This is a genomic window from Azospirillum endophyticum, assembly GCF_016595245.1.
Lineage (GTDB): Bacteria > Pseudomonadota > Alphaproteobacteria > Azospirillales > Azospirillaceae > Azospirillum > Azospirillum endophyticum.
Genome location: NZ_JAENHM010000069.1, coordinates 57,672 through 115,342, shown reverse-complemented (window position 1 = coordinate 115,342; position 57,671 = coordinate 57,672). Strand labels below are relative to the sequence as shown.

Annotated in this window: 34 protein-coding genes (2 of these 34 cut by a window edge); 18 read left to right on the top strand and 16 right to left on the bottom strand. The window is 68.7% G+C overall.

The features are described from left to right. The 5 genes from JHL17_RS25545 to JHL17_RS25525 form a co-directional block, all read left to right on the top strand. Positions 1-138: the 3' portion of a sporadic carbohydrate cluster 2OG-Fe(II) oxygenase gene (locus JHL17_RS25545; RefSeq protein ID WP_200197497.1), read on the top strand. The gene continues 696 nt to the left of window position 1, outside the view; the window shows 138 of its 834 coding nt (coding positions 697-834); its start codon lies off the left edge, out of view; the stop codon is at positions 136-138. Then, a complete protein-coding gene (locus JHL17_RS25540) occupies positions 131-541 on the top strand; it encodes an LIC12192 family sporadic carbohydrate cluster protein (RefSeq protein ID WP_200197496.1) in 411 nt (136 codons plus the stop codon). Before JHL17_RS25545 ends, JHL17_RS25540 begins: the two co-directional genes overlap by 8 nt. A 9-nt stretch (positions 542-550) precedes the next feature. After that, on the top strand, positions 551-1,216 hold the full coding sequence (locus JHL17_RS25535; protein ID WP_200197495.1) for a class I SAM-dependent methyltransferase: 666 nt from the start codon (positions 551-553) through the stop codon (positions 1,214-1,216). A 69-nt stretch (positions 1,217-1,285) separates the two neighbouring features. Continuing rightward, positions 1,286-2,245, top strand: coding sequence for an SDR family oxidoreductase (locus JHL17_RS25530; protein ID WP_200197494.1), 960 nt, complete (start codon positions 1,286-1,288; stop codon positions 2,243-2,245). Continuing rightward, entirely contained in the window at positions 2,242-3,906 is a 1,665-nt protein-coding gene (locus JHL17_RS25525) for a hypothetical protein (protein ID WP_200197493.1), read from the top strand. Before JHL17_RS25530 ends, JHL17_RS25525 begins: the two co-directional genes overlap by 4 nt. A gap of 79 nt (positions 3,907-3,985) precedes the next feature. Here JHL17_RS25525 and JHL17_RS25520 read toward each other — a convergent pair whose 3' ends face one another. The 9 genes from JHL17_RS25520 to JHL17_RS25480 form a co-directional block, all read right to left on the bottom strand. Further along, entirely contained in the window at positions 3,986-4,999 is a 1,014-nt protein-coding gene (locus JHL17_RS25520) for an NAD-dependent epimerase/dehydratase family protein (RefSeq protein ID WP_200197492.1), read from the bottom strand. Further along, positions 4,996-6,015, bottom strand: a complete 1,020-nt coding sequence (locus JHL17_RS25515) for an NAD-dependent epimerase/dehydratase family protein (RefSeq protein ID WP_200197491.1) — start codon at positions 6,013-6,015, stop codon at positions 4,996-4,998. The genes JHL17_RS25520 and JHL17_RS25515 overlap by 4 nt, the downstream gene beginning before the upstream one ends. A gap of 139 nt (positions 6,016-6,154) precedes the next feature. After that, positions 6,155-6,670 carry an RT0821/Lpp0805 family surface protein gene (locus JHL17_RS25510; RefSeq protein ID WP_247893815.1) on the bottom strand — a complete coding sequence of 172 codons (516 nt, stop codon included), beginning with the start codon at positions 6,668-6,670 and terminating at the stop codon, positions 6,155-6,157. A 124-nt stretch (positions 6,671-6,794) separates the two neighbouring features. Then, entirely contained in the window at positions 6,795-7,556 is a 762-nt protein-coding gene (locus JHL17_RS25505; RefSeq protein WP_200197490.1) for a hypothetical protein, read from the bottom strand. Positions 7,557-7,571: 15 nt separating this feature from the next. Next, positions 7,572-8,942 carry a glycosyltransferase family 9 protein gene (locus tag JHL17_RS25500; protein ID WP_200197489.1) on the bottom strand — a complete coding sequence of 457 codons (1,371 nt, stop codon included), beginning with the start codon at positions 8,940-8,942 and terminating at the stop codon, positions 7,572-7,574. Next, positions 8,939-10,684, bottom strand: a complete 1,746-nt coding sequence (locus JHL17_RS25495) for a DEAD/DEAH box helicase (RefSeq protein WP_200197488.1) — start codon at positions 10,682-10,684, stop codon at positions 8,939-8,941. The genes JHL17_RS25500 and JHL17_RS25495 overlap by 4 nt, the downstream gene beginning before the upstream one ends. A gap of 73 nt (positions 10,685-10,757) precedes the next feature. Beyond that, a complete protein-coding gene (locus tag JHL17_RS25490; protein ID WP_200197487.1) occupies positions 10,758-11,360 on the bottom strand; it encodes a GNAT family N-acetyltransferase in 603 nt (200 codons plus the stop codon). A 73-nt stretch (positions 11,361-11,433) separates the two neighbouring features. Then, positions 11,434-11,757, bottom strand: coding sequence for a DUF6916 family protein (locus tag JHL17_RS25485; RefSeq protein ID WP_200197486.1), 324 nt, complete (start codon positions 11,755-11,757; stop codon positions 11,434-11,436). Further along, positions 11,754-12,506, bottom strand: coding sequence for a phage tail protein (locus JHL17_RS25480; protein WP_247893814.1), 753 nt, complete (start codon positions 12,504-12,506; stop codon positions 11,754-11,756). The genes JHL17_RS25485 and JHL17_RS25480 overlap by 4 nt, the downstream gene beginning before the upstream one ends. 869 nt (positions 12,507-13,375) lie before the next feature. Here JHL17_RS25480 and JHL17_RS25475 point away from each other — a divergent pair. The 4 genes from JHL17_RS25475 to JHL17_RS25460 all read left to right on the top strand — a co-directional run bounded on the left by JHL17_RS25475 (position 13,376) and on the right by JHL17_RS25460 (position 31,984). Beyond that, complete coding sequence (locus JHL17_RS25475; protein ID WP_200197485.1) at positions 13,376-27,535, top strand: Ig-like domain-containing protein; 14,160 nt, start codon at positions 13,376-13,378, stop codon at positions 27,533-27,535. A gap of 86 nt (positions 27,536-27,621) precedes the next feature. After that, positions 27,622-29,688 (top strand): TolC family protein, encoded by a 2,067-nt coding sequence (locus JHL17_RS25470; RefSeq protein WP_211113555.1) that lies wholly within the window; start codon positions 27,622-27,624, stop codon positions 29,686-29,688. Further along, positions 29,685-30,518, top strand: a complete 834-nt coding sequence (locus tag JHL17_RS25465) for an efflux RND transporter periplasmic adaptor subunit (protein WP_345773877.1) — start codon at positions 29,685-29,687, stop codon at positions 30,516-30,518. The genes JHL17_RS25470 and JHL17_RS25465 overlap by 4 nt, the downstream gene beginning before the upstream one ends. After that, positions 30,515-31,984: an efflux RND transporter periplasmic adaptor subunit gene (locus JHL17_RS25460; RefSeq protein ID WP_200197483.1), complete on the top strand. Its 1,470-nt coding sequence runs from the start codon at positions 30,515-30,517 to the stop codon at positions 31,982-31,984. Before JHL17_RS25465 ends, JHL17_RS25460 begins: the two co-directional genes overlap by 4 nt. Positions 31,985-32,020: 36 nt before the next feature. Here the strand turns inward: JHL17_RS25460 and JHL17_RS25455 are convergent, their stop codons facing one another. Both JHL17_RS25455 and JHL17_RS25450 read right to left on the bottom strand, forming a co-directional pair. Continuing rightward, on the bottom strand, positions 32,021-32,398 hold the full coding sequence (locus JHL17_RS25455) for a type II toxin-antitoxin system PemK/MazF family toxin (RefSeq protein WP_200197482.1): 378 nt from the start codon (positions 32,396-32,398) through the stop codon (positions 32,021-32,023). Next, positions 32,395-32,622 (bottom strand): antitoxin MazE family protein, encoded by a 228-nt coding sequence (locus JHL17_RS25450; RefSeq protein WP_200197481.1) that lies wholly within the window; start codon positions 32,620-32,622, stop codon positions 32,395-32,397. The genes JHL17_RS25455 and JHL17_RS25450 overlap by 4 nt, the downstream gene beginning before the upstream one ends. Before the next feature lie 140 nt (positions 32,623-32,762). On the opposite strand from JHL17_RS25450, the gene JHL17_RS25445 reads away from it, so the two are divergent. After that, the gene (locus JHL17_RS25445; RefSeq protein WP_200197480.1) at positions 32,763-34,976 is read left to right on the top strand and encodes a site-2 protease family protein; all 2,214 of its coding nucleotides are present in this window, start codon (positions 32,763-32,765) and stop codon (positions 34,974-34,976) included. A gap of 32 nt (positions 34,977-35,008) precedes the next feature. Here JHL17_RS25445 and JHL17_RS25440 read toward each other — a convergent pair whose 3' ends face one another. From JHL17_RS25440 to JHL17_RS25420, 5 genes are all read right to left on the bottom strand, one after another. After that, positions 35,009-38,125 (bottom strand): M10 family metallopeptidase C-terminal domain-containing protein, encoded by a 3,117-nt coding sequence (locus tag JHL17_RS25440; protein WP_200197479.1) that lies wholly within the window; start codon positions 38,123-38,125, stop codon positions 35,009-35,011. Between the two features lie 181 nt (positions 38,126-38,306). Then, positions 38,307-39,644 carry a hypothetical protein gene (locus JHL17_RS25435; RefSeq protein WP_200197478.1) on the bottom strand — a complete coding sequence of 446 codons (1,338 nt, stop codon included), beginning with the start codon at positions 39,642-39,644 and terminating at the stop codon, positions 38,307-38,309. 62 nt (positions 39,645-39,706) lie between these two features. Continuing rightward, positions 39,707-42,724: a glycosyltransferase family protein gene (locus JHL17_RS25430; protein WP_200197477.1), complete on the bottom strand. Its 3,018-nt coding sequence runs from the start codon at positions 42,722-42,724 to the stop codon at positions 39,707-39,709. Further along, positions 42,724-44,322 carry a tetratricopeptide repeat protein gene (locus JHL17_RS25425; protein ID WP_200197476.1) on the bottom strand — a complete coding sequence of 533 codons (1,599 nt, stop codon included), beginning with the start codon at positions 44,320-44,322 and terminating at the stop codon, positions 42,724-42,726. Before JHL17_RS25425 ends, JHL17_RS25430 begins: the two co-directional genes overlap by 1 nt. Positions 44,323-44,418: 96 nt before the next feature. Further along, positions 44,419-44,952, bottom strand: coding sequence for a hypothetical protein (locus JHL17_RS25420; RefSeq protein ID WP_200197475.1), 534 nt, complete (start codon positions 44,950-44,952; stop codon positions 44,419-44,421). A gap of 216 nt (positions 44,953-45,168) precedes the next feature. Between JHL17_RS25420 and JHL17_RS25415 the strand changes: the two genes are divergently transcribed. The 8 genes from JHL17_RS25415 to JHL17_RS25385 all read left to right on the top strand — a co-directional run. After that, positions 45,169-45,759, top strand: coding sequence for a D-sedoheptulose-7-phosphate isomerase (locus JHL17_RS25415; protein ID WP_200197474.1), 591 nt, complete (start codon positions 45,169-45,171; stop codon positions 45,757-45,759). Between the two features lie 65 nt (positions 45,760-45,824). Next, positions 45,825-47,501, top strand: coding sequence for an O-linked N-acetylglucosamine transferase, SPINDLY family protein (locus tag JHL17_RS25410; protein ID WP_247893813.1), 1,677 nt, complete (start codon positions 45,825-45,827; stop codon positions 47,499-47,501). Between the two features lie 64 nt (positions 47,502-47,565). Beyond that, positions 47,566-48,390, top strand: coding sequence for a class I SAM-dependent methyltransferase (locus JHL17_RS25405; protein ID WP_200197472.1), 825 nt, complete (start codon positions 47,566-47,568; stop codon positions 48,388-48,390). 97 nt (positions 48,391-48,487) lie between these two features. Then, positions 48,488-50,026, top strand: a complete 1,539-nt coding sequence (locus JHL17_RS25400; protein ID WP_200197471.1) for a tetratricopeptide repeat protein — start codon at positions 48,488-48,490, stop codon at positions 50,024-50,026. Then, positions 50,023-51,756, top strand: a complete 1,734-nt coding sequence (locus JHL17_RS25395) for an O-linked N-acetylglucosamine transferase, SPINDLY family protein (RefSeq protein WP_247893812.1) — start codon at positions 50,023-50,025, stop codon at positions 51,754-51,756. The genes JHL17_RS25400 and JHL17_RS25395 overlap by 4 nt, the downstream gene beginning before the upstream one ends. Further along, complete coding sequence (locus tag JHL17_RS37285; RefSeq protein ID WP_345773876.1) at positions 51,696-52,049, top strand: O-linked N-acetylglucosamine transferase family protein; 354 nt, start codon at positions 51,696-51,698, stop codon at positions 52,047-52,049. The genes JHL17_RS25395 and JHL17_RS37285 overlap by 61 nt, the downstream gene beginning before the upstream one ends. Before the next feature lie 327 nt (positions 52,050-52,376). Then, on the top strand, positions 52,377-54,689 hold the full coding sequence (locus JHL17_RS25390) for a glycosyltransferase family 4 protein (protein ID WP_200197470.1): 2,313 nt from the start codon (positions 52,377-52,379) through the stop codon (positions 54,687-54,689). Between the two features lie 451 nt (positions 54,690-55,140). Further along, positions 55,141-57,671, top strand: partial view of a glycosyltransferase gene (locus JHL17_RS25385; protein WP_200197469.1) — the 5' portion only. 115 nt of this gene lie beyond the right edge of the window; only the first 2,531 of its 2,646 coding nucleotides appear in the window; it begins with the start codon at positions 55,141-55,143; its stop codon lies off the right edge, out of view.

The following is a 57,671-nucleotide window of genomic DNA, read 5'->3' as shown; positions in this document are numbered from 1 at the left end:
AGCATGAACTGCCGGTTCAAGGGCGTGTTCACCCCCTACGCCGACAAAAAGCTGGGTGAGTTCTTCGAGCCCATCACCTTGCGCGCCATGAGCCGGATCGGCATGGACTACCGCCTGCCGGGGGGCTTCGATGAGTAAGGTGGAGAGGCGCGGCTACCGCGGCTACATCGGCTGCCGGCCGGTGTTCGGCAACCGGACGGCTCAGCATGTCCAGAACCTGGTGATTCGCGACTATGCCCAGCGTCACGGCCTGGTCTACAAGCTGAGCGCCACCGAGTACGCGATGCCCGGCTGCTATATGATGCTCAACCAAGTGCTGGAAGAGTTGCCGGCGCTTGAGGGGGTTATCGCCTTCACCCTGTTCATGCTGCCGCGCCGGCCTGAACGGCGCGTCGCCATCTACCGCCGCGTCTTGGCTGCCGGAGCGTCCCTGCATACGGCGCTTGAAGGCTTCGCGCTGCACAGCGAGGACGACATCGACCGGCTGGAGCGGATCTGGCGGGTCCAATCCCTCCAGATTCCATCCCTGCAATCCTCCTGAGATGCGCCCATGGCCTGGATCGACTTCATCCAAACGCTCCACAGCAGCACGAAACGCGATTACGTGCAGCGCGTCGTCGAGCACGACAAGGCCGCCTGCGCCCAGGTGGCGCGGCGCTTCGGGCGCGATTATTGGGACGGCGAACGTCAGTATGGCTACGGTGGTTACCATTACGATGGTCGATGGCTGCCGGTGGCCGAGTGCATCGCCGCCCATTACGGACTGAAATCGGGGGATCGCATCCTCGACATCGGCTGTGGCAAAGGCTACCTGCTTCACGAATTCACCCGGGCCGTTCCAGGCGTCGAGGTGTTCGGCATCGACATCTCCACCTACGGCGTCGCCAACAGCAAAGCGGAGGTCCGGTCTCGGCTGGCGGTGGCCGATGCCCGCGCGCTGCCGTTCCCGGACAACAGCTTCGACTTCGTGATTTCGCTGGGAACCCTGCACAACCTGCCGGTCGAGGGGGTGTTCGACGCCTTGGCCGAAGCGGAGCGGGTCGGCCGCAGTGCGCGCAAGTACTTCATGGTCGAATCGTTCAGGGACGAGCGGGAAAAAGCCAACCTCCTCTATTGGCAGCTGACCTGCCAATCCTTCCATGACCCGCAGAGTTGGGCATGGATCGCCAAGCAGGCCGGATACGATGGAGACTACGGCTTCATTTATTTCGAATGACAGGCACTTCCCGCAGACGCGGCTCTGCCTGCCCCTCCTGATTGTGGGCATGCGGATGGAGGAACACTGATGACGCCCGTCTTTCAAGACCGCCCGGACCTGGGAAATGATAGGGGAGGCGCTTGCCTGGTCGTCGGCGGCGACAGCATGATCGGGCGGGCGTTCGTCGAAGCGGCCGACGCTGGCAGCGTCGTCGTGGCGACGACCCGCCGGCACGATGCGGATGGCAAGCGTCGCCTTCACCTGGACCTCGGCGACTCCGCCACATGGAGTTCGGTGTTTGCCCGGCCCTGGACTGCCGCCGTCCTGTGCGCGGCCATGGCCCGACTGGATGCCTGCCACGCAGACCCCGATGCGGCGATGCGGATCAACGCGCACGGCCCGGCCGCCTTGGCGAAGGCGTTGGCGGCGCGTGGCTGTTACGTTGTGCTGCTTTCGACCAATCAGGTTTTCGACGGCAGCAAGCCGCTTCCGTCCCCCGATACTCCGGTAAGCCCAACCACCGCCTATGGTCGCAGCAAGGCGATAGCCGAGCGAAGTGTGCTCGCCTTGGCTGGGCAGCCCGGCATGGTCGCGCCCGGCGTGCTCCGGCTGTCCAAGGTGGTCGAACCGGGAATGGCGCTGTTGACCGGCTGGGTCGAGCGCCTGCGACGGGGCGAGACGATCGCCGCCGCTCGGGACATGTCGCTGGCTCCCCTGCCGGTCGCCCAGGTGGTGCAGGCGTTGCGCGCGATGATCGAACGCAGGACGACGGGGATCGTACAATTGGCGTCGTCCGCCGAGATCTCCTATGTCGACGCGGCCGGTCACATCGCCCGCCGGGTGGGCGCCCCGCCGCATCTGGTGCAAGCCATGGACAGCGTAGCCGCCGGCTTCCTGAAGGAACCGCCGCCGCTCCACACCTTGATGGACGGACGACGTGCTGCCGCGGAACTGGATGTCCATCCATTGGACCCTCTGGAAACCCTTGATGGCTGCATCGCTTCGCTGCTGACGTTTCTTTCCGCTGATGAGAGGCCGGCTCGATGACCGTTTTAGACGGCCACCTTCCCACAGGGCAGAGTCTTGACGAACTGTGGAGAGCCGCCGCTTCGCAAGATGCAACGACCGCCGGCGATGCCGGGTCCCTGGTCCGGGACCTGCTCCACTGGTATGGCGCCCCGCGCGATCCCGGACTCCTGAAGCGTTTCTGTTCCGACTTGCCGAACGGCCGCGTCATGCTGTACGGAGCCGGTACCCTGACCCGAAGCCTGCTGGAGCATCTGCCCCCGGGGATCGTCGTCGTCGGAGTCCTCGACCGGATGGCGTTCGACATCGGGACCTTCCACGGCTATCCGGTCTATCAGCCCGCCCAGACGGCCGGACTGGCCTTCGACTGGGTCCTGCTCGCCCACAGCGTGTACGAAATGGAGATGCGGGCCGCCGCAGTGGCCGCCGGCATTCCACCCGACCGCATCATCACAGTCCATACCAATCCCCGGTACCGGGAACTGTCCGCTCCCATGGTGGAGATGCTGGCAGATCAGGCAAGCCAGCGGCCGGTCAAAGCGATGATCGTGAGCTGCTGCAGCACCAATATCCTTCACGACCGACAGCTTGCCGAATGGCTGCGGCCGGAAGCGACCATTCAGCTCTTTCTCGGGCGGGAGGTCGGTGGCGTGAAAAACGAAGGTCCCTATCTGTCCTTCGACCTTCGGGAGTCGCTTGCGGCCTTGGTGCTGGTCCTCCAACGTCAACGCCCGCGCGTGGTGTATGTGCGCAGCATCATCTACAAGAACTACTTGGGGATGCTGATCAAACACGTTCTGCCGGAAGCGACGGTCATCCAGGAATTCTATGACTACACGGTCCTGTGGCCGGATAACGACCTGGTCAATCTATTCGGACTGAACGCCACCTCCATCGCCTGGCTGAGACAGTCAGAACTGATCGCTGGGCAAACGCTGGACCTTACTCTTTCCAAACGGGGCGGAGCGGAGTGGGATCGGGTGCAGGCTCGCCTGCGCGCACCTTACCGGCTGGTTTTCCCGCAAATGGTCGAAGGTCCCGAACCGTCCAACGGAGCCCCGCTTGCGGATCTGGTGTATGCCGGCTTCCTTCCCTCCAGCACCTTCCTGCGCAGCTTTCCGATCGGTTACAATTTCCTTCCGCTGATCGAAACCCTCTGCCGGGACGGAGGGTTGACCGCCGACATCTTCAATTCGTCTCACGCCGATACATCCGGCGATGCCATCTTCGCCGACTATCTGGAACGGTACGCCGCGCCACCCATGATCTACAGCCGGCGCCTCGACTACGCCGACCTGCTGACGCGGCTGTCCTCCTACCGCTTCGGCTGGCTGTGCAACGATCAGAAGACTTTTCATTCCGACCGCCGGGTCGGCGTTTGCAACCGCTGGACCGGATATGTCAGCGCCGGGCTACCGACACTGCTGGATGCGAGCTGGGGGTTCATGGGTGAACTCCTGCGCGAGTATGGCGCCGGTCTCGTCATTGAACGGCTGGAGCCGGATGCCGTTCTTCAAGCCATCCGCAACGCCGACCACGCGGCTTTGGTCGATGGAACGCTGCGCCTGCGCTCGAAGCTTCTGGTGGAAAATCGAGCCGCTACGGACGACATCGCCGCACTGATCGAACAGGGGATGGCCAGCCCTGGGCAATTCGATCCGCAAAGTCAAAAGGCGATCTGAGCCAGCCGGTCGCTCCCTCAGAGTGTGTCAGATGCCTGTCGAAGCGCCTGACACACTCCAAACTCTACAAAGCAGCCGCTCAGTCCACGCGACCGAGTGCGCCGAACCAAGCCTGGGTGGCCTTGGCAATGGATTCCGGATCCCAGACTGGCGCGTTGCTCCAGTACTCTATGTTCTCCAACACCTTTGCCACCCCAGCTTCGAAGCTGACCGCCGGCCGCCAACCCAACTCCGTCTGGATCTTAGCGGTATCGGCCCAGGTGCAGTCGGGTTCCCCAGGGCGCTTGGGAATGTTCACGACCGGGCCGCCCAGCAGTTCGACCAGCCGGTTCACGGTCTGCGGTGCGTTTGCGCCCACATTGTAGACCTCGCCGGCCCGGTTCGTGCGGGCGGCGCAAAGGAAGGCGGCGGCCACGTCGGTCACGAAGATGAAATCGCGGCTCTGGGTGCCGTCGCCCACCACCGTGAACGGCTTACCGGCCAGCTTCTGCCGCAGGAACACGCCGAACACGGCCCCATAGGCTCCCGATGTGCGGGAACGCGGACCATAGGCGTTGAAGATGCGGATCGAATTCACGGGAAGGCCGTAGACCCGGTGCCAATGCAGTGCCGCCTGCTCCCCTTGGTTCTTGGACAAGGCATAGGGGTACTGCGGAGCGATGCGATGGTCTTCCCGCGTGGGCACGGCAGCGAAGCCGTAGCAGGAGGAGGATGCGGCATAGACGAACTTTTCCACGCCGGCGTGGCGCGACGCCTCCAGCACGCGCACCGTGCCCATGACGTTCGTGTCCATATAGTCCACCGGACGTTCGATGGAGGGCACGATGTCGCCGATGCCGGCGAAGTGGAAGACGTGTCGCGCGTCCCGGAACAGAGAATCATCCAGGGCGACGGCGCGGATATCCCGGGTCTCGACCGTCAGATCCGGGCTTCCGGCGTGATGGGCGAGATTCTCCAGCCGCCCGCCGGCAAGATTGTCGATCACCCTCACGCCATAGCCTTGCTCCAGAAGGAGGTCGACCATGTGGCTGCCAATGAAGCCGCATCCTCCGGTGACGACGGCAACGGGGCGCTGGGGGGGCGACGAGGTCATGCGAGTGCCAAGGCTTTCATGGTGCGGACGTTGAAATAGGCATCGTCGGTCAGGCTGCCGGGGATTTTTCCGTCCCGGAAGGCTTGGCACAGATCCCGGACGGCATCCTCCACCGACCGGTTCGCTTCGAAGCCAATGGCCTGCCTGATCCTGTCGGAATTGACGTGATAGGAGCGGTTGTCGTCGGTCGGCGTGCGGACAATGTCGATTGGCCCCAGGTCCGGGAACTCCTCCATCACCACCTTGCGCACGATCTCGGCGATCTCGGAAACCTTCAGATTGCCGTAACCGGCGTTGAACACCTTGCCGGCGATCGTCTCCGCCGGAAGGCGCAGCAGCAGCAGATAAAGGTCGACCATGTCGTCGATGTGGATGTTCGGCCGCATCTGCTCACCGCCGAAGACCGTGATCTTGCGGTTGTTGATGGCGTGGTTCGTCAGGATGTTGACCGTCAGATCCAAACGCAGCCGCGGCGCATAGCCGCAGACGGTCGAAGGCCGGATGGTGACGCAGGTGAAGTCTGGCGCTTGGTAACGGGCCAGAACCGTTTCGCACATCGCCTTGTATTTGCTGTAGAGCGTCAGAGGCAGCAGCGGATGCTCCTCCGTCACGTCGGCGGCTTCGCTGATCCCATAGACGGAACTACTGGACGCATAAATGAAGCGTCGGACACCCGCGTCACGCGCGGCCTGGACCATCGGCTCGAAGGCATCGTAGTTGATGGTTGTGCTGAGCGCTTCGTCGAGTTCGAAGCTGGGATCGTTGGAAATGCAGGCGAGGTGAATGACGGCGTCCGCTCCGGCGACGGCGCGCGCGAAGTCCGCCGTGTTGCGAATGTCGGCCTTGACGATGCTCAGCGCCGGATCGTCTTTGGGAAGCACGTCGGTGCCGAACAGCATCAGATCATACACCACGACCTGATGGCCCGCCGCCAGAAGCCGCGGAACCAATGCGCTTCCGACATAACCGGCGCCGCCGGTGACCAGCACACGCTTGAAGGGGATGTTTTCGGCCATAAGGTCCTTATTCCGCTTTCAGGCAAACGGTCCGTTACCGGCAACGGACGGGAAAGCAATGACGGCAGCCGGTATGGCAACGCCTAATGCTACAAAGCGGCGTCGGGTGGCGTCAATGAAGTCAAAGCCGCTCCGTACCTCACCCCACAATCTTCCACGACCCGTCGGGCTGGCGGCAGGCGGTGCCGAAGGCCTGCTCGGTGCGGCCGCCGACGACGATGGTCTGCTGGAACTCGCGGCAGTAAGAGCCGGAGCCGTCATAGCCGTCGCGCACCGGCACGATGACGCCCTGGTTGCCGGACTGCGGGTTGTTCCAGCTGATTCGCTGGCCGATCGGGGCGGCATAGGCCTGGGTCGCGGCGCGGTCGGCATAAGCTTGGTCGGCGCGGTCCAGCGAGGCGCCGAGCTCCCGTCCGGCGAAGGCGCCCAGCAGCGTGCCGATGCCGACTGCCACCAGCTTGCCCGAACCGCCGCCGAAGCGCGAACCGATCAGGCCGCCGGCGACGGCGCCGCCGACGGTGCCGAACCCCTCCTTGCTGCCCATCGAACCGGTCTGGCAGCCGGCCAGCATGGTGGACAGCGCAAGCACCGCGACGGCGGTGGTCCGAGTGGCGGCCCGGGCGGTGGTACGGGTGAAACGGGTGCAGGCACGCATCGGAGGACTCAATCTCTGTTCCGAGGGTTGTCGCCCCGGTTATAGCGCAAGCGCCGCCGTTTGTGCAGCCACCCTCTCCCTGCCCTTCAGTGGTCACGCCGCCGGATAGGGACGGAGCCCTCCCTCAGTCGACATCCCTCAGCCATTTCCCCGCGGCCACCGCGACCATTGCCGGATAGTCCGGCATCTCCGGACCGATCAGCGGCAGGGCGAACTCGTCGACGATGCGGGCGAGACCGGCGGCATCCAGCGGCTCCAGCCCCAGTTCCCCGGCCCGGCGGGCGATGTCCATCTCCTGGCCCCAGAAATAGACGCGCGCGGCCCCGGTGTTGGCGGTCATGCGCTGGACCTGGGCCACCCGGCCTTCGACGTTCAGCGGCATCCAGATGTCGGCCAGCAGCGTGTCCGCCGGGGTGGCCGGGGTGTAGGTCAGCGCGTCGCCCTCGATCACCGAAATCTTCGCCGCCGCTTCGGGCGGCAACTGAGCGAAGATGCCGAGCTCGGCGATCAGTCCGATGACCTCGGGATCCCGTTCGACGACGGTGACCCACGTCACCTCCGGGCGCAGCGCGGCATTGGCCGCCGCCCAGCCCATGCCGAGCCCCATCACCACCGTGTCCCCGACCGCGGCGCGGCATCCCAGTTCCTGACTCTCGACCTCGCGGGCCGACAGCGACATCCAGGTGCTGGAGCGCCCTTCGGCCTCCTTGCGCGCCAGGACCGCCAGGTTCTGCATGAGGACGCCGCCGCTCCAGTAGCCGGCGCCGAGATTGAGCGGCGAAACCGACAAGAACCAGTTCGCGCCCTCGCGCGGCTGGTAGGTGGGCATGAACAGGTCGGTCTGGAATAGGGTGGGCACGGAAGCGGGGGGGGAGGTTTGGGACATCGATGCCTCTCGTCGTCAAGGATTGCCGCAGGGCTCAAGCAGGTCCGCCGCCCGGCGCGCGGCCAGGGCCTGCAGATCCCGTTCGACCGCGTCGAACACCGGCTCCCAATCCTCCTCGGGACCCTGGCGGTAGAGGCGCATCGACGGGTACCAGGGGGTCGTCGCGCCGGTCATCCCGTAGACCCAGTAGGGCACATGCTGGATCAGGGTCCACACCGGGGTGCCGAGCGAACCGGCGAGATGGGCGACCGAACTGTCGGTCATGACGACCAGGTCCAGCCGCTCCACCACCGCCGCGGTATCGGTGAAATCCTCCAGCTCCGGCCCCAGCGCCGTGATCGGCGTGCCGGCGGGAAGGGCGCGCAGCTCCTCCTCCGGCGGCCCTTTCTGCAGGCTGTAGAGGCGCACCCCGGGGATCCCGGCGAAACGCAGGAAGCGCTCCAGCGAGGTGGCACGGATCGCGTTGTCGGCGAAGGCGTCGCTTCCCGACCAGACGATGCCGACCTTCAGCCGGCCGTCCTCCGGCCCCAGCAGCCTTGCGGCCTTGGCCCGCGCCTCGTCCGGGACGGTCAGGCGCACCGGTGGCGGCACGCTGTCGATGGTGGTGCCGAAGCGCAGCGGCAGGCTCATGATCGAGGTGTGGACATGGTAGATCGGCGTCGGCGCCGCGTCCTTGGCGATGAAGGCATCCACCCCCTCCAGCGCCGCGAACAGGCGGCGCAGCTCGTCGCGAAGCTCGACGATCACCCGCCTTGCGCCGCGCGCCTTCAGCATCGGCAGGTAGCGGGCCATCAGCAGCGTGTCGCCGAAACCCTGCTCCAGCGTCACCATGACGAAGCGCCCGTCCAGCGACCCGCCGTCCCAACGCGGCCCCCGGTGGAGACGGTAATGATATTCCCGGAGCCAGTAACGGGCCTCGTAATCGGCGAAGCCCTGCGCATAGTCGCCCTGGTGCAGGCGGATTTGCGCCCGCCCCCAGGGCAGGCTGGAATCGTCGGGGGCCAGACGGATCAGCCGCTCCAGCACCGTGAAGTCGGTCGCGAAATCGCCCGACTTGTACAGCGCCGCGGTCAGGCTGAGGCAGGCGGTCGGGTTGTCGGGGGCGAGCGCCACCGCCACGCGGGCGCAGGCGATGGCCTGAGCATGCCGGCCCGTCGCCGTCGAAATGAGGGCCAGATTGTTCCAGACCACGGCATGGTCGGGCGCCACGGCCAGGGCACGGCGGTACTGCAGGATGGCGGCCTCGCGCTCGCCCCCCTGGTTCTGCAGGACGCCCAGCGAGTTCAAACCGTCGGGATCATCGGGATGCTCGACCAGGAACCGCTTGACCTCCGCGAGGGTGGGGGTTGCGGGGGGGAGCTGCGGCTGGGGCGTCTGCATGGTCATGGGGTCACATCCCGCTGCCGGTCCGGTTCGGGCAAGGCGGCCGCCAAGGCGATCCATGGAGCGTCCGCGGAGCCGTCGAGGAAGGCGACCGCCAGCCGGTCCGCCGCCGCCAGCGGATCGCCGGCCGGCAGGCGGGCGAGGCTGCCGTCGGCCAAGCCGTAAAGCGCCGCGCCATCGTCCGACAGGGCCGATCGGCGGCGGGCGACACGGTCGGGATAGGCGAGCGCCAGCAATTCCCCGATCCGGTCGCAGCCGCTGCGCTCCACCGGCTGGTGGATGCCGATCCGCCGCCGCCAAGCCTGCGCCCGCTCCAGGATCGGCCATTCCCGTTCCGGGTCGCAGTCCCCCCTGTCTTCGCCGGTGAGCAGCCGGTCGATCCGTCCCCGCAGGTCGGCGCCGTCCCCGCCGCTGGGATGGTCCGGTTCCGCCAGCCACGCGGCCACCGTGCAGGCGAGCCCGCCCAGCCCGATCTCCGCCCCGCATAGGATCAGCCGGGCCAGCCGGGGATGCAGGCTGAGCCGGGCCATGCGCTGTCCCAGCGGGGTGACTGCCCCGCCGACGCCGACCGCTCCCAGCAGGGCGAGCAGGGAGGATGCATGGGCGCCATGAGGCAGGGCGTCGATGCCCTTCTCCCCCCAGGCAGCCATCTCCAGGGCCAGTTCCAGCGGCGGCGGTTCGGGGGCGGGCAGTTCCGGCAAAGCACAGGGCGGTGAAAGGCGGTAGCAGACCCCCGGCTCCTGCCGGCCGGCGGCGATGACCCGGCGCTCTGCCGCGTTGCGGCCGGCGGGCCGCGTGACCGGGTGGGCCATGCCGCGGCGGCGGTCGTGGCGCGGCAACCGGGTCAGGCCGCAATCCACCACGATGCGGACATCGGCGATCCCGAGCCCCGCCTCGGCCGACGGTGTGGCCAGCACCAGCTTGCGCAGGCCGGGCGGTGCCGGGGAGACGGCGGCCGGCAGGTCGGACGCCGCCTCGTCACAGAGGGCAAGGAGAAGAATGTCCGGACCGACCTCCTCCAAACCCCAGAGCAGGGCGACGACCCGGCGGACCGCACCGCCGTCGGGCAGGACGGCCAGCACGCCGCCGCGCTCCTCCCGCAGGGCACGCCGGATCGCCGCCGCCATTGCCATCTCCACAGCGGCACCCGGGGCGGCACCCGGTGCAAGAGCGTCGAGGGAACGGATCTCCACCGGGAAGCCGGCACCCGCACAGCTCACCACGGGGACCGGCCCGGTCCCGCCGCCCAGCAGGGAGGCCAGGGAAGCCGCCGGCGAAGCGGCCGCCGTCATTCCCAGCAGCAGGGTGCGGCCGCACAGCGCCTCGCGTGCCTCTCGCGCGAAGGCGGCACCCAACAGGCCGTCACCCGGGAACCCGTCGGTGCGCTGTCCGCCGAAGCAATCGAACAGCACCGCACCGACGTCGGCCAGCTCGGGGGAGTCCTGGATTCGGCGCAGGAACAGGATGGCGGGGAGCAGCTCGATCCGCATGCGGGGACCGGTCACGCTGTCCGACAGGGTATGGAAGCCGACGGTGCAGCCGGGCTCCTCCCCCAGCAGGGCGGCCATCCGCAGGCAGGCGGCGCGGGCGGCCAGCCCGTCGGCGGTCACCACGACGATGCGGTGGCCGGGCAGCCAGGGCTGCTCCAGCAGGGCCGGGGGGACCCGCACCGTCTTGCCGACGCCCGGCGGCACCTGGAGCACCGCGCCGCCATGCCGGCGCAGGGCATCGAGCAGGCCGGGCAAAACGGCATCGACGGGAAACCGGGGTGAGGAGGACAGGGGAATCACAGCCGCAACCGGATGATCGGGCGGGCGGTCAGGCCGCCGCGCCCGGAGAGGCGGGCCTGCCGGGAGGGGCGAATCCGGCAAGCGGGTCTGCGGTCACCGGGATCGCGCCGAGGGCCGCGTGCAGCGGGTGGCCCGTCGGAGCCCAGGCCATGTGGAAGTGCGGGGGATCGACAGCGGTGACGCGGAAGCCCAGCCGTTCATAGACCTGCCGCCCATGCGAGCCGACGATCGGGGTGGACAGCGTGATCGGTACCAGCATGCTGGCCGCCGCCGCCTGAATGCCGCGCAGCACGTCGGAGCCGATGCCCTTGCCCTGCGCCCTGGTCAGGATCTGGAGTTCCGACACCCGCCAGTCGGCATGGCCGAGATTGATCACCAGCCGGCCTACCCGGTCGCCGGACTTCCCGATGACGAGGTCGACATGCTCGGGATAGATCGCCTCCTGCCCGGCACGCATCGTCTTGTACTGCTGTTCATACAGGCTGCGCAGGAAGTCGCGGTCGCCTTGCGCCCAGGATAGCCAGGGCCGCGCCTCGATGAACAGCTCCAGCAGGAAGGTCTCGTCGGACGGGGTGACGAAGCGAAGCGACAGGTTGCCCGGCAGGGCGAAGGATCCGGCGAAACCAGCCATGCGTCGGCAGTCCCTCGATTGGGATCGTTCGCCCTGCCCCGCCCTGCAAGGGGCAGGGGCAGGGCGAACGGTGTCAGTTGAAGATGATCTGGAACCGCGCCACGTCGGGGCCGGAAGCGGCGGAGGCGACCCGCTCGACATACAGCGGTCCGACGCTGCCCATCACCGGGTGGGTGATCGTGAAGGAGGCGCCGTTGAAATGCGGCACCCCGTCCACCGGGCATTCCAGGATCAGGTCGAAGGCCGTCCTGGCGGCCCCGCGCATGGTGTTGCGCGGGTATTCCGTGGAAACGACCAGGGTCGCGGCGATCTCCAGCCCCTCTTCCGACACCAGCGTGAAGACGCTGTTCAGATGGGGGGTGAAGTCGGCGGACGAGAGGGTTCGCAGTTCGGTCACGGGCGGTCCGGGTACAGGCCGTTCACGGCGATGATGAAGCTCATCGCCAAGTAAGGCTGCATGTTCGAGAAGGGAGCGTTCAGGCCAGCTGGGGCGATCGACACGGTGCCGCCGGTGATGCCGCCACCGCCGCCGGTCACTGACAGCGTGACGTCGCCCGTGGCGCTGCCGGTAAAAGTGCCGCCGCTCACGGTGAGGGTGGCGTTCGTGCTCTGCAGGGTCAGGTCCGAGGCATTGGGCTGATAGAAGTTCGCCGAGGTGCCGGAGGGGCGGCCAACGACATTGTTGGTGGTGCTCGGAAGATTGGCGCCACCCGATGTCTGGGTCGACAGTGCCTTGGGCGCGATCGTACCGGTGGCCTGAGCGCCGGAGAGGCTGCCGGAAACCGGCAGGGTCACCGAGCCGGTCGCCGACCCCGGGGTACCGGAGCCGCCACCGCCAACGGGGATGAAGGTGGAACTGTGGGTGTGGGCGGGCAACTGCGTCTGCGACAGGGTCGTCGCCTGCGTGCCGCCGGCGTTGCCCAGGGTATATTGGGACGTGTTCAGGACACCGGTGCCGATCGGCGTGCGGCCCTGAAGGTTCGGCAGGTTGAAGTTCGAGCTGCCGTTGCCGCCAAAGACAAAGCCCATCAGGGAATAAAGCGCTTCGTACTGCTGCACGGTCAGAAGCTGGCCCTGGCAGAGCTGATAGTTCATCGGAGCCCAGTTCCAGGGCACCATGAAAATCATACCGATCATCGGATCCATAAAAATCTCCCCCTTTGTGGCGAGCTTTGCCGCTACGCACAATTAGATTGAAAAACTCTACGATTGATGTTTGCCGAACTAGAATTCATATATCAAGCATATTCTATTAAGTATGTTCATTGTAGCAATTTATCGCATGATTTGCATTTCTGTCACAATGTACGGATTGTCTCCCCGGATAAATCTTCGGACCGGCTGCCCTAGAAAACCTTACACTCCGTATGAATTGAGCTGTTCCGTCGCAATACATTCGTACGATTGGCGGTGATGACGCAGAGGCATATCAATTGGGCAGGAAAATTTTCAGGCTCTGCCATCCTATCGATGAAACGGGGTGACGCAAGACAACTCCCCTGTTGACAATCTCCGTTCCAATATTTCGTAAAACGGGAGTCATGCCAGGATCCGAAACATGCAACCGGTTGTGCGGGCAGGATCCCCGACTCGCGCGGGTGTGACGCTCCTGCGAAGAGCCAAGCGTTCCCGATGATTTTCCACAGCGCCGTCTTCACCAGCACACAGGCTCTTCCGCCACCGTCCCCTGTCCTGGAAAATCTTATACGTCTTGTTAACGATACCAACCATATCATCCCGCCAAATTCCCCGATGCGCGCGCAACGAGAACAGCGAAGCATCCCATTCATCACGACACTCTTCGCCGCCGCCATGTGCGGAGGGGTCATGACTTGCGGCCCTAATGCCGAACTTGTCAAAGGGTTCTCGTTCTGAAGTTGCCAAGTTCTAAGAATAATCCTGTATGACTTGCTACATTTCGGCACATCTTCTCCCGTTGTGCCTAGTGAATTTCTTTTCTATCAATCAATGATTGGTTCGAACTCCCGATTTTCGGGCTGCTGGCGGGTGTGGTGATGAAGTCGATGTTCACGCGGGCGAAGGGCACGGCGAAGACCAAGGCGGCAGGACGCAAGGCGGAAGCGGCGGTGACCAGACCGCTGCTGGCCTTCGCATTGGAACAGCGGTTCATGTTCGACGCCGCCGGTGCGGCAACCGCAGACCCGGCGGCGACAAACCACGCCACCGACCCGGCGGTAGCCGACCACACGGCCGATCAGGCCCAGCACGACGCGCTCGCCGCCGCAGCAGCGTCCGCAGCAGCCGTCGGCACCACCCCGGCAACCGCCCCTCCCGCGGAGGTCCGTGCCGCCGACCCGGCGCTGAACAACGGCAAGCGCGAAGTCGCCTTCATCGAATCCAACGTCGCCGATCGGCAGATCCTGATGAACGGGGTGACGGCGGGCGTCGAGGTCGTGCTGCTGGACAGTGGCCAGGATGGCTTGTCGCAGATGGCGCAGTGGGCGCAGACCCATACGGGCTATGACGCCGTGCATGTGATCAGCCATGGCGGTGAGGGGCGGATTTACCTGGGGGCGCTCACCCTCGACACGGCGACGGCCGAAGCGCGCGGTGCCGATCTCGCGGCGCTGGGGTCGGCCCTCACCGAAAACGGCGATCTGCTGCTGTATGGCTGCGACGTGGCGACCAATGCCGGTCAGGGCTTCGTTGCGGCGATCGCCGCCGCCACCAGGGCCGACGTGGCGGCTTCGATCAACGAAACGGGCGCGGCCCGGCTGGGCGGCGACTGGGTGCTGGAAACGGCCTTCGGTTCCATCGAAACGGCCGCCCTCTATGGTGCCGGAGAAGCCGACGGGTACGACCATGTCCTGGGAACCACGGAGGTCGCCACCGAGACTGCGCTGAACACTGCCATCGCCAACGCGGCGGATGGCGACATCATTGTGCTGACGGCGGACATCACGCTGACCGGCGCCCTGACTCCCGTGACCAAAAGCATCACGATCCAGGGCAACTACCATAAAATCGATGGCGACAGCACGGTGGGTTGGTCGGCGTTTTCTATTGATGCGCGGACTGCAGGCACGACCACACTCACCGTCGAGAAGACGGAGTTCGTCAACACGGACGGTGCCGTCGTCGCAGCGGCCAACGACCAAGGTGCGGCTATCAGCATCATCTTGCGCGATAGCATCGTCCATGACAGCTTCATCAACAATAATGCCGGGGCAATCGTTATCCAAGATGCCGATCCCGGAGACAACACTCTTTCTTTGACCGTGGAGAGAAGCATATTCTATAATAATCCGTTTATTTCCGTTCTTATCAACAGCTCAGATCACTTGGCGCGGGCGGGAAATTCCGTATCTGCTACAATACGTGATTCCCTATTTTACACCAATACGGCTTCCCCCATCACCATTCATTCTAATGAAGACACCGGCACCTCGGCCTATGCCGTCAATCTGATCAACAACACAATCGTCAACAACACGGGGGGTGTGACGGTCGAACAAAACAGTTCGATGAGTGCTATCGCGCCGACCGTCAACATCAGAAACTCCATCATCCTCGGCAACTCCGACAGCAACGGCTACGACGCCAACACGGTGGGCACCATCACCGCAACGACGAACAGCATCATCAACAGCAATCTCAGCACGGTGAACTTCGTCGACTTCGCCGGGAACGACTTCCGCCTGGCCTCGACGGCCTCCAACGCCCTCAACCAGGGCAACAGCAGCTATGCCACCGGTTCCACCGACGTGCGCGGCATGGACCGCATCCGCCAGGGGACGGTTGACATGGGCGCCTATGAGTCCTCCTACACCAATGCCGGCGTCGCCGGCATCGGTCCGGCGAGCGACCTGAACGGCAACGCTGGCGGCACTAACAACACGGTGTCGGTGGCCAACGGCGCCGCAACCAACGTGACCCTGTTCGACAGCGCAGCGACGATCACCCAGCCCGACAGCGAACTCAACCTCACCGGCATCACGGTGGCGCTGACCGGCATCGCGGACAGCGGATCGGAAAAGCTCGCCCTGACGACGGTCCAGATCGCCGCCGCGCGGCTCAACAACATCACGGTGACGGGCAACGACAGCGCGACGCTGACGCTGTCCGGCGGTGCGTCGCTGGCGAACTACCAGACGGTGCTGCGGCAGATCCTCTACAGCAACGTCGCCGGGACGCCGACGGCCGGCAACCGCACCGTCACCGTGACTCCGACGGACGACATCTCCGGCGCGTCGCCGTCGACCGCGACCCTGACCATTCGCCCGGGCAACACCGCCGCCCCGGTGCTCGACGCCACCAAGTCGCCCGTCCTCACCTCGCAGCCCCTGTCCACCTCCACCGCCGTGCCGACCGGCGCCGCCGGCACCCCGGTGTCGACCCTGGTCAACACGACGGGTGTCGCCAACTTCAGCGACGGCGACGGCGATTCGCCCGGCATGGCGATCACCGCGACAGACACGACCTCCGGCACTTGGTATTACACCACCGACGGCGGCACGACCTGGACCGCGGTCGGCACCGTGTCGAACACCAGCGCCCTGCTGCTGGCGGCCGACGCCGACAGCCGCCTGTTCTTCAAGGCGAACAGCGGGTACAGCGGCACCCTGTCCAGTGCCATTACCTTCCGCGCCTGGGATCGATCGACGGGCACGGCGGGAAGCAAGGTGACGACGGCCACGAACGGAGCCGCCACCGCCTTCTCCACCGCCACCGACACGGCCAGCCTGACCGTCACCGACGATGTCGCGCCGACGGTCAGCGGTGTCACCTCGTCCACCACCGACGGCACCTACGGCACCGGCAGCACCATCTCGATCCAAGTCACCTTCTCCGAGGCCGTGACCGTCACCGGCACGCCGCAGCTGACGCTGGAAACCGGAACGACCGACCGGACGATCAGCTACGTCGGCGGATCGGGCACCAACACACTGACCTTCACCTATACGGTCCAGGCCGGCGACACCTCGTCCGATCTGAATTACCAGTCCACTTCCGCCCTGGCGCTGAACGGCGGGACGATCAAGGACACGACCGGCAACGACGCGACGTTGACCCTGCCGGCGACCGGCAACGGGTCGTCGCTGGGCGGGGCGAAGGCCATCGTCATCGACACTGCCCCCGCCATCACGTCCGCCATCTACGATGCCAACACCAACACGCTGGTGGTGACCGGCACCAACATCACCGACGGCGCCACCATCGACGTCACCAAGCTCACCCTGACCGGCGAGGGCGGCAGCACCTATACGCTGACCTCCAATTCCTCGGTCACCTCCGCCCCCAGTTCCAACGGCTTCACCATCACGCTGGGGGCGACCGACCAGACCTATGTGGAAGGGCTGCTGAACAAGAACAGCACCAGCTCCCAGGACAGCACAACTTACAATCTGGCTGCCGCCGCCAACTGGAACAGCACCCAGTCGGCCGCCGCCGACCTGACCGGCAACGGCATCACCGTGTCCAACACGCAGAAGCCGACGGTCAGTTCGGTCAGCTACGACGCCACGACCGGCGTGCTGACGGTGACAGGCACCAACCTGGTGCACCAACCGGGCCCCGGCAACGATATCGACCTGTCGAAGCTGACCGTCACCGGCCAGGGCGGAACCGTCACCCTGAGCGGTGCGGTGGAGATCACCAGCGCCACCAGCTTCACCGTAACGCTGACGGGTACGGACAAGACCAACCTAAACGCCAAGCTGGACAAGAACGGCGGCACGTCCACGGGCGGCACCACCTACAGGATCACCTCGGCCGACAACTGGAACGGCCCGGTCTACGGCGACATCTCCGATTCGACCGGCGTCGGGATCACCGTGTCGGGCAACAACGCCGCCCCGGTCATCAGCGACCTGAACGGCGACACCAAAAGCTGGGGTGGGGTGGGCGGGACCGTGTTCCTCGACACCTTCAGCGGCGTCACCGGGATCGCCAGCGTCACCGATGCGGAGAACAACGCCGCCAATTGGGGCGGCGGCTCCCTGACCGTGCAGCGCGCCACCGGCGGCGCGTGGTCGGCGGACGTGTTCGCGTTCAGCACCATCTATTTCGTCGACACCCCGACGGGCGCGACCAGCGGAACGCTGCGCTACTACACCCAGGCCACCGGAGATAGCTTCGCCAGCTACACCAACACCAACGGCGTGCTGACGATCACGCTGAACAGCGCGGCGACCACGGCCATGGTGTCGAACCTGTTCAGCGGCATCAACTACCGCAACGACACGCCGGCCGGCGACGCGACGATCCGCTTCAGCCTGAACGACGGCCACGGTGCCACCACCACCGCCGACGTGACGGTGACGACCAACTTCATCTACGTCACCGGCACCGGCGACGGCGGCACCGTCGACGTGACCGACGGCGTCGGCCTGCGCGAGGCGGTCGCCATCGCCGCCGGGCAGACCGGCACCCAGACCATCGTGCTCGGCAGCGCGCTTGCCAATGGCACCATCTCGCTGGGTTCGGACTTGGCGATCGGCGAGAACGTTACCATCGACGCCGACGCTGCCAGCGGCCTGACCATCACCGGCAGCACCATCACCGTCGCGTCCGGCACCACCCTGACACTGACCAACGGCGCCAGCGACACGCTGACCATCGCCAGCAAGATCACCGGCAGCGGCGGCTTCGCCAAGACCGGTGCCGGCACCCTGACGCTGAGCGGCGGCAACGACTACAGCGGCGCCACCAGCGTCAACGCCAACAGCGGCACGCTGGTCGTCACCGGCACGCTGAACGGCGCGGCGGCCGGCGGCGTCACCATCGGCAGCGGTTCCACGCTGGCAGGAACCGGCATCATCAACGGGGGGGTCACCCTGCTGTCCGGCGCCACGCTGGCACCCGGCATCGCCGGCACCAACAGCGGCGTCGGCACCCTGACCATCAATGGCGGGCTGACCATCCAGTCCGGCGGCATCCTGTCGGTCGATCTGGCCAGTTCCAGCAGCTACGATCAGGTGGCGGTCACCGGGACGGTCGATGTCAGCAGCGCCACCCTGTCGGTCGCCGGCGCCTATGTGCCGACCAAGTCGGCCGGCGGCGACAGCTTCGCCATCGTCACCAACGACGGCAGCGATGCGGTCACCGGCGCCTTCACCTCGCTGGCCTCTGGCACCGCGATCACGCTGAACAGCGGATCGGTCACCATCAGCTATGCCGCCGGCAGCAACAGCAACGACATCGTGCTGACCGGACCGGTCAATCAGGCTCCGGCCCTGGGCGGCACCTTCACCACCGCCGGCACCGTCGACGACAACGCCACCGCCACGCCCTTCGCCAGCGTGACGGTGGCCGATGCCGACGACAGCACCGGCAGCTTCACCGTCACCATCACCTACACCGCGGCCAACGGCACGCTGTCGAGCGCCGGCGGCGGGCTGACCGGCACGGCCGGCAGCTACACCCTGACCGCCACCACGCCGGGCAACCTGCAAACCCTGCTGCGGGCGCTGGTCTTCACCCCCACCGCCAACCAGGTGGTGCCGGGCGGCACGGTGCAGACCACCTTCAGCCTGACCGCCGGCGACGGCACGAGCAGCAGCAGCGCCAATACCGACACGGTGATCACCGCCACCTCGATCAACGACGCACCGACGGCCCTCGCGCTGTCCAACAGCGCGGTCAGCATCTTCGAAGGCACCAACGGCGTGGTCGGCACCCTGTCGGCCACCGATGCCGACACCGGCCAGACCTTGACCTACACGCTGGTCGCCGGCATGGGCGCCACCGACAACGCCCTGTTCAACATCTCCGGCACCTCGCTGAGGGCGAACGACGCCGCCACTCTGACCGGTGGGCAGAGCTATTCCGTCCGCGTGCAGGTCAGCGACGGCACCGCCACCTATGAGCAGACCTTCAGCATCAGCGTGACAAACGATCTGGTGGTCGACGTCACCGCGATCGACGGCAGCGCGCCGGTCGGCAGCTATGCGGCCGACAAGGCCGACGGCGGCGGCCTGGACCTGCAGGAGGCGATCAACCTCGCCAACAACGTGTCGGGGAACGTCACCATCCGCTTCGCCGGTACGCTGGGCGGCACCATCACGCTGCCCGGCACCCTGACGGTGCGCAGCGGCGTGACCCTGGCGATGGACAGCGACACCAACAACGGGTCGATCACCATCACCGGCAACGGCTTCACGCTGGGCAACAGCTTTGGCGTCAGCGTCGCCACGGGCGACACGCTGACCATCAACTCCACCCTGGCCGACGACGGCACCGTCGCCTCGGCCCTGACCAAGAGCGGGGCCGGCACGCTGGTGCTCGGCGGCACCAACAACACGGCGACCGGCGGCACCGGGCTGAACACCGTCAGCGTGACGGCGGGCACCCTGCGGATCGGCTCCGACAACAACCTGGGCACCGGCACGGTCACGCTGAACGGCGGCACGCTCAACCTCAACAGCCTCAGCGGCACCGTGGACAACGATCTTACGCTGGGGGCGTCGGGCGGCACGGTCAGCCTCACCAACGGCACGGGCGCCACCCTGTCCGGCACGATCACCGGCAGCGGGTCTCTGACCAAGACCGGCGGTCCGGCACTGACGCTGAGCGGGAGCAACAGCTATTCCGGCGGCACCACGGTCAGCGGGACGAACGGCCTTTCGGTGACCGGCTCCGGCAATCTGGGCAGCGGCGCCGTCACCCTGAACTCGACGCTGAAGATCACCGGCGCCAACACCACGGTCACCAACGCCATCGCCATCAACGACGATGCGGCGATCATCTCCAACGCGAGCGCGGTGACGTTGTCGGGGGTGGTCTCAGGCTCGCACGCGGTCGAAAAGCAGGGTGGCGGCACCCTGACGCTCGGCGCCACCAACACCCATACCGGCAACTGGGCGATCTCGGCCGGCACGCTGACCGCATCGGGCGGGTCGGCGATCGGCGATTCCAGCTCCGTCACCCTCAGCGGCTCCGGTGCGTTCCGGGTCAGCGCCAGCGAGACCGTCGGTGCCGTGACCGGCAACAGCACCTCCTTCACCGACGTCACCATCGACACCGGCATCGTCCTGACCGCCACCTATGGCAGCGACGCCACCATGGCGGGCGCGATCGGCGGATCAGGCGGCTTCACCAAGACGGGCAGCGGCACGCTGACCCTGTCGGGCTCCAACAGCTACAGCGGCGCCACCACCGTCGGCGCTGGCGGATTGACGATCAACGGATCGATCAACGCCAACAGCGCGGTGTCGGTGGGAACCGGCGCGACGCTGACGGTGGGCGCCGCTGCGCTGGAGATCGGCTCGCTGGCCGGTGCCGGTACCGTGGCCGTCGCTTCCGGCAAGGAGCTGACCGTCGGGTCTTCCGGCGCCTCGACCGAATTCTCCGGCAGCTTCAGCGGCGCCGGCGACCTGATCAAGATGGGCAGCGGCACGATGACGCTGTCGGGCACCAACAGCACCAATTTCAGCGGCACCACGGCGGTGCGGGAGGGCACGCTGAGCGTCGCCGGCGACGCCAACCTGGGCAGCGGCACCGTGACGCTGAACGGCGGCACGCTGACGGTGACCGGAGCGGGGACGATCGACAATGCCGTAACACTGGGAACCAACGACGGCACGGTCGACACCGCCGTCGCGGTCACGCTGTCGGGCGTCATTGGCGGCAGCGGCAACCTCACCAAAACGGGGGCCGGCACGCTGACCCTGTCGGGGTCCAACAGCTATTCGATTCTGACGGTTTCCGCGGGAACGGTCAGCATCGCCGCCGACGGCAATCTGGGATCCGGTGCGGTCACCCTGGCAGCCGGAAGCAAGCTGCAGGTCACGGGCGCGACCACCATCGACAACGCGGTCGCCCTGACCGGATCTGCGGAGGTCCAGACCGACGCGGCCGTCACGATCAGCGGCAACATCACCGGCAACACCCGCACGCTGACCAAGTCGGGCAGCGGGACGCTGACGCTGTCCGGGACCAACAACGGCTCCGGCTCCGGTGTCAGCGGGATCACGGTGTCCGCGGGCACCCTGGCGGTGGGGGCGTCCACCAACCTGGGCCAGACGACGCTGACGCTGGACGGCGGCACGCTGGCCTCGACGGCGGTCTTCAGCAGCGGAACCGGCGTCACGCTCGGTAGCGGCGGCGGCACCATCGACGTCTCGGCCGGTTCGGTCACGCTGAGCGGCACCGTCTCCGGCGTGGGCGGGCTGAGCATCGCCAGCACCAACGCCGGCAATGTCCTGGGGCTTTCCGGGACCAACAGCTACACGGGCGGCACGACGCTCGGCAGCGGCATCCTGCAGTTCGGCAGCGATGCCGCGGTGGGAACCGGGACGCTGACCGTCAACGGCGGCAAGCTGCGCGGCTCGGGCTCCACCGCGCGGACGATCGCCAACAACCTCGTGCTGGGCGGCACGATGACGATGTCCGGTTCGGCGGCGCTGACCTTCACCGGCAGCGTGGATCTGGGCGGCACGGCCCGGACGGTCAACAACACCATCACCGAGAGCCTGACCTTGAGCGGCACGGTGTCGAATGGCTCGCTGACGGTGGCGAACGGCGGCACCGGCGCGCTGGTGCTGGGCGGGACCAACAGCATGACCGGCATCACGGTGTCGTCCGGCACGCTGTCGATCGCCGACGCCGCCAGCCTGGGGACCGGCACGACGACCCTGTCGGGCGGCACCCTGTCGATCACTGGCGCCACCACCATCGCCAACGCCATCGCGGTATCGTCCGGGTCGACGATCAGCAACTCGGCCGCCGCGACGCTGTCGGGCGTGCTGTCGGGGGCGGGGGCGCTGACCAAGTCGGGCGCCGGCACCCTGACCCTGTCGGGCACCAACACCCACACGGGCGCCGTCACGGTCTCGACGGGTACGCTGGCGGCGGCCGGCGGTTCGGCGATCGGCGATACCAGCGCGGTGACGGTGGCGGGCAACGCCACCCTGTCGCTGGGCAGCGGCACCGAGACCATCGGTTCGCTGGCCGGAGCCGGCAACGTGGTGCTGAGCTACCGCCTGACGGTCGGCGGCGACAATACCTCCACGATCTTCTCCGGCATCATCTCCTCCACCAACGCCAGCGGCCTGACCAAGACCGGCGCCGGCACCCTGACCCTGTCGGGGGCCAACACCTACACCGGGTCGACCACCGTGTCGGCCGGCGGGCTGACGCTGTCGGGCGGTTCGGCGATCGGCGACCTCACCGCGGTGTCGGTCGCCAGCGACGGCACCCTGACGCTGTCGAACGACGAGACCATCGGCTCGCTCGCCGGAGCCGGCACGGTCGCGCTGGGCGCCAACACGCTGACCACCGGGGTGAACAACAGCTCCACCACCTTCTCCGGCACCATCACCGGCACCACCACCGGCATGTTGAACCTCGACGGCACCGGCACCCTGACGCTGTCGGGAAACAACAGCACCAATTTCGCCGGCAAAATGACGGTGCGGGACGGCGGCACGCTGAGCGTGACCGGCGACGCCAACCTGGGCAGCGGCACGGTGACGCTGAACGGCGGCACGCTGACGGTGACCGGGGCGGGCACCATCGACAACGACTTCGACACCGGCGTCAACGGCGCCACCATCGACAGCGCCGTCGCCGTGACCCTGTCGGGCGCCATCGGTGGCAGCCACGGCCTGACCAAGAGCGGGACCGGCACGCTGACCCTGTCGGGCACCAGCACCTACGCCGGATCGACCACGGTATCGGCCGGCACGCTGCTGGTGACCGGGGCGCTGGGCGGCACCAGCGGGGTCTCGGTGGCGTCGGGGGCGACGCTGGGCGGCACCGGCAGCATCTTCACCTCCGGTTCCAACCAAGTGACGATCGCCGACGGCGCCACCCTGGCGCCGGGCTTGGCCGGGACCAACAACGGCATCGGCACGCTGACGATCAACGGCAACCTGCGGCTGAGCGGCACGCTGGCGGCCGAGATCGGCGGCGGCGGCGGGGTGGGCGGCACCGATTACGACCAGGTGGTGGTCAACGGCACCGTCAGCCTGAACGGCGGCCCCCTCACCCTCAGCCGGGTCAACGGCTATACGCTGACCAACGGGGCGGCCTACCGGATCATCGACAATGACGGCAGCGATGCGATCGCCGGCACGTCCGGCACCTTCGGCACCTTCGCCGAAGGCACCGACATGACCAGCAACGGCGACATCTACACCGTCAGCTATGTGGGCGGCACCGGCAACGACGCGGTGCTGACCGCCGTGGTGAACCCGACGGTGTCCTCGGTGTCGGCGACGACCGCCGACGGCAGCTACAAGGCCGGCGACACCATCTCGATCACCGTCACCTTCAACCGGGCGGTGACGGTGACCGGCACGCCGACCCTGGCGCTCGGCACCGGGCGGACCGCCACCTATTCCAGCGGATCGGGCGGCACCACCCTGACCTTCACCTACACGGTGCAGGCCGGCGACACTTCGACCGACCTCGACTACGCCTCCACCACCGCGCTGGTGCTGAACGGCGGCACGATCGCCGACAGCTCCAGCAGCCTGGCCGCCCTCCTGACCCTGGCGGCGCCGGGGGCGGCGAACTCGCTGGGCGCCAACAAGGCGATCGTCATCGACACCACGGCGCCGGGCGCGCCGAGCGCTCCGGACATGACGACGGGCACCGACAGCGGCAGCTCGAGCACCGACAACGTCACCAGCAACACCACGCCGACCTTCACCGGCACGGCGGAGCCCAACAGCACGGTGACGCTGTACGACACCGACGGCACCACGGTGCTGGGCACCGCCACGACCGACGGCTCGGGCAACTATTCCGTCACTCCCACCACGGCGCTGACGCCGGGTTCCCACACCCTCACCGTCAAGGCCAGGGACGCGGCCGGCAACGTCTCCAGCGTCTCGGGCGCGCTGGAGGTGGTGATCGACACCACGACGCCGACGGTGACGGGCGTCACCTCCTCGACCGCCGACGGCAGCTACAAGGCCGGCAGCACCATCTCGATCCAGGTAAACCTGTCGGAGGCGGTGACGGTCACCGGCACGCCGACGCTGGCGCTCGGGCTGGGCAACGGGCGGACGGCAACCTATTCCGGCGGCTCGGGCACCGGGACGCTGACCTTCACCTACACGGTGCAGGCCGGCGACACCTCGGCCGACCTCGACTACGTCTCCACCACCGCGCTGGCGCTGAGCGGCGGCACGATCGCCGACACGGCCGGTCACAACGCCGTGCTGACCCTGGCAGCGCCGGGGGCGGCGACCTCGCTGGGTGCCAACAAGGCGATCGTCATCGATACCACGGTGCCGAACGAGCCGGGCGCGCCGGACATGACGGCGGGCAGCGACACCGGCAGCTCCAACAGCGACAACGTCACCAGCAACACCACGCCGACCTTCACCGGCACCGCCGAGCCCAACAGCACGGTGACGCTGTACGACACCAACGGCACCACGGTGCTGGGCACCGGCACGACGGACGGCTCGGGCAACTATTCCGTCACCGTCGCCACGCCACTGGCGCCGGGTCTCCACACCCTCACCGTCAAGGCCGCTGACGCAGCCGGCAACGTCTCCATCGCCTCGAGTGGGCTGGCGGTGATGATCGACACCACGGCGCCGAACGAGCCGGGCGCGCCGGACATGACGGCGGGCAGCGACACCGGCAGTTCCAACAGCGACAACGTCACCAGCAACACCACCCCGACCTTCACCGGCATCGCCGACTCGAACAGCACGGTGACGCTGTACGACACCGACGGCACCACGGTGCTGGGCACCGCCACGGCGGACGGCGCCGGCAACTATTCCATCACCCCCGCCGCGCCGCTGGCGCCGGGCTCCCACACCCTCAGCGTCAAGGCCACCGACGCGGCCGGCAACGTCTCCACCACCTCGGGCAGGCTGGCGATCGTCATCGACACCACGGCGCCGAACGAGCCGAGCGCGCCGGACATGACAGCGGGCAGCGACACCGGCAGCTCCAACAGCGACAACGTCACCAGCAACACCACCCCGACCTTCACCGGCACCGCCGAGCCCAACAGCACGGTGACGCTGTACGACACCAACGGCACCACGGTGCTGGGCACTGCCACGGCGGACGGCGCCGGCAACTATTCCATCACCCCCGCCGCGCCGCTGGCGCCGGGTCTCCACACCCTCACCGTCAAGGCCACCGACGCGGCCGGCAACGCATCCACCGTCTCGGGCAGGCTGGCGGTGATGATCGATACCACGGCGCCGGACGCGCCGAGCGCGCCGGACATGACGGCGGGCAGCGACACCGGCAGCTCCAACAGCGACAACGTCACCAGCAACACCACGCCGACCTTCACCGGCACCGCCGAGCCCAACAGCATAGTGACACTGTATGACACCAACGGCACCACGGTGCTGGGCACCGCCACGGCGGACGGCGCCGGCAACTATTCCATCACCCCCGCCGCGCCGCTGGCGCCGGGCTCCCACACCCTCACCGTCAAGGCCACCGACCCGGCCGGCAACGTCTCCACCAGCTCGGGTGGGCTGACGGTGGTGGTCGACACCGCGGCACCGACAACGCCGGACGCGCCGACACTGTCGGGGGCGAGCGACACCGGCAGTTCCAGCAGCGACGCCATCACCAGCAACACCACGCCGACCTTCACCGGCACCGCCGAGCCCAACAGCACGGTCACCATCATCCTGGATGGCGTCGCGGCCGGCACGACCACGGCCGACACCGACGGCCGCTGGAGCTTCACGGTCACCACCCCGTTGGCCGACGGCACCCACGGGGTCCGCGCCATGGTGACCGACACTGCCGGCAATGCCGCCCAGTCCGGCATCCTGACCTGGACGGTCGACACCCGCAGCCCGACGGTCCTCGCCAGCTCCGGCGCGACGCTGAGCGCCGGCGGCACGGTGTCGGTCGGCGCCGCCGTCTCGCTGTCGGATGCCTCGGCGCTGGACCGGGTGACCATCAGCCTGACCGATGCCCGCAGCGGTGACGAGCTGGTGATCGGAGCGCTGCCCACCGGTATCACGGCGACCCGCACCGGCAACAGCATCGTGCTGTCGGGCTCGGCCTCGGCGGCCGATTACCAGGCGGCGATCCGGGCGATCAGCCTGCGGTCGAGCGCCTCGGACCCCAGCTTCGACGGAACGGCAACCAGCCGGTCGATCACCGTGGAAGCGCGCGACGCCGCCGGCAACGCTCCGGCCGCGGCGACGGTGACGGTAACGGTGGCCCGCGCCACGACGTCGCCCATCAACACGACCAACACGCCGGCGATCACCACGCCCGTCACCGGCAGCGGCAACGGCCCGTCGCTGTCGGGCGGTTCGGCGAGCGGATCCTCGTCCAACGGCCCGTCCTCCAGCGGTTCGTCCGCTCCCAGCCTGCCCTCCAACGGCCTGCCGGGCGGCCTCGGCATCGGCGGGTTCGGACCGAGCCTGCCGGGCAGCGGCGGCTCCGGCAGCAACGGCCTTACCGGCAGCGCATCCAGCACGGATGCCGGCCGATCGGTGACGCTGGGCAGCGTCGGCGGCAGTTCGTCCAGCACCGACGCCGGCCGCTCGGTGACGTTGGGCAGCGTCGGCGGCAACTCGTCCAGCACCGACGCCGGCCGCTCGGTGACGCTGAACAGCGTCGGCGGCGGCAGTTCGTCCAGTTTCGGCAGCTCCGGCAGCGGGCTGGGAGGAAACGGGCTCGGCGGCGGGCTGGGCGCTGCCCTGGGTGGCAGCCTCGGCGGCGGCTTGGGCGGCAACGGTCTGGGCGGCCTGGGCAGCGGTCCGGGTGCCGGCCTCGGCACCGGCGGCACACCCGGAGCGACCAACGCCGGCATCGGGACCGGCGCCAACACGGGTACGGGCACTCCCGGCCAAACCGGCACGCAGGGCAATGGCCCGAACAACGGCCCCAACAATGGCCAGGGCCGAGGTCAGGGCGCTGGCCAGGAGCAGGGCAATGCTCCCGGCACCGTGCCGGGTCGCGGCCCGGCGACCGGACAGCCCGGGACCCAGGGTCAAGGCCAGCAGGATCAGGGCGAACAGGGTCAGGGCGAGCAACAGGGCCAGCCGCCACAGAACCAGGATGCTCCCCAGGATGGTGGTGGCATCCCGGCCGGCGGCGCCGGCCAGCCGGCGGAGCGCGGAGCGGACACCCGCGCCGAGATCATGCCGGCCTCCCCCGGCTTCGCCCGTCAGGTCGCCCGCGCCCATGGCGGCCCGGCCGACGCCGCCGGCCTGCTGGCGGCGCTCGCCAGCCACGTCCTGCCCGACAGCCGGGCCGCCTGACGGCGGTCCGGCCCTTCCCGGCCTCCCTTTTCCAGCATCGCTTTCCTCTCCCAATCCCTTTTCCGCCGAACGGAATTGCTCCCGCCATGAAGACTTCGACCGCCCGACTCCGCCGCCGCTTGCTTTCTTCGGTGGTTCCCGTCGCCGTCCTGACGGCATCCCTGCTGGCCGCGGGCTGCGCGGTCAAACCGGAGCCGCTGACGTCCGAGGAGAATCTGGCGCGCGTGCGCACGGATCTGAGCGTCGTGCTGGCGCCGCAGGAACCGCTGACCAAGGCGGTGTCGATGGACGAGGCGATGGCCCGCGCCATCAAGTACAACCTCGACGAACGCGTGAAGGTCATGGAGATGGCGGTCGCCAGCGACCAGCTCGACCTGTCCCGCTACGACATGCTGCCGCGCGTGGTGGCGGCGGCCGGCTACAGCGGGCGCAACAACGACGCCGGGTCGGAGAGCCTGAACCTCGCCACCGGCCGGCGGACGGGCGAGAGCACCACCGCCACCGACAGGCACCGCCGCACCGGCGACCTCGCCTTCACCTGGAACGTGCTGGATTTCGGCGTCAGCTACCTGCGGGCGCGGCAGAACGCCAACCTGGTGCTGATCGCCGACGAACGCCGCCGCCGCGTCGTCCAGGGCATCATGCAGGATGTGCGCACCGCCTACTGGCGCGCCGTGGCGGCCGAGCGGCTGCTGAAGCGGATGGCGCCGCTGGAGAAGCGGGTCGAGGGCGCGCGCCGCGATGCCCGCACGCTGGAGGCGCTGCGCGTCCAGGCCCCGTTGCAGGCGCTGAACTACACCCGCACCCTGGTGGAGACGCTGCGCCAGCTGCAGTCGCTGCGGCGCGAGCTGGCGGCGTCGAAGTCGCAGCTGGGCGCGCTGATGGGCCTGCCGCCGGGCGAGCCGTTCGAGATCGAGATGCCGGCGGCCAGCGTCATGCAGGCGCCGCCCAAGCTGGATGTCGGCGCCGAGGCGCTGGAGACCTACGCCCTGCTGAACCGGCCGGAGTTGCTGGAGGAAAGCTACAACCAGCGCATCTCCGCCGACGAGACCTGGCGGTCGCTGCTGAAGCTGCTGCCGGGCATCGACCTCAACGCCGGTCTGCGCTACGACAGCAACAGCTTCCTGGTGAACCAGCGCTGGGCCGATTACGGCGCGCGGATCAGCTGGAACCTGATCAACCTGGTTTCCGCCCCCGCCACCAAATCCTATGCCGAAGCGCAGGAGGAGCTGGTCGCCTTCCGCCGCCAGGCGCTGAGCATGGCGGTGCTGAGCCAGGTGCATGTGGCGGTGCTGCAGTTCGGCGAACTGAAGCAGGAATTCGCCCTGACCGCCGAGCAGGCCGACCTCGACGGCCGCATCCGCTCGCAATACGCCAATGTCGGCGAGGCCGGGCAGGTGGGCGAGCTGGGGGTGATCCAATCGGAGGTGACGGCGCTGCTGTCCGACCTGCGCCGCGATCTGGTGCTGGCCGACCTGCACAACGCCTATGCCCGCGTCATGGTCTCGGCCGGCGTCGACCCGCTGCCCGAGACGGTGGCCGCCGACGACCTGCCCACCCTGACCCAGGCGGTGGGCCGGGGCCTGTCCTCCTGGCAGGAGCGCGCCAACAGCGTCCTGCGCGTGAAGGATCTGATGGCCGCGCCCAAGGCTGCCGCCAAGGACGGTGCCGCTCCGGTCCCGGCTTCCGCCGCCTCGCCTGCGCCTGCGTCCTCCTCCGTTCCTGCCGCTGCCCCGGTTCCCGCTCCGGTTCGAGGGGCCGCTCCGCCACCCGCTTCGGCCGTAAAAACCGCAACCCCGGCCGCCGCCTCGGTTGCGATGGCGTCCTCCTCTCCCGTCATCCAGGCCGATCTCGGGGCTTACGCAAGCCACAGGCTTGCCGAGCAGGAATGGGATATGATCGCCAAACGCCTGGGAACGGAGGGCAACGGGGTTGGCGCCCTGTATGCCTCCAGCCGGCGTGCCCAAGACGGCAAGACCATCGTGCAGCTGCGTGCAGGCGGTTTCGCCGACCGCGCCGCGGCTGAGCGGTTCTGCCATCGTATGAAGGATAGTCAGCGGGAATGCACCGTTCGTACCCTTTCGGCCCAAGAGCAGCAGTCCGACAAGCAGCAGTCCGACAGCCGGCCCGCCGGCCGGCTCGCGGCGCTGTGATCCGCCACGGCGCTCGGCCCGGTGCCGCCGGCGCCGCCTTCCTTCTGATCGCCCTGCTGGGTGGGGGCTTCGCCTCCACCCCGGCAGCCGCCCAGGACGCCGCGCAGGGGCAGGTCCGCGCCCTGGTCGAGGCCCGGCGGCATGCCGTCCTCTCCTCCGAGATCCCCGGCCGCATCGCCCGCATGGGCGTCGATGCCGGCCAGAGCTTCAAGGCCGGCGACCTGCTGGTCGCCTTCGACTGCGCCAGCTATCAGGCGGAGTTGGACGGCGCCCGCGCCCAACTGAACGCGGCGGAGGTGACGGCGCGGGTCAACCGGCGGCTGAACAGCCTGCGTTCCATCGGCGAGGCGGAGGTGCAGCTGGCCGAGGCCAAGGCCCAGGTCGCCCGCGCCGACGTCCGCAAGGCCGAGGTCCAGGCCCGGCGCTGCGACATCAAGGCCCCCTTCGACGGCCGGGTGGTCGAGCGCCGCATCCAGGAGCATGAGTCGGTCGCCGCCGGCGCGCCGCTGCTGGAGATCCTGTCCGACCGCGACCTGAAGGTGGAGCTGATCGTCCCCTCCTCCTGGCTGGTGTGGCTGAAACCGGGGCAGCGCTTCGACCTGCGGGTCGACGAAACCGGGGCCACCCTCCCCGGCGAGGTCGTGCTGCCCGGCGCCAAGGTCGACCCGGCCAGCCAGTCGGTGAAGGTGACCGCCAAGCTGACCGGCGAGGGTGTTCCGGCCGGCATGATCGCCGGCATGAGCGGCACCGCCATCTTCCCGGAACCGGTGGTGTCGTCGTTGCAGGGAACTCCCCAGGGAACTCCCAAGTCCGGAACGGCGAGGCCATGAGCGTCGCCATGGCCCAAACCCCGCCCCAGCAGACGGCACCGCCGCAAGCGGCTCCCCAGGGTGCTCCGCAAGGAGGGCCGCAAGGCGCCCCCCAGCCGGTCAACGGCCTGCTGATGCTGCTGGAGCTGCAGCGGCAGGCCTGGCGGCAGGCTACGGCGCCGGAGCTGCGCTATCACATCGTCAACCAGACCCGCCGGCTGATCGCCTACCGGCAGGCGGCCTTCCTGACGGTGGGCGAGCGGGGACGGGCGACGCTGGAGGCGGTGTCCAACATCGCGGTGCTGGAGCCGAACGCCCCCTTCGCCCAATGGCTGGAGGCGGCGGTGCGCGCCGTCGCCGCCGGGGCTCAGGCCCAGGTCGTCCATGTCGTCGATCCCGCCGCCCTGCCCGCCGCCGTCCGCGCCGCCTGGGGCGAATGGGGGCCGGCGCAGGTGCTGTGGTGCCCGCTGCGCAAGCCGGAAGCCCCGCGGGAGGGGATGCCCGGCGCCGCGACGGACAGCCGGGCCAAGGCCGCCCCGCCGCCGGCCGGCCTGTGGCTCGGCCGCGACGAGCCCTGGACCGACGGCGAAATCCTGCTGCTGAGCCATCTGGCGGAAGGCTACGGCCATGCCTGGTGGGCGCTGTCGGGCAAGCGGGCGAAGAGCCAAGGGCTGCGCCGCGCCCTGCTGCCTCTGCTGGTCCTGCTGCTGATCGCCGGCGCGCTGGCCATCCCGGTGCCGATGTCGACCCTGGCCCCGGCGGAGATCCAAACCAGCAACCCGGTGATCGTCGCCGCCCCGCTGGACGGCGTGATCGACCGTTTCCATGTGCAGCCGAACGAAACGGTGGCGGCCGGCCAGCCGCTGTTCAGCTTCGAGTCCACCGTCCTGCGCAGCCGCTTCGAGGTGGCGCGCAAGGGCCTGACCCAGGCGGAGGCCGAGCTGCTGAGCGCCTCCCAGGCCGCCTTCGCCGACCCGCAGACGAAGGCCCGCGTCGCCCAGCTCCGCGCCCAGGTGGAACTGCGCCGCGCCGAGATGACGCTCGCCCGCGAGATGCTGGAGCGGGTGACGGTGAAGGCCGACCGCGCCGGCATCGCCGTCTTCACCGACGTCAACGACTGGCTGGGCAAGCCGGTGTCGGTGGGCGAGCGCGTGCTGACCTTGGCCGACCCACAGGCCCCGGAGATCGACATCATGGTGCCGGTCGGCGACGCCCTGGTGCTGGAGCCGGGGTCCCTGGTGGAGCTGTTCCTGAACGTCGATCCGCTCCATCCCCTGCAGGCACGGCTGGTCCATGCCAGCTACGAGGCCGGCCTGTCGTCCGCCGGCGTGCTGTCTTACCGCGTCAAGGCGGCGCTGGAGGCAGGAGAGGCCCCGCCGCGCATCGGCCTGCGCGGCACCGCCAAGATCCTGGGCGACCGCGTGCCGCTGGCGCTCTACCTGTTCCGCCGCCCGCTGGCCCTGCTGCGCCAGTCGCTGGGGATTTGAGGGGAGGGACCGGGGATGGCAAGCCCGCCCCTTTCATCACTCGGCAAGAGCCTGACCGGATGCCGCCCCCTCTTCGGAAAGGCCGCTTCCGGCCAGACCGAGGAACACGAGGACGGCCTTGCCCATCCAGGCCAGAGGAGCGGCTTCGAGCGTGCCGACCCGGTGCCCGACCTTGGCCCGCGGGACCGTCATGATCTTGTCCGCCATGATCCGGAAAGGCTGGGCCAGTCCGTTGCCGCCGGTCGGCTCGACCAGCCGGCGGAACAGCGGCGCGTCGGTCGGATCGATCGTGAACGGACAGACGGTGACCGAGGCGGTGCCGGAAAAGCGGTCGTCCTGCAGGATGACGACCGGCCGTGGCTTTCCCGCGTAGCCGGCTCCGCCGGCCACCGTCCAGATTTCGCCCCGCATCATTCGCCGTCATCCAGAGATCCCCAGCCCGCGGCATCGACGAAGCCCTGGTCCTCGGCTTCCCGCGGGCTGCGGGCGACCGCCAGGGACTGGCGCCGGGCTTCGGCGACGAAGGCCGGGTTGCGGATGTCGGGGACCCAAATCTGCAGCGGACGCAACCCCTGCGCCCGGAGCCGCGCGCGATGCGCCTTCACCTTCTCGCGCGAGGTCCGGCGGATTGCAGGCATGGCGGCCTCCTGTCATCGGTTACATGTAACCTGGGCCTCTCCGGCCAAGCCGTCAACGGCGATGCGGGTGTCGCACCGCCTCCGCTCCATGCGTCCACGCCATTCCTGAATCGCTTTCCCGAAAAGGACGCCGTCCTCCCGTGTCCATCGCCATCCCCCCCGCCGGTCTCCGCGCCGTCGCTTCCGCCCCCGCCGATCCGCTGGCCTCCCTGCGGCTGCCGGGGCTGCGCGACGATCTGGCGCTGCTGCCGGCACCGGCGGGGCAGGACGGGGCGCCGGGCTGGACCATCCACGATCCGGTGCGCAACCGCTATTTCCGCATCGGGCCGGAAGCCTTCGCGCTGATCGCCCACTGGCACCACGCCAACCCGCGCGCCATCGCCGCGGCGGTGGCCGGCGACAGCCTGTTCGAGCCGACGCCCGAGGACGTCATGGGCTTCTACCAGTTCCTGGCGGCCAACAACCTGACCGTCACCGTCGACACCGCCTATCTGGCGCGTCAGTCGGCGGCGCGGCACACCGGCTGGTTCTGGTGGCTGGTCCACAACTACCTGTTCTTCCGCATCCCGCTGCTGCGGCCGGACCGTTTCCTGTCGGCGACGATGGGGCTGGTGGCGCCGCTCTACAGCCGGACCTGGATGGTCCTGGTGCTGCTGACCGCCGTCCTAGCCGGGCTGCTGGTGGCGCGGCAGTGGGACGCCTTCCTGCACACCTTCCAGCATTTCTTTTCTCCCGAAGGGCTGGCGCTCTACGGCGTCACGCTGCTGGGCACCAAGATCTGCCACGAGCTGGGCCATGCCTACACCGCCAAGCGCTTCGGCTGCCGGGTGCCGACCATGGGGGTGGCCTTCCTGGTGATGTGGCCGGTGCTCTACACCGACACCACCGACGCCTGGCGGCTGGTCTCGCGCCGGCAGCGGCTGGCGGTGGGGGCGGCCGGCATGGTGACCGAGCTGACGATCGCCGTCTTCGCCACCCTGGCCTGGAGCTTCCTGCCCGACGGGCCGCTGCGCAGCGCCGCCTATTTCCTGGCGACGGTCAGCTGGATCACCACGCTGGCGATCAACCTCAGCCCCTTCATGCGCTTCGACGGCTATTACCTGCTGTCCGACGCGCTCGACGTGCCCAACCTGCAGGAACGCGCCTTCGCCATTGCGCGCTGGAAGCTGCGGGAATGGCTGTTCGGGCTCGGCATGGCCCCGCCGGAGGAGATGCCGGCGGCGCGCCGCCGCATCCTGCTGGTCTATTCCTACGTCACCTGGGTCTACCGGCTGGTGCTGTTCCTCGGCATCGCGCTGCTGGTCTACCACGTCGCCATCAAGGTTCTGGGGATCCTGTTGTTCGCCATCGAGATCGGCTGGTTCGTCGCCCGCCCCTTCCTGACCGAGGCCAAGGCCTGGTGGGGCTTGCGCGACCGCTTCCGCGTGAACCTGCGCACCGGGCTGACGCTGGCCGGGCTGGCGGCGGCGGCCGGGCTGACTCTGCTGCCGGTGACCTCCACCGTGTCGGTGCCGGTGGTCTGGCGGGCATCCGGCTTCGCCACCGTCTACGCCCCGTTCCCGGCCCGTCTGGAGGAAACGCTGATCGCCCGCGGCCAGGGCGTGGTGGAGGGCCAGCCGCTGTTCCGCCTGACCGCTCCCGACCTGGAGGGCAAGCTGCGCCAGGCGGAGCTGCGCATCGACTGGATGCAGGAACAGATCGCCCGCCTGACCGCCAGCCGCGAGCAGCTCGACCGTGTGCGGGCGATGGAAGAGGATCTGGCCGCCGCCCTGGCCGAGCGGCAGGGGCTTCTCGACAGCCGCGATCGGCTGGTGGTGCGGGCCCCGCTAGCGGGCACCGTGCGCGACATGGAGGATGCGCTGACGCCAGGCCGCTGGATCGGGCCGAAGCTGCCGCTGGCGATGGTGGTGGCGCCGGGGACCGGCGAGTTGGTCGGCTATGTCGGCGAGGGCGATTTCGACCGGCTGAGCCCGGGAGCCGGGGCGCGGTTCCACCCCGACGACCCTCTCGCCCCCCGGCGCGCGGCGAAGCTGCGCGCGGTCGATCCGGTCGCCGTCTCGGTGCTGGACGTGCCGGCGCTCGCCTCGGTCAATGGCGGCCCGGTGGCGGTGGAGGGACAGGGTGGCCCGCAACCCGGCCAGCAGCATGCCGCAGGCGGCCGCAGCGCGCTCGCCCCGGTGGAAGCGGTCTACCGCATCACCCTGGACGTCGACCCGGCCGCCTCCGGCACCGGACGGGAAGGGCCGGAGCGCGTCACCCGCGGCATCGTCCGCGTGACGGGCGAGGCCCGCAGCATCGCCGAACGCTTCTGGCGCATCGCCGCGTCGGTGCTGATCCGCGAGACGGGGTTCTGATCGGCTCTTTCCGGATCGTGACAGACGGCGACCTACGCCATCCCCACCGCCAGAATCCCCTCAGCCGCCGCAGCGAATCCGGCCGGCTGCGGACGGGCATAGCCGATCGGGTTGGGGCGCAGTTCGTTGCGGCCGTAGGTGATGAAGTGGACCAGCGCCTGCTGCTGGTCGCTGCCGAAGGCGCGCTGGAGGTCGGGGTTGGCCATTAGATAGGCGAGCGCGTTGAATCGGGTCGGCCGGCCTTCCGTCTGGCCGCCGGACTGGTAATGGGCGGTGGCGGCGGCAGTATCGGTGCCGAATCTTGCGGCCAAATCCGGATTGGCGGCCAGATAGCTCAGCGGGTCGAAGCCGGCGGCGTCGCGCCTCGGCGTGGTGCCGTAGAGGACGACATAGAGCTTCACCTGCTGCTCGTTGGCGCCGAACGCGCTCATGAGGTCGGGGTTGGCCATGAGATAATCATGGGTGTTGAAGCTGATCGCCCGGTTCTCCAGCCTGCCAGAGCGGATGTAATGCTCCTCCGCCCGTGCCGGGTCGTTGCCGAAGCGAGCCGCCAGATCGGGGTTGGCCGCCAGATAGGTCAGCGTGTCGAAGCCGATGCGCCTGTCTTCGCGCCGTCCATAGAGCATGTAGTGACGAGCGGCTTGGGCGGTGTCGGTGCCGAAGGCCGCTGCGAGATCGGAGTTGGCGGCCAGATACCCCAGGCCGTCGAAGGTGATGCCGCGCCCCTCGATCCGGCCGGAGGTCACGTAATGGCGGGCGGCGGCGGCGGGGTCGATCCCGAAGGCCGCCGCCACATCCGGGTTCGACGCCAGATAGCCGTAACCGTCGAAGCGGGTGGGCCGCCCCTCCCGCTGGCCGTAGGACAGGTAATGGCGCGTGGCCGCCACGCTGTCGTTGCCGAAGGCCGTCGCAAGGTCGGGGTTGGCCGCCAGATAGGAGAGCGGGTCGAAGCTGCCCGCCGGCCGCCCTTCCCGCCGGCCGAAAGCCAGATAATGCCGACTCGCCGCCGCCGGATCGGTGCCGAAGGTCGCCACCAGATCGGGATTGGCGGCAAGGTAGGAGAGCGGGTCGAAGGATTGGGTCGCCCGTCCCTCCGCCCGGCCGAAGCGCAGGTAATGCTCGCGCGCGGCCGCCGCGTCTGTGCCGAAGGCGGCGGCCAGATCCGGGTTGGAGGCGAGGTAGGCCAACGGGTCGAAGCCGGCCATCGTCTCGGCCAGCGAGGTCACCCGCAAGGTCACGGTCTGGCCGCTGACGGCACCCTGGCTGTCGGTGACGGTGTAGGCGAAGGAGCCCGGCGAGCCCGGGGTGCTGGCCGGCGCCTGATAGGTCAGGCCGGCCAGATCGGCCGCACCCAGCGTCATTCCACCGGTGACGGCGGTGCCGTTGGCCAGCCGGAGCGTGCCGGCGGCCGGCAGCCGGGCCAGCGTCACCGTCATGCCGTCCCCCTCGTCCGGGTCGCTCGGCCGATTGATGCCCAGCGCGATGGCCGACCCGCCTTCCAGGGCGGTCAGGGTCTTGTCGCCCTGGACGGCCGGCGGCCGGTTGGCCGGGCGCGAGGCGATGGTGAAGCCGACCCAGCGGCTCCAGGCCACGCCGTTGTAGGCGCGCACCGACAACTCGTCGAGGCTGGTCAGGGCGGAGGCGGCGAAGGTGATGCCGGCGAAGGCGGCCGCGCTCAGCGGCACCACCGCGCCGGTCGCCTGGGCAACCCCGCCGACCATGATGGAGCCGGCGCCATTGGTATTGTCGACCAGCTCATACTGGGTGACGAGGCCGCCGGTTGGATCGGACGCCGTCACCAGCCCGGCGAGGCCGATCGACGAACCGATGGAAACCCGGCCGGGCCTGGCGACGACGGCCGGCGGCATCAGGCTGATGCGGGTGTCGGCGAACAGGGCGTATTCGACGTCGGTTAGCGTGTCGGTGCCTTCGCCGACGCCAGAGATGGTGGCGCCGTCGGCGGTGACGGTGACGGTGTAGGAGGAGCGGCTGCCGTTGTAGACCGCGGTGTCGATGTCGCCGCCGCCCTGCAGCGTGTCGTCGCCGGCCCCGCCGGTCAGCGTGTCGTCGCCGGCCCCGCCGGCCAGCAGATTGTTGGCGCCGTTGCCGATCAGGATGTCGCTGCCGCTGCCGCCGGCGGCGTTCTCGATGGTGACGCCGGCGGCGATCGCCACATTGCCCACCGCCAGCCCGCCTGACCCGTTGGGGCCGATGGAACTGAAGGCGCCGGGCGTCAGGTCGATGGTGACGGCCGAGACCTGCCCGCTGGCGTCGATGCCGTCGGTGCCGCCGGCATCCCAGATGGCCTGGGTGACCGCGACGCCGTTGCCGGCGAAGACATAACGGTCGTCGCCGATGCGGGTGTTGGTGTTGGCGCCGTACAGGTACTGGGCCGCCGCGATGTCGTAGAGCGCCGGCCCCGTCGCCAGCCCGTTCAGGCCCAGGCTGGGGTGCCGGTTGTAGGACATGATGGTGTACCGGTAATTGTCCTCGGCCGTGGACAGGTAGGGCGGCTCGCCCCCGCCGCCGGTGGCGTTGTAGTTGCCGGGATGCTTCAGCCCGATGGCATGCCCGATCTCGTGCAGGATCGTCAGGTAGCCGTAGCTGCTGGGCGTCGGGCTGGCGTTGGTGGCGGCGGTGTTGGAGAGGTAGACGTCGCCGCCGCCGTCATAGAGCGACCCGGTCGGATAATAGGCGTAGGCGGCACTGGAACCCTGCCGGTTGGTGCCGAGGCGGATCGAGCCGCCCTGCCCGCTGTTGGCGCCGTCGGAGGTCTCGACGAAGAAGATGTTGGCGACGGCGCTCCAGGCGGCGAAGGCTTGGCGCACCGCGTCGCGCTGTGTGCCGGACAGCGGCGCGAAGCCGGTGGAGTCCGTGCCCGAAGCGTAGGACGGCGCCCGTTCCATGAAGCTGTAGCTGACCGTCGCCCCGCTGCCGACCCCGCCGCCCCAGCGCGGCGTTCCCGGCGCCAGCAGGGCCGAAACGGTGACGGAGGCGGCGCCCTGCGGCGCTCCTTGCGGTTCCGGCCCTGTGGCGATCGGGGCGGCACTCCAGCCGGCGGCGCTGCACAGCAGGCAGGAACAGGTGGACGCAATGCCAGCCGGAACGCCGGCCGGGGAAACGGACAGGTCGGTGATGGTGGTCGTCATGGCCGGCAGGAAATCCGCGCCGCGGGCTGCGGCTCCGTCACTCTACAACCTTCCATTCCCCTATCGAAAGAGGAGGGGAACCCGGACCTTTTTTCTCACCGACCCTGCCCCATGCCATGGCCCATGGACCAAAGCCTGTGCAATACCATCCATTAGGCCCAACCGGTCAGAGCCGCATTTCTCAAAAGCCGCTGGCCCGCAGGATTTGTTCGCGCATAGCACTGTATGGGCTGTTGCCGTGCTTTCCAGCGAGCGCCCCGGTCAGGATGAGCGGAAGCGAATCCCCAAGGCGTGGCGGCAGCACGGTGTCCGGCCATGCGGCGTGCGTCATCTCGCTTCCCAGCAGCTGGGCCGCGCGTTCGACGCAGGCGAACAGGGCGACTTGGTCGATCATCCAGATGTAGCAGCGCCCGAAGTTGGTCCTGAGGAAGTCGGCCATCATCAGAAGCGTCAGATAGCCGCTCCGGCTGTGGCGGAAATGAACGAAGGAGGCATTGTAGCGGCTGCACAGCGGCTCGCCGCGGTAATCGGTGTGGGCGACATCGGCCTCCCCCGCTGCTTTGACGATATCCTCCGGCTTTTCCCGGAACAGCACGTCGGCATCGCACACGATGACGTTCGCCTTGTGTCGTAGCATCACCTCGGGCGCGATGAGGAAGCGGGAGGAGGCATAATAAGGCTTGTCGACGGCGTCTCCACGCCGCTCCCAGCTTTCACGCGTGATGGTAAGCGGCAGGGCACCGACGACCTCCCGCAGGCGCGCGACCAACCTCTCGACCTCGTCGTCGGCGTTGAGGATGTGGTAATGGACCGCCACCGCCGAGCCCAGCGCGTGAAGGTTCAGGATCTGTGCGGCGGCGTAGCGCTTGAAATAGGCGGCATCCACCGATGCCAGAAGCACATGCGCGGTCGTCGGCCTGAAGGGGAACGCAGCATCAGCGGCATCCACCGTGGCCAAGGCGGCTCCGGCGCGACGGATGGCAAGAGACGACAGATCGATGGCGCATAGCGCGTCACGGGTATATTTGCCCTGCCGGAACAGGGCCTCGCCAAGCCAGAGATGGAAGATGGCGTTCGGACAGCCGGCCGCAGCGCGGCCATGCGCTTCCGCCAGAGCGCACCGCCCGACCTCATTGAACAGGAACGCCAGATTGGCGTGGATCTGCAGACGCGAGGAGGAGGGCCGCCCACGCTCAAGCGCCTGGGTAAGCAGGGCTATTCCATGCTGAGCAATCGCCGGGTCGCGCTCGAGGATGCCCATGCCGGAGAAGGCCATCCGGTTTGCGAGGGCAAGATACAGCCTTTCGTCGCCGCTTCGCCAATCGATCAGCGCCTCGGTCAGTCGCCGTCTTTCCGCCTTGTCGCCGATCCTTGAGATCAGCAGCGCCAGGGCGGCATAGAGCCCCTCGTGGTCGCCGCCGGCTTCGATGGCGCAAAGCTCCCGGTCGAGTGCTGCGGAATCTCCGGCCAGCGCACGGGCGATGGCGTCGACCACCTGCTGGAATTTGTGCTCATCCATCTACACCCTCGCCTTTCCGGCCTTGGGCTTCCAACCCTGTCTGTCGCCCCGTCAGGATAGCGTCACGCTCCTGTCTTGTGCGCGATCAGCGCCTCGAACACCTTCTCGATGCGGTCGACCGAGCGGGCGACGGTGAAGTCCCTGGCACGGTCGCGACCCGACAGCGCCAGGCGCAACCAGCCGGCCCGGTCCTCCACCAGACGGCGCAGGCGGCCGGCAAGAGCCTCATGGTCCTCCGCCGGGAACAGCAGGCCATCCACTCCGTCGCGCAACACCTCGCCGCTGCCGCCGGTGCCGCTGCCGATCACGGTCAGGCCGGCGGCCATCGCCTCCACCTGCGAGATGCCGAAGGGTTCCTGGAAGACGCTGGGGAAGACCAGCACGTTGCAGCAGGCGAACAGGTCGGACAGGCCGCGGCGGTCCAGGAAGCCGGCGAACCTGACCTTGCCGGCCATGCCGTGACGCTGGATATAGTCCTGGCAGCGGGCGAGCAGATCAACGTCCGGAGCCTCCCCGGCCAGCGTGCAGTCGAAGTCGATGCCTTGGGTGTGCAGGATCCCCAGCGCGTTGATCAGCGTCTGCGGCCCCTTGTAATTGACGACCAAGCTGGCGAAGGCGATGCGCAGCCGGTCGGTCGCCGGCATCACCGCGCGGTGGAAGTAATCGACCCGTGCACCGGGATGGATGAGGGTGGAAGACAGGCCATAGCCAGCGGCGGCCAGCCGCTCGGCCACCCAGCCGCTGGCCGGACCGGCATGGTAGAGGGGGGAGCGGGGTGCCGCCTCCGGCGCGTAGCCGGGATGCTGGTTGCCCAGACAATGCAGCACCGGAACCCCCATCTGCCGGGTCAGCGGGTCAAGGAACTCGCTTGCCAGCAGATCGAGGTTTCCGACCAGACAGGCCTCGGCGCGGAAGTCGCGGGCGGTCTCCAACACGCGGCGGATGTTGGAACGGATCAGGGCGGCGCCGCGGGCCGGATCGTCGTGGAGAACGGCGCGGCCGTCCTTCCAGGTGCCGTAGAGGGTGAGCGAGCGATCGACATGCGCCTCGATGTCCTCGGTTCCGGCCATGCCCGGCCGAGCGAGGTCGGGCACATCGGCGGTCAGCACCTTCACCTCATGACCGCGGCGGATCAGTTCGGCCGAGAATTCCCACAGCTTGCGGCCATAACCGCCGAACTCCTGCGGTGGGAACAGGTTGGTCACCACCAGAATGCGGCGGCGCTCGCCGGTCGAGGGAACGACCGTCGGCCGGAACAGCGTGCGGTAGCGCTCCAGCCCCGGATGGCCGCCGGCCTGCGTGGCAAGGGTGTCGGCATCAAGCTCCGGCAGCAGGTCGATGGGAGTGGGAGATGCCGCCAAAGCGGCACGGCGGGCCTCATTCGCATAGATGGCGGCTTCGGCGGCGCGGCCGGCGGCGGCACACAGGCGGGCAAGCTCGGCAAGCGCATCCGGACGCTGGCGGTCAAGGGCCACGCAGCGTTGGAGGGCACGTTCACTCAAAGCGGCATCCCCCAGCGCCAGCGCCAGCCGGGCCGTCCCGATGGCCTGATCGGCGGTCGCCAGATGCGGCTCCAGCGCCGCCACGCGGGCATGCCGGAGAGCTGTCGGCAGCGTGGCGTCGGCGAGTGAACGGGCGGCATAGCGTACAGGGTCGGTGCAATGAAACAGGATGCCGCCGCTCTCGGCCGAGGCGAAGCCCCAGCCGGCCAGATGTTTGGATGCCGCGGCATGGTCGCGCGCCGAGGCGGTAGGGCAGAGGACGAAGGCGCCCGGCAGCCGGGCCATCCGCCCGTCGACCTCCGCCCTGCCAAGCTCCGTGTCCGGCCTCATGCCGGACCAGGGCACCCCCCATGGAATCACCGTCACCGCCTCGGCCCGCACCGTGCCGGCAGGGGCGGGCAGCGGCAGGACGATGGGGGCGGCGTCTTCCCGCGGATCGGCGAAACCGACGCGCACCAGGTCGCGGGTCATCGCCAGCAACTCCACGTCCCCACCATGGACGCTCACATGCGAGGCCGTCAGTTGCAGGCACTGCAGCGCCTCATAGGCCTCCATTCGGCGGCGGAAGCGGGCGCCGAAGGCTGGCAGCGCCCCGGAACCCCGCCGCTCGGAGCGCACCTCCAGCACCGGATCGACGCGGTCGTCGAACACGGCCGCGAGGAATTGGCTGCGCTTGACCTGCGGGCTGTGGACCTCCAGCAAATGCGCCTGCCCGGCCCGACGGATCACCATCGCTTCCTCGGGGTGGTCGAGATAATGGCGTGTCAGCTCCGCCAACTCGTCCGGCGAGCGGTATGTCGCGAGATGGCGGCCGGGGGTGAAGCAGCGCTCCAGCCCGGCGTCGGGCGACAGCGCGTCGGTCAGCAAGAAGCCTCCGGCGCCCAGCGCTTCGAAAACGCGCAGATTGAGGTCGCCGTTCAGCGAGACGTTCAGCGTGATCTGCGAATCGGCATAGATGTCGGCCGCCGTTTCCGGTGCGGCCCGCATCGCGGCCAGCGGCAGCCCGGCCGCCACCAGCCGTTCCAGCACATGGCGCCGCCAGGGGTGATAGACGCCGACCTGCCCGACGAAGGTGAGGGGACGGGTGGCACCGGCAGGAATGTCGCGTCGGCGCAGGGCATAGTCGACCGCCGGAATCCAATAGACGCGTTCGAAGCCCGCCTCCAGAAAGACATGGGCATGCTGGCGGGTGTGGTCGAGCACCACCGCGTCAAAGCTCTCCATCGCGCCATAAGCCAGCAGCGTGCGCAGGGGGCTGGCGAAATGATGGGTGTCGCCGACCAGCAGCACCTTGGTGCCCGGCAGCCGGTCGAGCCCACGGGGAAGATTGTCGCGGCTGGCATCCGCCTTGACGACGATCAGCTCCGGGCGCTGGTGCGCCGGCAACCGGGCGACGACGGTCGCCAAATCGAACTCGCCGGCCGGCGTGTTGAGCGAGGAGAAGCCGTCGCCAGTCTCCATTGTCGGACAGCCGGGGCCGCAGAACACCTCGCGCTCCGAGAACAGCGGTCGGCGGTAATAGTCGGGCGGAGCCAAGCAGCAGAACAGCGTAGAGGGACCCGACGGCGAGACGATCATCACAGGGCGTCCAGTTCCTTTAAAAGCGCTACCAGCCGGTCGGCCGCCTTCTTCCAGCTGAACTGATCCAGCAGGTGGCTTTGCGCCGACCGGCGGGTTCCGGCGGGATCGTCGATCACCGCACGCAGCAGGCGGGAAGCCTCGCCTTCGTCGGGGGTCCACCAGTCCTGGCCCTGATAGCCATGAAAGGCGGGCGTGACCCAGCTGGGGATCATATGGGCCGCATGGCCGTCCACATAGGCCTGATAGGCGCTGTGATCGGGAGCCAGCAGGGTGAGGCCCATGGCTCCGGCCTGGGTCATCGGCAAATCCCAGCCCTCGCCATGCGACATGCTCCAGTAATGGGTACCGCTGGCATAAAGCGACAGCATCTCCGTATCCGACAGCAGAGCCTCGACCAGGAAGATCGGGGCCGCCTGCGGCAGGCTGCGGCCGGTCTCCGCCACGGCCTGCTGCAAGAGCGCCTGGAAGCCCTCCAGGATGCGGCCCCCCTTGCCGAGCTTCAAGGCGAGCGCGGCCGGATCGCCGGGCCGGGTCGTCCGCAACCAGACCCGCAGCAGTCCCACCAGATTCTTGCGGCTGTTGAAGTCGGAGACGTTCAGGATGCGCACCGGGAAATCCGCCAGCCGCCGTCCGGCTCCATCGACCAGGGGCAGAGGATGGATCAGCCCTTCCGGCACCGCCTCCACCCCCTCGGGACAGAGGTGAATCCGGTCGGCTGGATGGCCGGCGCGCAGCCATGCGGCGCGCGAGGACTCTGTCGCCACGACGACATGGTCGTGGCGGCGGCTGTATGCCGCCCAGGACGGCAAGATCTGGGCGGCCTCGAAAACGGTGTAGGTGATGGTCTTCAGCCCGGGAACCGCCTCGACCGCCGGCGGCGTGGTGAAGCTCAAGACGGCTTTGGCACGCACTGGCTGGTGGAGCGTGTCCAGCAGGGGGGCGATCTGCCCGTCGGGCAGCAAGTCGACATCGCCATGGTTCAGATCCACCAGCCGGATCCGGATGCCGGCGGCGACCAGATGATGCACGAACCGGCGGACCTTGTAAGCGTAGCCGCTGCTGTCGCGGAACACGCCACGCACCACCAGCCCCGGCGGCAAGGAGGGAGCGGCAGCCTCGGCACTCAAGACCCGCGCGGTGGCGCAGCGATCCAGCGCACGCTTGGCCCGGCCGTTCGCCCCGTCTCCGCCCAGGGCGAGGGCACGCCGCAGCAGCGGCTCGGCCTCGTCAAGGCTTCCTCTGGCCAGGGCATCGCCACCCAGCTGCACCAGCGTCTCCCGGCAGGACGGCTCGACCGCCAGCTTGCGCCGCAAATGGGCCATCGCCTCTTCGAGCCGTCCCTGGTCGATGAGGGCACGGGCCTGGTTGCCGAGCGCAGCCCCCAGACCCGGCGCCACCCGCAACGCGCGCGCCATCAGCGTCACCCCATCGGCAAGGCGGCCCTGTCGGCGCGTCAGCAAGCCCAGAAGGTGAAGGGCGTCCGGCTGGTCCGGAGCGAGGGCAAGGGCGAGGCGGTAGAGGGGGGCAGCGCCGTCGGTCTCACCGGCGCGGTGCCGTTCGACGGCACGCGCGAGTATTTGCTGGGTCAGGCTCATCGCAACCGCATCGAGGTTCGCCGTCATGCCGGAGAGGCGGAAAGATCATGGAACCGGGGCGAACTTGCAACAGGGCTGCCCACCGTTGGGGCGGCCTCACGCTCCGGCCGTTTTCTCCGGCGGACGGACGGGGCTGCGCATCGGGTTCTTGGGGTCGAGCAGACCAAGGCGCTGAAGGGCTTGGGCAAAGGCTTCGGTCAGCATGGTGATGCGGTCGCTGATCTCGGCGATCTCACGGGCGGAGATGACGGGGGCGTCGGCCGAAATGCGGCCGTGGGCGCGGTAGTTCAGGCGGATGGCGACGTCGTCGGTCTCGCCCTGGATCCAGGACCCGTGCAGGATTTTGTTGCGCTCCCGCCCCAGTTCCAAGGCTTCGTCGCAGCGGGCGATCAGGGCCTTGGCCTCGTCGGCAGGCAGACGCAGGCCGGCGATGGACTTCAGCGCGTCGAAGCGCGCCTTGACCTGCATGTTGGAGGCGATCGGCAGGAATTCGGTGTGGTCGGTGCCGAGCAGGCGGGACATGCACAGCGACACCATGTCTTCCAATTGCGCCCAGGACACGGCGATCATGCCGATCGCGCAGTACATCTTTACGCTGAGGGGGCCCAGCCGGACCGTCCGCGTCGTCATAGGCCACCCTTGGCATGCTCGCCCCGCCGTCGGGGCATAGGAGCGAAAATAGGCGTTCCGGGCAGCCTGGGAAAGCCGTCATTGCGCGGCTTGCAGTTGACAGGCCCCCGCGATCCATAGGATGCACTGGCCGCGCAGGCGTAAAGAAGGGGACGACCATCCGCAGCCTCCTCCCGGCGCCATGCACCATCGTCCAAGCATAAGGTGTTCCGCCCCATGGACTCCCAGGCCATCTCCTCCCCCTCGCTGCACGGCTGCCTCACCGCCGCCATCGATGTCCTGCGGCGCACCATGGACAGCCTGGATCCGGCGCGGGTCGAGGCGGCGGTGGATGCGGTCGCGGCGGCACTGGGCGCCAACAAGGCGCTGCTGGTCTGCGGCAATGGCGGTTCCGCGTCGGACGCCCAGCACATCACCGGCGAACTGGTCGGCCGCTTCCTGAAGGAGCGGCGTGGACTGAAGGCGATCTGCCTTAGCTCCAACCCCGCCGTCCTGACCGCCTGGAGCAACGATTACTCCTACGACACCGTCTTCTCGCGCCAGACCGAGGCCTATGGCGAGCCGGGCGGTGTCATCCTCGGTCTTTCGACCAGCGGCAACTCGCGCAACGTGATCGCCGCCTTCGAGGTGGCCAAGCAGCTGGGCATGACCACCATCGCCTTGACCGGCGAGGGCGGCGGCAAGATGGCGGGCCTGAGCGACATCCTGCTCGACGTGCCGTCGCGCTCTACCCCACTGATCCAGCAGGTCCACATCTGCCTCTACCATTACCTGTGCGAGCAGGTCGAAGCCCGCCTGGCCGGCTGAAGCGCGTGCCCATGCTCGATTCCGTTCCGGTTCCCACGACGGCGTCCTTGTCCGTGGGTGAGGTGATGAAGCAGGCCCTGGCCGCCCTGACCTCCGGACGGCTGGAGGAGGCCGAGCGGCTGTACCGGGCTTTGCTGGCGCGGGACGGCAGCTCCGCCGAGTTGTGGAACAACCTCGGCATCGTTCTGGGAGACCTCAAACGGCCGGTCGAATCCGCCGCCGCCCTGCGCATCGCGCTCGCGCTGCGACCGCTCTATGACAAGGCCCTGGTCGGGTTGGGGGCTGCGGCCTATGGCGCCGAGCGGCTGGAAGAGGCGGTGCGCTGCTGGGAGCGCGCCTTGCGCTCCAACCCCGCTCAGAGCGCCGGCGTCTGGTTCAATCTCGGAGTGGCGCTCCAGCTGTGCGGAAGCGCCGAGGCTGCGATATCGGCCTTCAGCCAAGCCGAGGCGCAGATGCCGGATGATCCGCGCGTCGCCAGCCAGCGGCTGTTGTGCCTCAACTATCTCGACCTGCCCGGCGAGCACCTGCTGGCCGAGCACCGGCGCTTCGACGAACGGTTCGGCGATCGTGACGACCGGCAGCCGCTGGCAGCCCCCCACACCAATCGTCCCGATCCGGACAAGCGGCTGCGCATCGGCTACCTCTCGGTCGAGTTCCGCGAACATCTGGGCGGCTATTTCCTCACCCCATTGTTTGAAGCGGCCGACCGCACCCGCTTCGAGATCATCTGCTATTCGATCCTGCCGGATGCCCAGGCAGACGCGCACACCACCCGCTTCAAAGCGCAGGCCGACGGCTGGCGCACCGTCGGCGATCTCAACGATGAGGCGCTGGCTGCACGGATCCGCGCCGACGGTATCGACATTCTGGTCGACCTCGCCGGCCATTCCGGGCTGAACCGGCTGCCGATGCTGGCACGGCGTCCGGCGCCGGTGCAGGTGACGTGGCTGGGCTATCCAAACGGCACCGGCATGAGATCGATCGGCTACCGGATCGTCGACCCGATCAGCGACCCGGTCGGCCCGGCCGACGCCCACGCGGTGGAGATGCTGGTCCGGCTGCCGGCCCCTTTCCTGTGCTTCCGCCCGCCGGCCTCCGCACCGCCCGTGGTGCCGCTGCCGGCAGGCGCCACCGGACACGTCACCTTTGGGTCCTTCAACAAGCTGTCGAAGATCACCGACGGCACCGTGGCATTGTGGGCCGAGGTGCTGCGCCGGGTGCCGGACTCCCGCCTGCTGCTGAAGGACCGGCCGCTGTCCGATCCCGACACCGCCGCCATGGTGCGGGCGCGCTTCGCCGCCGCCGGCATCGACCCGGCCCGGCTCGATCTCGTCGGTTTCATCAAGGACGCCGCCGGGCATCTGGCCGCCTACAACCGCATCGACATCGCGCTGGATCCGCATCCCTACAACGGCACCATCACCACCTGCGACACGCTGTGGATGGGGGCGCCGCTGGTGACGCTGGCAGGGTCCCGCCATGCCGCCCGCGTCGGCGCCAGCCTGATGGCCGCCATCGGCCTGCCCGAGCTGGTCGCCGTCACCCCCGACCGCTATGCCGCCATCGCCGCCGGTCTGGCCGGCGACCTCACCCGGCTGATGCGGCTGCGCATGGGCATGCGCGAGCGGGTGCGGGCGTCGGCGCTGTGCAACGAGGGGCGCTTCATGCGCAACCTGGAGACCGCCTACCGGCTGATGTGGCGGCGCTGGTGCGACGATGCCGCAACCGGGCGCTCGGCTTGACAAGCCCGCCCCGTGGCTTCTACCGATAGCCCATTTTCCCGATCCACAACACCGGACCGCCGCGATGAGCGAAGCGCCGCCCTCTTCCCCCGCCCCCGACGCCGCGTCCGCGGTGCACAGCGGGTCGGCCGACCGCTTCGGCTACGAATGGGGCCGCTATGCCGAGTTGAAGGACATCTACGAGGAGCAGTTCCGCCGCTGGACGCCTTTCCTCAAGCCGGAGGACTGGCGCGGCCTCAGCTTCGTCGACGTCGGCTGCGGCATGGGGCGCAACAGCCATTGGCCGATGAGCTATGGCGCCGCCGGCGGCCTGGCCATCGACATCGACGAGCGCAGCCTGGCCTCGGCCCGCGCCACGCTGGCGCCGCACCCGGCCATGGAGGTGCGCCGCCAGAGCGCCTATGAGCTGGATGAGGTCGAGCGCTTCGACCTCGCCTTCTCCATCGGCGTCATCCACCATCTGGCCCATCCGGAGACGGCGCTCGCCAACATGGTGCGTGCGGTGAAGCCGGGCGGACAGGTGATGGTCTGGGTCTATGGCCGCGAGAACAACGGCTGGATCGTCCGCTTCGCCGACCCGCTGCGCAAGGCGCTGTTCAGCCGGCTGCCGATCGGGCTGGTCCATGCGCTGTCGCTGCCGCCGACCGCCCTGCTGTGGCTGGCGCTGCGGCTGGGTCTGGACCGGCTGGAGTATTTCCGCCTGATCCGCCGCTTCGACTTCGCGCATCTGCGCTCCATCGTGTTCGACCAGATGCTGCCGAAGATCGCCAACTACTGGCGCCGCGACGAGGTGGAGGGGCTGATGACGGCCGCCGGGCTGGAGGATGTCCGCCTCGCCTGGGTCAACGAGATCTCCTGGACGGCGATCGGCCGGAAGCCGCAGGGATAAGGCGGTGGAAAGGGCCGATCGCCGCCCTTTGCCAGCCCTTTATTGCTGATGGCCAAGCTCTTGGGGTAAGAAGCCCCGGTTCCGCGCATCGGGGGTCTTGCGCGGCCAAGCGCCGGGGGTTGCCATTTCCCAGTTCTCGCCCGCCTTCATCGAAGCGTTCAACAGCGCCGCCGTCCTGTTCCAGGCCAGCCGCTTCGAGGATGCGGCCGCGGCTTTCCGCCGCCTGATCGCCGAACACTCCGGGATCGCCGCCCTGCACGGCAACCTCGGCCTGTGCCTGCGCGCCGCCGGCCGGCCGGACGAGGCGATGGACGCGCTGAAACAGGCCCTTCGGCTCAAACCCGACTATCCGGACGCGCTGAACGCGCTGGGCGGCATCCTGCTCGACCGCCGCCACATCGAGCATGCGCTGATCGCCTTCAAGGAATTGGTGAAGCTGAAGCCCGATTATCCGGGTGCGCTGCTGACACTCGGCAACCTGTTCATGTTCATCGGCGGAGGCGAGCGGGCGCACGCCACCTATAGGCTGGCGGTCGCCGTCGAGCCGGATGTGGCGGTCAACCACAACAACCTGGGCGCCGTCAGCCTCAGCCTCGGCCATCCGCAGGACGCGGCGCTGAACTACCGGCGTGCGCTCGCCATCGACGTCGGCAAGCCGGAATACCGCAAAAATCTCGGCACCTGCCTGCTGATGGCCGGCGACTATCCCAACGGCACCGTCGCCTATGAGGGCCGGCTGGAGCAGCCGGTCTGGCGCAAGCGCGACATGCCGGGCGTCCTGTGGCAGGCCCAGCCGCTGGCGGGCAAGACGCTGCTGGTGCATTTCGAGCAGGGCCTGGGCGATTCCTTCCAGTACATCCGCTATGCCTGCATGCTGAAGCGGATGGGCGCGCGGGTGCTTTACGAATGCCAGCCGGCACTCAAGCGCGTGCTGTCGACCGCCCCCGACCTGGACGGGCTGTTCGCCTTCGGCGAGCCGTTGCCGCCCTACGATTACCACATCTCGCTGATGAGCCTGATGCACCGGCTGGGCACCACGCCGGACAGCGTCCCCGGCGGGGTGCCCTATCTGCGGGCCGAACCGGAGCTGGAGGCCGGCTGGGCGGAGCGGCTGGAGCGGCTGGAGGGCGGCAAGCGCCCGGCCCTGCGCGTCGGCATCAACTGGCACGGCAACGAGACCGGCAAGTCGATCCCGCTGGAGTGCTTCGAGGCGATGGGCAAACTGCCCGGTGTCCGGCTCTACAGCCTGCAGAAGGTATCGGGCCTGGACCATCTGGAACGGCTGCGCGACCGGGTGGCGGTGACGGAGCTGGGGGCGGATTTCGACGCCGGCCCGGACGCCTTCCTCGACACCGCCGCGGTGATGGCGAACCTGGATCTGATCATCACCTGCGACACCTCGGTCTGCCATCTGGCCGGCGCCATGGGCCGGCCGACCTGGGTGGTGCTGAAATGGTTCGCCGACTGGCGCTGGATGCGCGACCGGCTCGACAGCCCTTGGTATCCGACCATGCGCCTGTTCCGTCAGGCAACGTCCAACGACTGGGCCGAGGTGATGGACCGGGTGACGGCCGAAGTGGCGGCGAATGCCGGAGGGCAGGCCACCCCGAACCCCGCTGAAGGGACGCTGCGATGACGCTGAACGAGGCGATGCGGCTGGCGTTGGGGCATTTCCACGCGGGCCGGATGGCGGAGGCCGAGGAACTGTGCCGGGCGATCCTGCAGGCAGTCCCCGGAACGGGCGAGGTCGCCCAGCTTCTGGGCGTGGCGGTGATGATGCAGGGTCGACCGCAGGAAGCGGAAGCCATTCTGCGCCAGTCGATCGCCATGCGGCCGGAACTGGCCGACAGCCACGGCAATCTCGGTACCGTGCTGCAGTCGCTGGGACGGGTGGGCGAGGCCCTGGCAGCGCATGACCGTTGCGCCCAGTTGTCGCCCGCCACGCCGGAGGCCTACGTCAACCGCGGCTCCGCCCGGCTGGCGCTGGGCGACCGCAACGGGGCGGCGACCGATTTCGCCCGCGCGCTCCGACTGCGGCCGGTCGACGCGCTCGCCGCCACCAACCTCGGCGTGGCCCTGCGCGAAAGCCATCGGGTGGCGGAGGCGGAGCGTGCGCTGCGCCGGGCGCTGGCCGTCGAGCCCGGCCATGCCGAGGCGATGCTTGGCTATGCCCACGCCCTGCGCGAGCTGGGCCGGCTGGGCCAGGCGAAGATCGCCTACACCCGCGCGGTGGCCCTCACCCCGGCCAAGACCGAAGCGCTGTGCTATCACCTGTACCTGATGCAGACGCTGTGCGACTGGGACGATTACGACCGGCTCTGCGCCCGGGTGAGGGAAACCATCGACCGCGACGGCGGCGTCGTCATCCCGCTCGCCACCCTGTCGATCGAGACCACGCCGGCCCAGCAGGACCGCTCGGCCCGGCTGTTCTACGACCGCTTGGTCAAGCGCCCCTCCGCCCCGCCGATGCCGGCGCGAGTCACCCCCCGCCCCGACGGCCGGCTGCGCATCGCCTATGTCTCGGCCGATTTCCACGAGCATGCCACCGCCTATCTGGCGGCCGAGCTGTTCGAGCTGCACGACCGCGACCGCTTCGAGGTGCTGGCCTATTCCTACGGCCCCGACGACGGCAGCGCCATGCGCCAGCGGCTGGTGAAGGCCTTCGACCGCTTCCGCGACATCCGCAGCGTGCCGCTGGACGCCGTCGCCCGCCGCATGGCCGACGACGGCGTCGACATCATGGTCGACCTGAAGGGCTACACGAAGCAGACCCGGCTCGACCTGCTGTCGCGCCGGCTGGCGCCGGTCGAGGTCAGTTACCTGGGCTATCCCGGCACCATCGGCTGCCCGCACATGGATTACGTGATCGGCGACCGCTTCGTCACCCCGCCGGAGCACCAGCCCTTCTATGCCGAGCGGCTGGCGATCCTGCCCGACGCCTACCAGATCAACGACCGCCACCGCCCGCTGCCCGACGCGGTGCCGTCGCGGGCCGACTGCGGCCTGCCGGAGGACGGCGTCGTCTTCGCCGCCTTCAACACCGCCTACAAGATCAGCCCCGCCATGTTCGCCCTGTGGATGCGCGTCCTGAAGCGCGTGCCGGGATCGGTGCTGTGGCTGTTCGAAGCCAACCCGCTGGCCGCCGGCAACCTGAAGGCCGCGGCCGAGGCCCGGGGCGTCGACCCGGCCCGGCTGGTCTTCGCCCCGCCCCGCCCGCTGGCCGAGCACATCGCCCGCTACCGCGTCGCCGACCTGGCGCTCGACACCCTGCCCTACACCGGTCACACCACCACCAGCGACGCGCTGTGGGCGGGCTGCCCNACACCACCACCAGCGACGCGCTGTGGGCGGGCTGCCCGGTGGTGACCTGCCTGGGCGGGACCTTCGCCTCCCGGGTGGCGGCGAGCCTGCTGAACGCCGCCGGCCTGCCGGAGACGGTGATGCGGTCGATGGCCGACTACGAGGATCTGGCGGTGGCGCTCGCCGGCGATCCCGACCGGCGCGCCGGCTTCCGCAAGCGGCTGGAAGAGGGGCGGATGACGGCGCCGCTGTTCGACAGCCGCCGCTTCGCCCGCAACCTGGAGCGTGCCTATCAGGTCATGTGGTCGCTGCACCAAGCCGGCCGGCCCCCCCAGGGGTTCATCCTGCCGGCCGGCTGAGCCCGGATCGGGGAGAGGATGCATCCTTTTCCCGGTCCGCTTGCCGTCTCAGGCCTATCTAAGCATGCATCGTCGCGCAACGAACGTGTTTCAAAGTTGCAACCTGATGCAAAATTCCTAACCAAGCCGTAAGCAACTTTGCTAGCATGCCGCTTAAGGATATTCCTTTGTTGGTATGGCTGACACAATGCCGAGAAATACTTCGGTCTCTAACTTTCTTCTGACTGTCTTCGCATCCCCGACGGTCTGCCGGTTGAGCCTGTTCCGGTGCGCTTCAACGCGGCATCGCCCTTGCTGCGGGCGGGCCGCCGTGCCGGGAGAGGCGGGATGAACGCGCTCAGTCCGTTCAGGCCCGCTACCCAGGAGGGGGCCACCTACCAGGGCCGGCTGGAGTTCGTCACCAGCCGCAAGATCTACGGCTGGTTGCACAACCAAAGCAATCCTGCCGAGGAATGCCTGGTCGATCTGTACGTCGACGGCCGTTTTCTCGGCACCCATGCCTGCAACGAGCATCACAAGGCGCTGACCAACCTGTCCGGCCGCAACGGCTTTCTCGCTTTCAACATTCCCCTGCCCGAGGGCCTGCTGTCGACCGAGGACTGCCGCGTGGACGTCAAAATCCATGGGACGACGGCGTCGATCCCGGGCGCTCCGCTCGTCACCAATCTCCGCCGGGCGGTGATCGACAAGGCGCTGTCCGGCATGACGCCGGAGCGCCAGGCCTTGTGCGTGAACGCGCTGTCCAAGGCGGCCAGCCAGACCAAGCGCGGACGCGACCGGTCGGAGGATGCGCGGCTGGTCCGCCCCGCCGAGGGCTTCGAGGGGGCCGAGCTGACCGTCGGCAGCTTTCTGGCGCACCAGCTCCACCGCTTGCAGGAAGCGCCCAATTTCCATCTGCGCAGCGCCGCCGACCTGACCCGTTTCCTGGTGCTGCATGCCGAGCGCTTCGGCTTGGCCGATCATGCCTGGTGCCCGCTGCCGGCCGACGTGACGGCCTATCTGGCTTCGGGCGACGAGGACGCCGCCGGCAACTTCCGCTCGCGCCTGTTCTCGGCCTACCGGCCGGCGGCGGACATGGCGGCGGGCGGCGGGACGGACGCTCTGTGCGATCTGACCCATTGGATGTTCGGCAAGGCCCGCCTGCCCAAGAAGGCGTTGGCGCCGCGGCATGTGGAGGAGCTGAACGCACCGGCGGGAATCGACCGCCATGGGCTGATCTCGCGCTTTTACGCCGGCATGCATGGCCGCGACCCCGATCTCGCCGCCGCCTTCGATCTGCAGGACGACCGGACGCTGTTTCTTCTGCTGCTGGCGATCTCGCTGTGGCTGGTGCGCTGGAATCTCGACGATCTGTTCCTGACCCCGGAGGTGCGCGCCCTGTTGGACGCGCCGGTCCGGCATGAAGGGCAGGTCATGACCGGGCTTGCCTACTTCTACGCGCGCCTGGGCGTCCCGGGGGCGCAGAGCCTGAGCCTTTCGGCCCTGTGCCAGCGGCAGCGCGCGCCGGTGGTGCGCCACCTGCCGCGCACGGCCCAGGCCAAGGGCGTCAACCTGTTCGGCTATTTCGACGGCGGCACCGGCATCAGCCGCAACGCCCTGTTCTCCCGCGACATCCTGCAGGACGCCGGCTTCGGCGTGACGATGCCGATGATGGCCGTGCCCGGCCGCCACACCGGCGAGGAGCTCTACCCGGTCAACCTGATCCATTTCGGCCTGCTGGGCGCGCCGGGCGACATGATCAACCATGGGCTGGAACGCTTCGCCGGGGCCTACAACATCGGCTTCTTCCTGTGGGAGACCAGCACCCTGCCCCGCTCGGCCCATCTGACGCTGGAGCTGATGGACGAGCTGTGGACGATGTCGAGCTTCTGCGCCGACGCGCTGGCCCAGCATTTCACCGGCCCCATCCATGTCGTGCCCAACTGCGTCGACGAGCGCGTGCTGAAGGCCGCCGCCGGCGAGCGGCCGAAGGCCGAGCCCTTCACCTTCTATTTCTGCTTCGATGCCCGCAGCTGGTACACGCGCAAGAACCCGCTGGCGGTGGCCCGCGCCTTCCGGAAAGCCTTCCCCCGCGAGACCGGGGTGCGGCTCGTCCTGCGCATCCGCTATCGGCAGGCCAGCCGGGGCGTCGCCGATCTCGCCCACAAGCTGGAGCTCGACCGGCTGGTCGGGGGCGATCCCCGCATCCTCGTGCGCGACCGCGAGCTGTCATACGCCGATTCCCTGGCCGAGATGCGCGCCTGCGACGCCTATGTCTCGCTGCACCGGGCGGAAGGCTTCGGCTACACCATGGTGGAGGCGATGATGATGGGCAAGCCGGTCATCGCGTCGCGCTATTCGGCCAACCTCGATTACATGAGCGACGAGACCGCCTTCCTGGTCGGTGGCCGCGAGCGCTATCTGGAGAGCGACGAGTATCTCGGCGTCACCCCCGGCGCCCGCTGGTTCGAGCCCGATGTCGGCCTAGCCGCCGAAGCGATGCGGCGGGTGTGGGAGGATCGCGGCGAGGCCGCAAGGCGGGCGACGGCGGGCATGGACGTCGCCCGCCGCCGCTTTGCCCGCCCGGTGCTGCAAGACCTCTATGCCTCGCGGATCGATGCCTTGTTGAAAGGCGGCGTCTCGGCCATGGCAGAGGCGTGATCGCTCAACGAACCCTGCGACCGCATGCCACACGGCGGTTCCCCCGATCCCGCCATACCCTACCCATTCGAGATGAGAGTTGGCGGAATCCTCTCCAATCCTTCGCTCCGCGCCTCTCCCCCAGCCACAGCGGCTCTCTCATCCTTCCCTGCCCTGCAGACACCCCAGCCTTAACCGAAGATTGAGAAATCTATATTTGATGCGCTTGTATTGTGACATCACTTATACAACCACACAATGAGGTTGATTTTCTCTTTGTCCTTTGGCTATAGACCGATCAGGAGTTACCCTGATATTCCATTTGGCGTTCCCATCAAATGGTGTGGACTCGGAATGGGATCGGAACACTGGCCACCGCACCTGGATCAGAGGTGAAGGAGGTCGGGCACTGCATCCTCCGGTATGTCATCCGTGGGGATCGGGCCTGACCGTCGGGATGGGGAAGATGGGGATGGATGGCGGTCTGAAGCTGGTTGGGAACGCAGCGGCGCCGGCGCAGGGCCGGGACGCCGCGGCGCGCACCAGCCTCGAGGATGCGTTCAACGGCTATCGCCTCTTCTTCGGCCGCCACCCGGCCAGCGTCGAGGAGATCACCGCCGCCACCGGCTGCACGCTCGGCGAATTCCTCGGCCTCTACCTGATGCGCAAGGAGTTCCTCAACGGCGTCGTCGCCAATCTCACCGGCACGGCCGTGCTGCCGCATGTCGTCCTGGCCCCGGCGCCGGACGAGGCCTTGAGGCACTGGGCGCTGGACCGCCTGCCCCTGTCGGCCGCCGCGCGCGAGCGCCTTGCCACCAGCCGCTCCTGGCGCTTCTGGCTGCTGACCATCCTGCGCGACGACGGCTTCCGCGCCGGCTTGCCGGCCGCGGTGGCCGACTGGCTGGCCGGCTGCGGCCTGGAGGGCCGGCTGGCGGCGCTGGAGCTCGCCCCCACCCGCCGCCTGATCGGCGAGCTGTCGCACAGCGGCGCCGGCACCGTGTCGGGCTGGTGTGCCAACGCCAGCGATTTTTCCGAACGCATCGTGCTGGAGCTGACGCTCGGCGGCCGCTTCATCGGCGCGGCGCGCTGCGACCGCTTCGTCCCCGGCTTGGGCGAGCGCATCGGCAGCGGCGGAGAGCACGGCTTCAGCTTCGACATCCCGACGGCCCATGCCGACCTCGCCGCCCGCGGCGCGATGCTGCGGGTCTGCGACGCCCAGTCCAAGGCCCCCTTCGGCAGCGACCTCTACGTCAAAAGCAATTTGCCGGCCGCCCTCGACGAGCTCGGCCACATGCTGGCCGCCATCCAGTCGGTGAAGGAAACCCTCGCCAGCCTGGAACGGCAGCTTCCCCATGCCCTGCGCAATGTCAGCCCACCGCTGTCGGCCTATGGCAGCCTGAAGGCGCAGGGCCTGCTGGCCTGCCACCGCCCGCCGGCCGGACAGGCCGTTCCCGCCGCGGCGGCGGACCTCACCGTCAATCTCATCCTGTGGACGGGCGCCCTGGCGCCGGCGCCGCTGCGCCGCATGCTCGCCTCGCTGGACGCGCAGTCGCATGGCCGCTGGATGGTGACGGTGCTGGCCGACGATAATGGCAGCGACGACGGCCTCGGCGACGAGGCGCGGGCGCTGCTCCGCCCGCTGGAGGATGCCGGCCGCCTGGTGGTCGCGGCCCCCGCGGCCCTGCCCCGCCTGCTGGCCGGCCATCCCGCCCTGGCGGCGGCCGGCGGCCATCTGCTGGTCGGCCGCGCCGGCATCCTGCGGCCGGACGCGCTCGCCGCCTTCCTCGGCGCGCTGGAGCCGGGGACCGCCGGCCGCGCCACCGTCGCCTACAGCGACCATGACGTCGCCCTCGCCGGCCGCGGCGGCAAGGCCGCGCAGCTCTTCCCGGTGTTCAAGCCGGACTTCGACCCGGTGATGCTGCTGGCCTACGACTATCTCGGCCCGATCGCCATGGTGGCCGCGGACGCGCTGCTGAAGGCCTTCGCCGTCGCCGACGGGGTGCCGCCGTCCGGGATGCACGACCTGATGCTGCGGCTGGCCGATTGCGCCGCGCCGGGCGGCATCCGCCACATCGCATCGGTGCTCTACGGGCTGGAGCAGGCCGTCGACCTGCGCGACCCTGCCGGCCTGCCGCGGCTGCTGACCGGCGATCCGGCGGCGGTCGAGGCCTGGGCCGGACGCCGCGGCCTGGAGCTGCGGGCGCGGCGGACGCAGCTGGTCAGCGAGGATGGCGAGGCCGGCCAGACCCTGGTCGAGGCCTGCGAGATCGAATTCCCCGCGGCCGAACTGCCGCCGGTCAGCGTCATCGTGCCGACCCGCAACTCTCCGGTCCTGCTGCGCAACTGCCTGGATTCCCTGCTGCGCACCCGCCAGGCCTATGGCGGGCCGCTGCAGATCCTGGTGATCGACCACGAGAACGAGGATCCCGACAGCGTCGGGCTGATCGCCGCCATGCGCGCCCAGCGCGGCGTCGACGTCATGCCCTATCGCGGCCCCTTCAACTGGGCGCTGATGAACAACCTGGCCGCCGCCCAGGCGAGCGGCGAGGTGCTGGTCTTCCTGAACGACGACGCCATGGCCGCCGACCCCCGCTGGCTGGCCCGCGCGGTGGCGACGCTGCGCCTGCCCGAGGTGGGGGTGGTGGGGGGGCGCCTGCTCTACGGCGACGGCAGCATCCAGCATGCCGGCGTGGTCACCAGCCAGGAGCAGGGAGCGGTGCATGACGGGCGGGGGATGCGTGGCGACGAGGGCGGCTATCTCGGCCGCAACCTCGTGCTGCGCTCCGCCGCCGCGGTGACCGGCGCCTGCATGGTCACTCACCGGGCGGTGTTCGAGCGCGTGAACGGCTTCGACCCGACTTGGCCCGTGGATTGGAACGATATCGTCTACTGCCTCGCTGTGCGGCATACCGGACGGCGGGTGGTCTACGATCCCAGGGTTTGCCTGTACCATCTTGAGTCGAAGACCCGCGGATACTTGCTCGGTCAACCGGGCTACGACAC

Excerpts from the sequence above, each read along its gene's own strand:
- JHL17_RS25415 (WP_200197474.1), top strand. The coding sequence starts at position 45,169 with ATGGACTCCCAGGCCATCTCCTCCCCCTCGCTGCACGGCTGCCTCACC.
- JHL17_RS25405 (WP_200197472.1), top strand. The coding sequence starts at position 47,566 with ATGAGCGAAGCGCCGCCCTCTTCCCCCGCCCCCGACGCCGCGTCCGCG.
- JHL17_RS25490 (WP_200197487.1), bottom strand. The coding sequence starts at position 11,360 with ATGGCTGGTTTCGCCGGATCCTTCGCCCTGCCGGGCAACCTGTCGCTT.
- JHL17_RS25510 (WP_247893815.1), bottom strand. The coding sequence starts at position 6,670 with ATGCGTGCCTGCACCCGTTTCACCCGTACCACCGCCCGGGCCGCCACT.
- JHL17_RS25435 (WP_200197478.1), bottom strand. The coding sequence starts at position 39,644 with ATGGATGAGCACAAATTCCAGCAGGTGGTCGACGCCATCGCCCGTGCG.
- JHL17_RS25520 (WP_200197492.1), bottom strand. The coding sequence starts at position 4,999 with ATGACCTCGTCGCCCCCCCAGCGCCCCGTTGCCGTCGTCACCGGAGGA.
- JHL17_RS25505 (WP_200197490.1), bottom strand. The coding sequence starts at position 7,556 with ATGTCCCAAACCTCCCCCCCCGCTTCCGTGCCCACCCTATTCCAGACC.
- JHL17_RS25475 (WP_200197485.1), top strand. The coding sequence starts at position 13,376 with ATGAAGTCGATGTTCACGCGGGCGAAGGGCACGGCGAAGACCAAGGCG.
- JHL17_RS25430 (WP_200197477.1), bottom strand. The coding sequence starts at position 42,724 with ATGATCGTCTCGCCGTCGGGTCCCTCTACGCTGTTCTGCTGCTTGGCT.
- JHL17_RS25450 (WP_200197481.1), bottom strand. The coding sequence starts at position 32,622 with ATGCCTGCAATCCGCCGGACCTCGCGCGAGAAGGTGAAGGCGCATCGC.
- JHL17_RS25470 (WP_211113555.1), top strand. The coding sequence starts at position 27,622 with ATGAAGACTTCGACCGCCCGACTCCGCCGCCGCTTGCTTTCTTCGGTG.
- JHL17_RS25480 (WP_247893814.1), bottom strand. The coding sequence starts at position 12,506 with ATGGATCCGATGATCGGTATGATTTTCATGGTGCCCTGGAACTGGGCT.
- JHL17_RS25530 (WP_200197494.1), top strand. The coding sequence starts at position 1,286 with ATGACGCCCGTCTTTCAAGACCGCCCGGACCTGGGAAATGATAGGGGA.
- JHL17_RS25460 (WP_200197483.1), top strand. The coding sequence starts at position 30,515 with ATGAGCGTCGCCATGGCCCAAACCCCGCCCCAGCAGACGGCACCGCCG.
- JHL17_RS25500 (WP_200197489.1), bottom strand. The coding sequence starts at position 8,942 with ATGACCATGCAGACGCCCCAGCCGCAGCTCCCCCCCGCAACCCCCACC.
- JHL17_RS25535 (WP_200197495.1), top strand. The coding sequence starts at position 551 with ATGGCCTGGATCGACTTCATCCAAACGCTCCACAGCAGCACGAAACGC.
- JHL17_RS25425 (WP_200197476.1), bottom strand. The coding sequence starts at position 44,322 with ATGAGCCTGACCCAGCAAATACTCGCGCGTGCCGTCGAACGGCACCGC.
- JHL17_RS25440 (WP_200197479.1), bottom strand. The coding sequence starts at position 38,125 with ATGACGACCACCATCACCGACCTGTCCGTTTCCCCGGCCGGCGTTCCG.
- JHL17_RS25390 (WP_200197470.1), top strand. The coding sequence starts at position 52,377 with ATGAACGCGCTCAGTCCGTTCAGGCCCGCTACCCAGGAGGGGGCCACC.
- JHL17_RS25515 (WP_200197491.1), bottom strand. The coding sequence starts at position 6,015 with ATGGCCGAAAACATCCCCTTCAAGCGTGTGCTGGTCACCGGCGGCGCC.
- JHL17_RS25540 (WP_200197496.1), top strand. The coding sequence starts at position 131 with ATGAGTAAGGTGGAGAGGCGCGGCTACCGCGGCTACATCGGCTGCCGG.
- JHL17_RS25525 (WP_200197493.1), top strand. The coding sequence starts at position 2,242 with ATGACCGTTTTAGACGGCCACCTTCCCACAGGGCAGAGTCTTGACGAA.
- JHL17_RS25455 (WP_200197482.1), bottom strand. The coding sequence starts at position 32,398 with ATGATGCGGGGCGAAATCTGGACGGTGGCCGGCGGAGCCGGCTACGCG.
- JHL17_RS25420 (WP_200197475.1), bottom strand. The coding sequence starts at position 44,952 with ATGACGACGCGGACGGTCCGGCTGGGCCCCCTCAGCGTAAAGATGTAC.
- JHL17_RS25410 (WP_247893813.1), top strand. The coding sequence starts at position 45,825 with ATGAAGCAGGCCCTGGCCGCCCTGACCTCCGGACGGCTGGAGGAGGCC.